We start from the raw sequence: 55,347 nt of genomic DNA on the forward strand, positions 1-55,347 counted from the left end.
GACTCCACCGTGGCCCGGGCCCACCACCACGCCGCCGGGATGGCCGTCGATGCGGAGTTGCTCGAAACCCTGGAGAAAGCGGTCGCGGAGGAAAAAGGGCTTCGCCAAAGGGACAGAACGCCCCGGTAGCCGAGCCGGACGAACAGGCGGATGCCGCCCGCGAGGAGCGACGACGCCTGCGCCGACGCCGCAAGGCCCGGCTCCGCGCAGCGGAACTGGGGCGCTCGCGCGGTGGGTTGACCAGCAAGGTGCACCTGTCGGCGGACCGCCGCTGCCGCCCGCTGTCCTTCGTGCTCACCCCCGGCCAGGCCGCCGACAGCCCTCGCTTCACCGCCGTCCTGGAGCGCGTCAAGGTCCGGGGCCCGGTCGGCCGGCCCCGTACCCGTCCTGCCGCAGTGGCCGCGGACAAAGCGTATTCCTCCCGCGCCAACCGCGCCTACCTGCGCAGACGCAGCATCCGGGCCGTGATCCCGGAGAAGACTGACCAGGCGGCCAACCGGAAGAAGAAGGGACGCCGGGGCGGGCGCCCCCTCGCCCATGACACCGATCTCTACCGCGAACGCAACACAGTGGAACGCTGCATCAACAAGATCAAGGAGTGGCGTGGGCTCGCCACTCGCTACGACAAGACCCCTGTCAGCTACCTCGCCGGACTCCACTTACGCGGGGCGGTCATCTGGCTCCGCAGCCTCACATGAAGATCTCAACTCGGCACACTCCCTAGTCGGCCCTCATGGAAATCCTTGTGATTCTCCATGAGAGGGGATTAGCGTGCCTCACGGAGAATCGAATCAGAAACCGTGAGAGGTGAATCGTCTTGGCCTTCGACGTGGACGCGCTGCGCAAGGACTTCCCGATCCTGGAGCGGACCCTGGACGGCGGTGTCCCGCTCGTCTACCTGGACTCCGGGGCCACCACCCAGAAGCCCCTCCACGTCCTCGACGCCGAGCGGGACTTCTCCCTGACCCGCAACGCGGCCGTGCACCGCGGCGCGCACCAGCTGGCGGGCGAGGCGACGGAGGCCTACGAGCAGGCCCGGGCGACGGTCGCGCGGTTCGTCGGGGCCGCCGCCGACGAGGTGGTCTTCACCCGGAACACCACCGAGGGCATCAACCTCGTCGCGTACGCGCTGGGCAACGCCGGCCGGCTCGGCCCGGGCGACCGGATCGTGGTGACCGAGATGGAGCACCACGCGAACCTGGTCCCCTGGCAGCAGCTCGCCGCGCGGACCGGGGCGCGGCTCGACTGGTTCGGGCTGACCGACGAGGGCCGGCTCGATCTGTCCCGGGCCGACGAGCTGCTCGACGAGCACACCAAGGTGCTCGCCCTCACCCACCAGTCCAACGTCCTCGGCACGCTCAACCCGGTGCGCGAACTGGCCGACCGCGCCCACGCGTTCGGCACCCTGGTGGTCGTCGACGGCGCCCAGTCGGTGCCGCACCGCCCGGTCGACGTCACGGAACTGGGCGCGGACTTCCTCGCCTTCTCCGGACACAAGATGCTCGGCCCGAGCGGGGTCGGCGTGCTGTGGGGCCGGGCGGAGCTGCTCGCGGACCTGCCGCCGTTCCTCACCGGGGGCTCGATGATCGAGGTCGTGGAGATGGACCGCAGCACCTTCCTGCCGCCGCCCCAGCGCTTCGAGGCGGGCGTGCCGATGACCGCCCAGGCGGTGGGCCTCGCGGCGGCGGTGGAGTACCTGGAGCGCCTCGGCATGGCGGAGGTGGCGGCGCACGAGGAGGCGCTCACCGCCCGCGCGCTGGCCCTGCTCACCGAGATCCCGGGCGTGCGGATCGTCGGCCCCGCCGAGGTCACCGACCGGGGCTCGGCCGTCTCCTTCACGGTCGACGGCATCCACCCGCACGACGTCGGCCAGGTGCTGGACGACCGGGGCGTGGCCGTCCGCGTCGGCCACCACTGCGCCCGCCCGATCGTGCGGCGCTACGGCATCCCGGCGACGACGCGGGCGAGTTTCTACGTCTACAACACCCCGGCCGAGGTGGACGCGCTGGCGGAGGGCGTCCGGGCAGCTCAGAAGTACTTCGGGTGATCGGGAGCGGGGCCCGCCCGCAGGGGAACGGCTGACGGTGAGCCGTAAGCTCGACGCATGGATGTGCAGCAGCGGTACTGGCCGGTCGCCGATGTGCTGGCCCATCTGGCCGGGCGCTGGCGCGTCGAGCGGACGGTGCGGGATCTGGCGAGCGGGGACGAGGGGAACTTCTCCGGGGTGACCGTCTTCAGCGCACTGGACGGCGGTGGCGGGCTGCTGCACGCGGAGTCCGGTGACTTCACCTGGCAGGGCACGACCCGGCCCGCGACCCGGACGCTGCGCTTCCTGCCGGGGGCCCGGCCGGGCACGGCGGACGTGCGCTTCGCCGACGGGCGGCCCTTCCACGAACTGGACCTCACGACCGGGCGGTTCATCGCCGGCCACCCGTGCGCGGCCGACCTCTACCGGGGCGAGTTCACCGTGCGGGACGCCGACCACTGGCGCACGGTGTGGCGGGTCGGCGGGCCCGCGAAGGATCTGGTGCTCACCACCGACTACGCGCGCGAGGGCTGAGCGGCGACGCCGTCGAAGCGGAGGTTCCAGCGGCCCGCGCGGCCGGTGACGGTGGTCGTGGACAGCGGGCGCACATCGATGTTCCAGTAGCTCGCGGGCGGCGCCTTCAGGGCGTAGACCAGGGCCGCGCGGACGACACCGGGTTCGGCGACGGCGACGATCCGGCCGCCCTCCGCGGCCGGCCGGGTGTCGAGCCAGCCCCCGACGCGGGAGACGAAGGCCAGCAGGGACTCCCCGCCGTGCGGGGTGGCACGCGGATCGGCGAGCCAGGCGTCCACCGCCGCCGGCTCGCGGGCCATCGCCTCGCCCAGGGTCAGCCCGCGCCAGCGGCCCATGTCGCAGTCCCGCAGCGCCGGCTGGACCAGCGGCGTGTACCCGAGCGCGTCGCCCGTGGCCCGGCTGCGCGGGGTCGGCGAGCAGTAGCGCAGCTCGGCGCCGGCCAGCGGCAGCAGTTCCCCGGCGGCGCGCTGCACCTCGTCCCAGCCGGACCGGTCCAGCGGCCGGTCGTCGTCGAACCGCTCCGCGAGCAGCGGGGCACTGCGCGCGGCGGCGACGAACGTCACCCTCAGTGGCATGCGGTGATGGTGGGCCGCGAAGGAGGGCAGGTCAAGGGGTGTTACCTGCGGGTTGCGGCGGATATATGGACGCTCACCCGAAAGTTCTTCACGTGAAGAGATGGACCATCCACTGCTCGGGCCGCTCCAGAGGCTGGAAGCCGACCTTCTCGTACACCCCGTGCGCGTCGTCCGTGGCGAGCAGGATGCGGCGCAGCCCGAACGGCTCCAGGTGGTCCCGGATGCGGCCGACGAAGGCCGTGCCGACGCCCTTGCCGCGCACCGACGGGTCGACGTACACATCGGCGAGCCAGGCGAACGACGCCTGGTCGGTGACCACGCGCGCGTACGCCACCTGCTCTCCCGAGGCCCGCGCGTACACCCCGAAGTTCAGCGAGGACGCCATCGCCCGCTCATGCTTCTCGCGCGGCCGGCCGATCGCCCAGTAGGCGTCGGTCGACAGCCAGCCGTGGACGCGGTCGACGTCGACGCGGGCGGTGTCGGCGGAGAACTCATAACCCTCGGGGAGTTCGGGAGTGTCGCTCATCGGCCGATCATCGCAGACGTGTCCGTGGCACCTGGCATGCTCTTTTCATGAACGCGGTGGACCACTTCCACCGGTTCATGGACGGCACCGGGCCGGAGTTCACCTACGGTCTGGTGACCCTGGCCTGGAGCACCTCGTCACACGCCGCTCGCAGCCGCCGTACGCCCTCTGTGATCTCTCCGGTGCCGGCGACCGCCGCGAAGCTCAAGCGGAGGTGGGCGGCCGGGGGTTCGGCACTGAAGTAGGGGCGGCCGGGGGTGAGGGCGACGCCCGCGCGCAGGGCGGCCGCGGTGAGGGCGGACTCGTCGGTGCCGTCGGGCAGGCGCAGCCAGAGGTGGTAGCCGCCGGACGGGATGTGCGGCAGGGCGAGTTCGGGCAGCCGCAGGGCCAGCGCGGCGGTCATCGCGTCGCGGCGCTCCTTCAACTCGGTGGAGATCGACCGCAGATGGCGGGGCCAGGCCGGGGAGCCGACCAGTTCCAGGGCCGCCTCCTGGAGCGGCCGCGGCACGAAGAAGCTGTCCACGACCTGGATGGCGCGCAGCCGCTCCAGCACGGGTCCGCGCGCTGCCAGGGCGCTGACCCGGAAGCTGGGCGAGGTCGCCTTGGTCAGCGAGCCGACGTGCACGACGACACCGTCCGGGTCGTCGGCGGCCAGCGGGCGGGGCAGGGGGCCCGCGTCGGCGTGCACGAGGCGCCGGACGAAGTCGTCCTCGACGACGAACGCGCCCGCCTCACGGGCTATGCGCAGCACCTCGGCGCGGCGCTCGGGGGCGAGCACGGCGCCGGTCGGGTTCTGGAACAGGGGCTGGCAGACGAACACCCGGGCGCCGCTGGCCCCGAAGGCGTCCGCGAGCAGTTCGGGCCGTACGCCGTCGGGGTCGACCGGCACCGGGACCGGGCGCAGTCCGGCCGCGCGGGCGAGGGCCAGCATGCCGGGGTAGGTCGGTGACTCCACGAGGACGGGGGCGCCGGGCGGGGCGAGCGCGCGCAGGGCGGTGGCCAGCGCGGACTGGCCGCCTGCCGCGATCAGCACCTCGGCCGCGGTGACCGCCCCGCCGATGCCGCGCGCGAACCACTCCCGCAGCTCGGGCAGCCCCTCCAGCGGCGGCCGCCCCCAGGCACCCGGCCGGCGCCCGGCCCGGGCCAGGGCAGCCGCCATGGCGCGCTCCGGCTGGAGGGAGGGGTGCAGATAGCCGCCGTTGAACTCCAGCACGCCGGGCGGCGGGGCGGCCAGCGAGACCGTGACCCCGGAGGCGTCCACCGTGCGCGGTACGAGGTCGGCGGTGCCGTCGGCACTGAGCGCGACCTCCTGCCAGGAGGTGTCCCCGGCCGGGGTCTCGGCCGCGCGCGGCCGGGCGCGAAAGGCGCCGGCGCCGGGCCGGGTGACCACCAGCCCCTCGGCGGCGAGCTGGGCGAGGGCCCGCGAGACGGTCACCGGGCTCACCCGGAAGCGCTCGATCAGGTCCCGGCTGGACGGGAGCTTTCCGCCCGGAGAGTAGCGGTCGAGGTCCCTTCGGAGCTCTTCTGCCAGCTCACTCACGCTGCTACGCTGGTTCATGAAGACACAGAGTAGCGCTACTGCCCCGACCTCGATAGCGGTGACCGCCCCGCAGGAGCGGGGTGGCGTCGGCACCGCCCTGGCCTTCCTCGGCGTCGCCTCCTTCTCCCTCACCTTCCCGGCCACCGCCTGGGGTCTGGAGGGGTTCGGCCCCTGGTCGCTGGTGGCCGCGCGCTGCGTCCTCGCGGCGATCGTCGCGGGCGGCTGTCTCCTGGCTCTGCGCGTGCCCCTGCCGGAGCGGCGGCATCTGCCCGGCCTCGCCGTCGTCGCGGCCGGTGTCGTACTGGGCTTCCCGATGCTGACCACGCTCGCCCTGCGGACCTCCACCACCGCGCACGCCGCCGTCGTGGTGGGGCTGCTGCCGCTGACCACGGCCGTGTTCTCGGCGCTGCGCACGGGCAGCCGCCCCTCGCACCGCTTCTGGCTCGCCGCGCTCGCGGGCGCCGCGGCCGTGGTCGCCTTCACCCTCGCCCAGAGCGGCGGCGCGCTCACGGTCGCCGACGGCTATCTCTTCGGGGCCCTGCTGGTGTGCGCGGCGGGATACACCGAGGGCGGGCGGCTGGCCCGGGTGATGCCGGGCTGGCAGGTCATCGGGTGGGCGCTGGTGCTGTGCGCGCCGCTGACCGTCCCGGCCGCCGCGGTGGCGCTGGCGTACGAGCCCGCGCACCTCACCTGGCACGGGATCGCCGGTCTGCTGTGGGTGGCGCTGGGCTCGCAGTTCCTCGGCCTGGTCGTCTGGTACCGGGGCATGGCGGTCATCGGCGTCCCGCGGGCCAGCCAGTTGCAGTTGGCCCAGCCGCTGCTCACACTGGTGTGGTCGGCGCTGCTGCTGGGCGAGCACTTCACGGCCGCCGCTCCCCTGACCGCTGTCGCCGTGCTCGTGTGCATCGCCGTCACCCAGCGGTCGTGAGCGTGAGGAGGGCCCGACATGCGTGCTTCCAAGGGCGACAAGCTGGTCCAGCACGGCAGAGTGGTCGGCCAGCACGACCAGGAGTCCGAAGTCGTCGAAGTGATGGGCGAGAAGGGCGAACCGCCCTATCGCGTCCGGTTCCCGGACGGACACGAGGCGATCATGTCGCCGGGACCGGACTGCCAGGTCAAGCACAAGAACGCGCGCCAGCAGTGACGCACCGCGGTGGTGTCGCCGATCGCCCGTAGTGATCGGCGACCACGCGCGCCATCGCGCCGATCGGGTCGTCCGCCACGTCCTTGGCGGCGAAGAACACATGCCCGCACACCTGCGGGTGGCGCGCGGCGAGCGTGAGATGCCGGGACAGCTCGGCGGGATCCTGCCAGGCCGGGGGCTGCCCGGCGGCGCCGGCCTTGTAGAGGGCCTCGCCGATGTGGAGCCGGGTCCCGGAGCCCTCGGCGACGGACGCCCACCAGTCGACCAGCTTCGCGTAGTCGGCGGCGGCGAAGCCGATGTTCCAGTAGATCTGCGGGACGACGTAGTCGATCCAGTGCTCGCGCACCCATCTGCGGGTGTCCGCGTACAGGTCGTCGTACGTCTGCGTCCCCGCCTGGGTGTCCGAGCCGCGGGGATCGGTCGAGGCGTTGCGCCACACCCCGAAGGGGCTGATGCCGAAGCGGGTGCCGGGCCGGAGCCGTCTGATGCCGACGGCCGTCTCCCGCACCAGCCGGTTGATGTTGTCCCGCCGCCACTCGGCCCGGCTGCCGAAGCCGCCGCCGTAGCGGTCGAAGGCCGCGTCGTCGTCGAAGGGCTGCCCGGCGACCGGATACGGGTAGAAGTAGTCGTCGAAGTGGACGGCGTCGACCGGGTATTTCGCGACCGCGTCGAGCATCGCCCGCCGGACGAAGGCGCGGACCTCGGGCAGACCGGGGTTGTAGTAGAGCTTGCCGCCGTAGGCCACCACCCAGTCGGGGTGTCTGCGGGCCGGGTGCGAGGGGGCGAGCCGGTCGAGGTCGGTGTCGAGCGCGATCCGGTACGGGTTGCACCAGGCGTGCAGCTCCAGACCCCGGGCGTGGGCCTCGCGCACCGCCGTGCCCAGCGGGTCCCAGCCGGGATCCCGCCCCTGGGTGCCGGTGAGATACGCGGACCAGGGCTCGTACGGCGACGGCCACAGGGCGTCGGCGGTGGGCCGTACCTGGAACATCACGGTGTTGAGCCGGTCCCGGGCCGCCTCGTCGAGATACGCGATCAGCTCCCCGCGCTGGTCGGCGGCCGGCAGACCGGGCCGCGAGGGCCAGTCCCGGTTGTCGACGGTGGCGAGCCACACACCGCGCATCTCGGCGGCGCCCCGCGGCCGGCGCCCGGCCCCCTCGGCGCGTGGCAGGGCCACCGCGCCGGGCGCCGTGGCCAGGATCGACAGCGCCGCCAGGGCGAAGGCCCGGCGTGACACGTGCCCCATCCGCACACCCCCATACGCTCCGGATCCGTACCGTCACGGACCGTCCCGCGCTCCAGGATGCTCCTACCCGCGCGATCGATCATCGATACTTGGCGGTAACGTGCACGATCGGAGCAGGCACCGAAACCCGGGGGTCCTGCGAGTGCCGTAGATCAGCGAAGGGGTCGATGTGACGGGCATCCCAGCGGGAGACATCGCACGCGTCGGAGTCGTGGGCTGCGGCCAGATGGGCGCGGGCATCGCCGAGGTGTGCGCCCGCGCCGGACTGGACGTGAAGGTCGCCGAGACGACGGGCGAGGCCCTGGAGATCGGCCGCACCCGGCTGTACAACTCCCTGGCCAAGGCGGCCGAGCGCGGCAAGATCAGCGAGCAGGAGCGGGACGACACCCAGGCGCGCCTGAGCTTCACCACGGACCTCGGCGAGTTCGCCGACCGCGACCTGGTGATCGAGGCCGTGGTGGAGAGCGAGCAGGTGAAGACGGAGATCTTCCAGGTGCTCGACCAGGTGGTGACCCGCCCGGACGCGATCCTGGCCTCCAACACCTCCTCGATTCCGCTGGTGAAGCTGGCGGTCGCCACCTCCCGCCCGGACCACGTGGTCGGCATCCACTTCTTCAACCCGGCCCCGGTGCAGAAGCTGGTCGAGCTGATCCCGGCGCTGACCACCTCGGAGGGCACGCTCAGCCGCGCCCAGCTCTTCGCCGAGAAGGTGCTCGGCAAGCACGCCATCCGGGCCCAGGACCGCTCCGGCTTCGTGGTCAACGCACTGCTCGTGCCCTATCTGCTGTCCGCGATCCGGATGTTCGAGTCGGGCATCGCGAGCCGCGAGGACATCGACAACGGCATGGAGATGGGCTGCGCCCACCCGATGGGTCCGCTGCGACTGTCCGACCTGATCGGCCTGGACACCATCGTCTCGATCGCGAACAGCATGTACGCCGAGTACAAGGAGCCCCTGTACGCCGCTCCCCCGCTGCTGCAGCGCATGGTCGAGGCGGGTCGGCTGGGCCGCAAGACCGGCTCGGGCTTCTACACCTACGGCTGATTACTGCCTGCGACGCGCGTGGGCCCGGCACCGGGATGGGTGCCGGGCCCACGCGTTTCACACTCCGTGTGCGCACCGGGCACGCATATGCCCCTCGCGCACTCTCCCCTCACGCTCACCAGGCGAGTTCACTCTTCATGCGCATGCAATGGGATGCGGAACGGCATCTTCGACTACGCAAAGGAGTGGACCCGTGGCCACCGATCAAGAGCATCCCGTGGTCCAAGGAGAACTCGCAGAGTTACGTCGCCGCCTTGACGTGGCCTACGCACAGGTCGAGGGAGGACTGAACCTGCTCAGCCATCGCACGAAGGAGACGGCCAAGGAACTGGACGACCTGAACACCCGGCTCGCCTCACTGGAACACGCCCGCTGGCCCCTGCCCTCGCTCGCCGCGCTCACCGCGCTGGGCGCCCTCGTCGTCACCGTCTGGCAGGCGCTGGCCCGCTAACCGTCGGCGAGCCTGAGGTGGTGCAGCAGCAGTAACGCGGCCGCCATGTTGGCGGCCGGGACCTCCCCACGGGCGATCAGATCGGGGACGAGTTTGAGCGGCACCCACTCGCGCCGGTCGGACTCGAAGTCGTCCACGGGATGTCCGACGTACTCGCCCCGGTCGGACCAGTAGATGTGGTGCCGGGCGTCGGAGAGGCCGTTGGACGGCTCCACCGTCATGAGGTGGTGCAGGGGTCCCGGCCGCCAGCCGGTCTCCTCCTCCAGTTCTCTTGCGGCCGCTATGGCGATGTCCTCGCCGTCCTCGACGACACCCGCGGGCAGTTCCCAGCCCCAGCTGTCGGTGATGAAGCGGTGGCGCCACAGCAGCAGCACCTCGCCCGCCTCGTTGACGACCGTGGCCACGGCCACGGGCCGCAGCCGGATCAGGAAGTGGTCGAGATGCCGGCCGTCCGGCAGCTCGACGTCAGCGAGATTGACGCTGAACCAGCGATTCGCATACACAGTTTGTTCGTTCTGTTTCGTCCACTGCACGGTTCTGCCACCTTTCGATGAGTAAGTGGCAATATCGCAGCAGGGACGAGGTACCCACAGAGGGCGCGTGGAGGGCCTACAGCGGTACGCGCAGTGCCCCGTCGATGAGTTCGGCGGCCTCGGCGGTGCCGGCCGAGCCGCATCTCACCAGGTGCTCGCGTACCGCGCGCAGTCTGTCGCGCAGGCGCTGGGACTCCATTCCGCGCGCCTGCTCGGCCATCTGCACGGCGGTGGCGACCGCCTTGTCGGCCTGGCCCTGGCGCAGTTCGATCGTGCAGAGCATGGCGAGCCGGTGCACCCTTCCCCGGTCATGGGCGGGATTGTCGACGGCCGCCACCGCGTGCTCGCGCGCGGCGGCGAGTTCACCGAGACTGAGGAGCGCCTCGGCCACCTGCACGTTGACCAGCCCCGGCTGTACATAGCCGGTCTCGTCGGGCTCGTACCCGCGCCGGATCCGGTCGGCGGCCGTCTCCGCGCGCCGGATGCACGCCAGGGCGCTGCCGGCGTCGCCGAGATGGGCGTACGCCTTGGCCTGCATCGCGTACAGGTCGGAGGCGAGCGCCGGGGTGATGTGCCGGCCGGCGGCCCGCAGCGCCGACTCCGCGAAGGCGACGGCCTGCCGGTACTCCCGCATGAACAGCGACTGGTTGACCAGCAGGGCTATCACATACGCCCCAAGTCCCCTGTCCCCGCTGGCCTTTGCGAGCCTGAGCGCCTGATGGAAGTACCGCTGGGCGAGACCGTGCGCGTCGGAGTCGTACGCGCAGATCCCGGTGACGGCCACCAGACCGCCCGTGGCCCGGTGCAGTTGGCGGCCCGTGGCGTCGGTGTAGCTGCCGCGCAGCAGCGGCGCCGCCTCGGCGTTGAGGAAGCCGACGATCCGGGTGCGGGTCGCGATGCCGCCCGCCTTGCGGTACATCTGCTCGTAGTGGCTCCGCGCGGCCCGCAGCATCTCGATGTCGGCCGTGGTCACCCGGTGCCGGCCACCCCGGGAGACGTCGACGTCCTCGGGCGGGTTCTCCCACTCCCACACCGGCATGACCGCCGGGGTCCCGGTGACGGCGGGGGCGCCCAGTACATGGGGCCGCTGCTGTTCGTCGGAGCGCCACAGGGCGGTCGCCCGCTCCACGAAGCCGGACAGCGACCCGGCGTGCGGGGTGCTCGGCTCGCCCGGCACCCCGAGGCCGATGTCGTCGAGGGTCACCGGCCGCTGGAGCCGCCCGGCCAGCACCTCGCAGATCAGGTCGGGCACCTGTCCGCGCGGCCGCTGCCCCTTCAACCAGCGCGCCACGGCGGTGTGTTCGTACCGGAGCACGAGGCCGCGTCTGCGGCCCGCCTGGTTGACGTGGGCGGCGAGCCCGGCGTGTGAGATCCCCGCCTCGTCCAGGATCGCGTCGAGCAGACTGTTGGGCTGCATGAATGCCCCCCGAGTGGCCTGGTGCCCTTCAGCGTAGTGTGTTCGGTTTCACACGGGGTGTGAACGGAACGCATGCATCCGCGCTGTACACGCGCTGTCGCTCAGCGTGGTCTGCCGGTTGACTGGGGTCCCGGCCAAGCCACCGGCTCCCCCTCGAAAAGCGGCGGCTTGGCCGGGTCGGCCGCCCCCGGGCGGGCAAGCGTGCCCCGCCTGCGGTCGTTCCGCAGGACCAGCAGGGCGATGTCGTCCGTCGGCCGCCCCGCCGTGTGGTGCAGGAGAGCCGTGAAGACCGAACGCAGCACCGACTGAGGGGACACCGGGTGATCGTGTACGGCCTCCCGCAGCACGGTCGGCAGCGGGAAGAACCGCCCACGGGCGTCCCGCGCCTCCTCCGCGCCGTCCGTGAAGAGGACGAGGGAGTCATCCGGGAACAGGCGACCGCAGGAGTGCGATTCCAGTTCCGCCGGCAGCGGGAACAGGCCCAGCGGAGGCAGCGGGTCGACGCGCGTCAACTGGTCGACGTTCGTGCCGCTGACCCGATACGGCCAGGGATGGCCGCAGTTCAGGGCGCGCACGTCGCCGTCCCGGCCGATCTCCAGCAGCAGGAGGGTGACGAACTCCTCCGCCGCTTCCTCCGCGACCGGGTGTCCGGCGCGGGCCCGCTCGCGCAGATGGCGGGCGAGGGCGCGGTCCAACCGGCGCAGTACACGGCCGAGTTCGGGCTCGTCGTGGGCCGCCTCGCGGAAGCTGCCGAGGACGGCGGCGACGGTGGCGAGGGCGGCCAGTCCGTGGCCTCGTACGTCGCCCATCACCACCCGCACCCCGTGCTCGGTGGCGACCGCCTCGTACAGATCCCCGCCGACACAGGCGCCCCGGTCGGCGGACAACTGGGCGGCGGCGACGTTCAGCCCGTCGAGGCGCGGGGGCGGCGGACGCAGTACGACACTCTGCGCCGCCCGCGCGACCCGGCGGGCCTGCCGCAGCTCCCGCAGCAGGGTGCGCCGGACATGGACGATGAGCCCGGTGCCGACGGCGAGGAAGACGGCGCTGGTGACGATGCGCGCACCGAGCCCGTCCTGCTGCGCGAGCGGGCAGCCGAACCGGTAGCCGACGGCCACACCGCCCCAGACCATGGGCAGTACGGCTCCCCGCGCGGTGGGTGCACGTGCCTTCATACGGATCATGCCTCTGGATCCCCCATTAGTCCCTGACAAAGCAGACGGACCGACCCCGAAAGGCCGGTCCGATTCTGTCGAGGGCATGGTCCGGAAGGACCAGATCGCCGGCGATTCCCACCCGAATGAGTGAGTCTTCGCAGGCCAACCCGCATTTATGCAGTGGCGGAAGGGGTGCTAGCCCCGCAACACCGCCCCGGTGCGCTCACCCGCCAGGGCAACCGCCGCATCCCGCGCGGCGGACGCCTCGTCCACGGTCAGCGTACGGTCCCCGGCCCGGAAGCGGAGCGCGTACGCCAGCGACTTCCTGCCGTCGCCGAGCTGCTCCGCGTTCTCGTACACGTCGAACAGCCGGATGGACTCCAGCAGTTCGCCCGCGCCCTCGCGCAGCGCCGCCTCGACCTCCGCGGCCGGGACCGGCAGGTCGACGACCAGGGCGACGTCCTGTGTGGCGACCGGGAACGTGGAGATGCCCGGCGCCTGCGGGACACCGTCGCCGGCCGCCTCCAGGGCGTCGAGGTTCAGCTCCATCGCGCAGGTGCGCTCCGGCAGCCCCAGGGCCTTCAGTACACGCGGGTGCAGTTCGCCCGCGTGGCCCACGACCTGCTCCGCACCGTCGACGACGATCACCAGCTGGGCGCAGCGGCCGGGGTGCCACGGGCCGTACCGGCCCTTGCGGACGGTCAGTTCGGCACCGGCCTCACGGGCGACGGCGCGCGCCGCCTCCACCGCGTCGGCCCAGTCGGCCGGACGGCCCTTGCCCCACCAGCCGGCCTGCTCGCGCGCACCGGCGAGAACGGCGGCCACGTGCCGCGGCTGCTCGGGCAGCGCGGCGTTCAGCGCGGCGATCTCCTCGTCGGTCGGCCGCCGGTCGACGGGCAGATGGAAGGCGGCCTTCTGCTCATCGCGCGGGTGGAAGACCAGACCGGTCTCGAACAGGGCGAGGTCGTGGCTGCCCCGGCCGGCGTTGCGGCGCAGCGCGCCGAGCAGGCCCGGCAGCAGCGTCGTACGGAGCGCGGGCTCCTCGTCGCTCAGCGGGTTGACCAGCTTGACGACGCGGCGGGCCGGGTCGTCGGAGTCCAGGCCGAGCTGGTCGAAGACCTGCTCGCCGACGAACGGGTAGTTCGGCGCCTCGACGTAGCCCGCGCCGGCCAGCGCACGGCCGGCCCGGCGGTGCAGTCGCTGCCGGTGGGTCAGGCCGCGCTGCGAGGGGAGCTTGGGGAGCGTGGAGGGCAGGTTCTCGTAGCCCTCCAGGCGGATGACCTCTTCGGCCAGGTCGTTCGGGTCGACCAGGTCGGGCCGCCAGGACGGGACGGTGACGATCAGCTCGTCCTGCCCGTACACGTCGCAGCCGACCTGCTGGAGGCGGCGCACGACGCTCTCGCGGCCGTAGTCGACGCCCGCGACCTTGTCGGGGTGGTTCGCCGGGATGGTGATGGTGTGCGGGGCCGAGGGCGCGATGATCTCGGTGACACCGGCCTCCGCCGTGCCGCCCGCGAGCAGGACCAGCAGGTCCACCGTGCGCTGTGCGGCGGCCGCGGCGGCCTGCGGGTCGACGCCGCGCTCGAAGCGACGGGACGCCTCGGACAGCAGCTTCTGGCGGCGGGACGTACGGGCGATCGCGACGGCGTCGAAGTGGGCCGCCTCGATGACCACGTCGGTGGTGCCGTTGACGCCGTCCTCGGTGACCTCGTGGTCGGCGATCTCCGTGTTGGCGCCGCCCATGACACCCGCCAGGCCGATCGGGCCGCGGTCGTCGGTGATGACCAGGTCCTCGGCGTGCAGCGTGCGCTCGACGCCGTCGAGGGTGACGAGCTTCTCGCCCTCCTGGGCCCGGCGCACACCGATGGTGCCCTGGACCAGGGACCGGTCGTAGGCGTGCAGCGGCTGGCCCAGCTCCATCATCACGTAGTTCGTGATGTCGACGGCGAGCGAGATCGGGCGCATGCCGACCTTCTGCAGCCGGCGCTGGAGCCAGATCGGGGAGCGGGCCTCGGGGCGCAGGCCGGTGACCGTGCGCGCGGTGAAGCGGTCGCAGCCGAACGGGTCGGTGACCTGGACCGGGTAGCCGTAGGCGTTCGGGGCCGGCACGTCGATCAGGGCCGCATCGCGCAGCGGCAGGCCGTAGGCGATGGCGGCCTCGCGGGCGACGCCGCGGATGGACAGGCAGTCGCCGCGGTTGGCGGTGACGGCGATGTCCAGGACCTCGTCTACCAGCTCCAGCAGCTCGATGGCGTCCTTGCCGACCTCGGTCTCCGGCGGCAGCACGATGATGCCGTGGGTGCCGTCGTCGCCCATGCCCAGCTCGTCGGTGGAGCAGATCATGCCGTGGGACGTCTTGCCGTACGTCTTGCGGGCGGCGATGGAGAAGCCGCCGGGCAGGGTGGCGCCGGGGAGGACCACGACGACCTTGTCGCCGACCGCGAAGTTGCGGGCGCCGCAGACGATCTCCTGGGGCTCACCCGTGCCGTTGGCCTGGCCGACGTCGACGGTGCAGAAGCGGATCGGCTTCTTGAAGCCCTCCAGCTCCTCGATGGTCAGCACCTGGCCCACGACCAGCGGGCCCTTGAGGTCGGCGCCGAGCTGCTCGACGGTCTCGACCTCCAGGCCGGCCGAGACGAGCTTCTCCTGGACGTCGCGGCCGGATTCCGTCGCCGGCAGGTCGACGTACTCCCGCAGCCAAGAAAGCGGGACCCGCATCAGATCTCCATCCCGAACGGCCGGGTGAACCGGACGTCACCCTCGACCATGTCTCGCATGTCTTCGACGTTGTGGCGGAACATCAGCATCCGCTCGATGCCGAACCCGAAGGCGAAGCCGCTGTACTTCTCCGGGTCGACGCCGCAGGCGGTGAGCACCCGCGGGTTGACCATGCCGCAGCCGCCGAGCTCGATCCAGCCCTCGCTGGAGCAGGTGCGGCAGGGCCGGTCGGGGTTGCCGACGGACTCGCCCTTGCAGACGTAGCAGAGCATGTCCATCTCGGCGCTCGGCTCGGTGAAGGGGAAGAAGTTCGGCCGCAGCCGGGTCTTCATGCCCTCGCCGAACAGGGACTGGACCATGTGGTCCAAGGTGCCCTTGAGGTCGGCCATGGTCAGGCCCTCGTCCACGGCGAGCAGCTCGACCTGGTGGAAGACGGGCGTGTGCGTGGCGTCCAGCTCGTCGGTGCGGTAGACGCGGCCGGGGCAGATCACGTAGACCGGAAGCTCGCGCTCCAGCAGGGAGCGGATCTGCACGGGCGAGGTGTGGGTGCGCAGGACGACGCCGGACTCGGTGCCGCCGTTCCGGCCCTGCACGAAGAACGTGTCCGCCTCACCGCGGGCCGGGTGGTCCGGGCCGATGTTGAGGGCGTCGAAGTTGAACCACTCGGCCTCGACCTGCGGGCCCTCGGCGACCTCGTAGCCCATGGCCACGAAGATGTCCTCGATGCGCTCGGACAGCGTGGTCAGCGGGTGCCGGGCGCCGGCCGGGACGCGGTCGTACGGCAGCGTGACGTCGACCGACTCCTCCACGAGGACGCGGGCGTCGCGCTCGGCCTCCAGCTCGCTCTGGCGGCCCGCGAGGGCCTTGTTGACGGCGCCGCGGGCCATGCCCACGCGCTTGCCGGCCTCGGCCTTGGCGTGCGGGGGCAGGGCGCCGATCTCGCGGTTGGCGAGGGCCAGCGGGGAGGCCGGGCCGGTGTGGGCGACCTTGGCCTCGTGGAGCGCGTCGAGGGAGTCCGCGGCGGCGAAGGCGGCGAGCGCCTCGTCCCGCATGCGCTCGATCTCTTCCGGTTTCAACGCCTCGACCTCTACAGGGTCGTACGACTTATTCGGTGCCGACATCTCTTCCCGTGCTTCCGATTGGCTGGCGGATGGTCCCCGAGACCGTTGGTGGGCCGTGTGAAGGACACAAAGGTGCCAAAGGCCGAGTCTAACGGGGTGGAGGTGGACGAAGAGCCCGTGGGCCGTCAGGCGAGATACGCCGGGGCCGCCACGGGCAACGTAAATCGGAACTCGGCGCCACCGACGGAGGCGCGGCCGACCGTGATGGTGCCGCCGTGGGCCTCGACGATGCCCTTGACGATGTACAGCCCAAGACCCGTGCCGCCGCGCTTGCTGCCCCGCCAGAAGCGGGTGAAGACGCGGTTCATGGATGCCTCCGGGATGCCGGGTCCTTCGTCGCTCACCGTGACCGACGTGCCGGTTTCCTCGCCGTCGCGCGGGGATGCGCAGGGCGTGACGTCAATGGTGACGGTTCCCTCGCCGTGTCGCACCGCATTTTCGATCAGGTTGCTCAGCACCTGGTCGACCTTGTCGGGGTCGGCCCACAGGGCGGGCAGCGGCCGTTCGATGCGGAGCAGGAAGCGGTCGGCGGGCTGGCCGGCGGCGACGTAGGCCTGGATGTGCCGGGAGACGGCGGCCCCGATGTCGACGGGCTGCCGGCGCACCTCCAGGCGCCCGCTGTCGATCCGCGAGATGTCCAGCAGCTCGGCGATGAGGCGGGTGACCCGGTCGGCGTCGGCGTCGACGGTCTCCAGCATCAGCCGCTTCTGGTCGTCGGTGAAGCGTTCCCACTTGGCGAGGAGGGTGGCCGTGAAGCCCTTCACGGAGGTCAGCGGGGAACGCAGCTCGTGGGCGACGGTCGCTATCAGCTCGGCGTGGCTGCGCTCGGTACGGCGGCGGGCCTCGGTGTCGCGCAGCGAGACGAGAACGCGCCGGACGGGCCCGAGGGGCTCGGCGCGGATGTAGCGGGCGGAGACGAGCACCTCCCGCCCGCCGGGCAGCAGCAGATTCCGCTCCGGCTGCCGCACCCGGATGGCCAGCCCGCCGTACGGGTCGGTGAGCTGCCACCACCGGCGCCCCTCCAGGTCCTCCAACGGCAGCGCCTTCTCCAGGGGCTGCCCGAGGGCGTCGGCGGCGCGTACGGCGGTGATCCGGCTGGCGGCGGTGTTGAAGCAGACCACGCGCCCGCGCTCATCGGCGATGACGAGTCCGTCGGGGAGCTGGTCGGGGTCGAGGCCCGCGGGATCGCCGCACCGGGACGCGGCTGCCCGCCGCTCGTCCTGTCCCTCCGGTCCCCCCGGCGCGGTGCTCGTGCCGGCCACACTCATCCCCGTACCCCACCTCTCAGACGGCGCAGGGCCCCGAGTTCGTCACCCTACTAGCTCTCGGTGACGGAGCGGCACCCTCCGGAGGCGCGCTGTGCACGGGCCGACGCGTAGAGACATACGGCGGCGGCGGTGGCGAGGTTCAGGCTCTCGGCCTTTCCGTGGATGGGGACGCGGACGACGGCGTCGGCGAGCGCGCGGGTCTCCTCGGGCAGCCCCCAGGCCTCGTTCCCGAACACCCAGGCGGTCGGCCCGCCCATGGTCCCCTTGTCCAGCTCCTCGTCGAGGTCGCGGTCCCCGGCGCCGTCGGCGGCGAGGATGCGCACACCGGCGTCCGTCAGCCCGCGCACGGCCTGCTCGACGGGCACGCCGACGGCGACGGGCAGATGGAAGTGGGAGCCCACGGAGGCGCGTACGGCCTTGGGGTTGTACAGGTCGACGGAGGCGTCGGTGAGGATCACGGCCTCGGCCCCGGCGGCGTCGGCACAGCGCAGCACGGTCCCCGCGTTCCCGGGATCCCGCACATGGGCGAGCACGGCGACCAGCTTCGGCCGGGCGGCGAGGATGTCCGCGAACGGCGTGTCCAGGAAGCGGCACACGCCGACCAGCCCCTGCGGGGTCACGGTGGTGGAGATGTCGGCGATGACGTCCTCGGAGGCGAGGTGCACCCGGGCGCCCACGGTCCGCGCGGCGCCGATGATGTCGGCGTACCGCTCCCCGGCCTCGACGGTGGCGAACAGCTCGACGAGGGTCGGCTCACCCCCGGCCCGATGCCCGGCCGCCTCCCTGACGGCCTGCGGCCCCTCCGCGAGAAACAGCCGGTCCTTCCCCCGAAAATTCCGCTTCGCCAACCGCCGGGCGGCGCTCACACGGGCGGACCGGGGAGAAATCAGCTCGGGGGTCGGCATTCCGTCCTTCACCTTCAGAAAGTCTCACTCTGGGGCGCCGCCGGGCCGCAGCATGCCCAGGGGCGCGGGGCCGTGTCGATATGCGACTCCGCCGCGTGGGCGCGACAAGCCCCACCGGCCCGCAGCCGAACGAACCACATGCGGACCCCAACAACAGGACCCGCAAGCTGAAGAGCTTGCGGGTCCCACAGTCACGTCGGCCTAAAGCCAGCGCAGCGTCACGCGGCCTTGGGCGCGTTGACGTCCGACGGCAGCGCCTTCTGCGCGACCTCGACGAGCGCCGCGAAGGCGTTCGCGTCGTTCACGGCCAGCTCGGCCAGGATCTTGCGGTCGACCTCGACGTTCGCGGCCTTCAGACCCTGGATGAAGCGGTTGTAGGTCATGCCGTTGGCGCGGACAGCGGCGTTGATGCGCTGGATCCACAGCTGACGGAAGTCGCCCTTGCGCTTCTTGCGGTCGTTGTAGTTGTAGACCAGCGAGTGGGTGACCTGCTCCTTGGCCTTGCGGTACAGGCGCGAACGCTGACCGCGGTAGCCGGAGGCCTGCTCGAGGATCGCCCGGCGCTTCTTGTGGGCGTTGACTGCCCGCTTGACGCGTGCCACTTGTTAACTCCTTGTAGCGGGGTCGTGGTGGTACCCACACGACCCGGAAACGACTGGGTCCCGGTCCTGACGTGCGGCGCTCAGTGGTGGCGAGCGCCGGTCACGTCACTTGCCGAGAAGCTTCTTGATCTTCGCGGTGTCGCCCGGGGCCATCTCCGCGTTGCCGGTGAGGCGACGCGTGACGCGGGAGGACTTGTGCTCAAGCAGGTGGCGCTTGCCGGCGCGCTCGCGCAGCACCTTGCCGGAGCCGGTGATCTTGAAGCGCTTGCTGGCACCGCTGTGCGACTTGTTCTTCGGCATAGCGCCGTTATCTCCTCGTCGGTGGCGCTCCGGTGCCCGGTCGCGAAACCGGGCACGGTGGAGCGTCGCTCTTCTCTGGGTTACATCCACTGGGGACTGCCGTCCCCCGGGATCACGCCTCGGCGGGCTCCTCGGAAGGTGCCTCAGCCTCGGCAGGGTTCTGCGACTTACCGGGGTTCGCCTTCGCCTCGGCCTTGCGGGCTTCCTGCGCCTGCCGGGCCTCGGCCATGGCCTCGGTCTTCTTCTTGTGCGGACCGAGGACCATGATCATGTTGCGGCCGTCCTGCTTCGGGTTCGACTCGACGAAACCGAGGTCCTGGACGTCCTCCGCGAGGCGCTGCAGCAGTCGGTAGCCCAGCTCGGGCCGGGACTGCTCGCGACCACGGAACATGATCGTGATCTTGACCTTGTCGCCCTGCTTGAGGAACCGGACGACGTGACCCTTCTTGGTGTCATAGTCGTGCGGGTCGATCTTCGGCCGGAGCTTCATCTCCTTGATGACCGTGTGCGCCTGGTTCTTGCGCGCCTCACGGGCCTTCATGGCCGACTCGTACTTGAACTTCCCGTAGTCCATGAGCTTGCACACGGGCGGACGGGCGTTCGCCGCGACCTCGACCAGGTCCAGGTCGTACTCCTGCGCAAGCTCCAGTGCCTTAGCGAGCGGGACAATGCCCACCTGCTCGCCACTGGGACCGACAAGTCGCACCTCGGGAACGCGAATCCGGTCGTTGATGCGGGGCTCGGCGCTGATGGATCCTCCTCGGTAGCACCACACGGTTGTCTGGCGGACAGCCGCGTACGTCTCTTTTCGTTAGACCTAACCGCGCCGAAGCAAAGAAAATGCCCCGGACGATCACAGGCGGGGCTCCACAACACAACCGGAGCACCGCCGCGATGCCGCGGGGCGCGATTCGGGCGACTCCATCGTCCGTACGGAACGATGGTGGCCGCCTGACCGGATGACCCGCCGTCCCGGAGGACGGTCAGGTGGGAGTTCGGAGCCTCCACTTGTGGGCCGGGAACTCTGCCATGAGGCAGGGCACGTCCGGCCGGTCGTCCACCAGATTAGCAGGATCGCTTGACAAGGCCTAATCGGGAGCCCGTCATCCCGATGATCCCCGCGGTCACGGACCGCCTATCGTGTGGGGCATGAGTGAGACCCCTCCTGAGAACCCCGACTTCGACGCGATGACCCGGGACATCGCCGAGGTCCCCGCCGTCGAGGTGATCGTGACGGTCGCCGTCAACCTGATGAGCGCCGCCGCCGTGAAGCTCGGGCTGAGCGAGGAGGGCGAGAAGTACAAGGACCTGGACGAGGCCCGCAAGCTGATCACCGGTCTCGCCGGCCTGCTGGACGCGAGCGCGACCGAGATCAGCTCCTTCCACGCGGCCCCGCTGCGCGACGGCCTGAAGTCGCTCCAACTGGCCTTCCGCGAGGCCTCGGTCGTCCCGGACGAGCCGGGCCAGGGCCCGGGCGAGAAGTACACCGGCCCGGTCTACGGCTGAGCTATCCCTTTACGTACAAGGGCTCGCCCGGAGGCGTCGTCCCGGCCGGCAGCAGTGCCAGGTCGAGGCCGCGCACCAGGCGGGCCCTCAGCGTGTCGTCCGCGGCGAGGCGGCCGGCTACCGCGCGGGCGGCCTCGGCCGGTGCCGCGGCCGGGTCGAGGACGAGGGCGAGGGTGCCGTCGGACTGTCCGGGGCCGAGGTGGGCGCGCAGCACGGCGGGCTCCGCCGCCACGGCCGTCCGCACGGCCTCCCGGACGGCCGGGTCGGCGAGCGGGTCGGTGCTGGTGCGGCCCTCGGCGAGGGCGAGCAGCGCGGGCCCGGTCAGCTCGAACGGCACCGGTCCGGCGAGGTCCAGCACGACGGTGTCGGCCTTCTCGTGCGCGGCGGCCTGGAGCGCCTGGTGCAGGGGTACGGCGACGGGGCGGGCCGCGGGGTCCCAGCGGGCGAGGGAATCGGTGGAGGTGAAGGCGGGCAGCGCGGTGCGCCCGCCGGCCTTCAGCGTGGGTACGGCCATGTCGCTGGTCTTCTCGCGGCGCAGGCCGTTCTCGTCCTCCTCGGCCTCGCCGAGCACGGCGACGACCGGGACGAGCAGGCGGGCGCCCTTCAGGGCCTCCAGGACGGGCCCGAGCGCGCTGCGGTCCTCGGCCCAGGTGGCGAGCGCGGCGCTCAGCCGGGGGTCGGCGGAGCCGTCGTCGTCGGAGAAGCCGGGGTCGGGAATGTTCTTGTTCGCCACGGTCACCGACCCTATCGGGAGGACGCCGCCCGGCCGGTGCGGGGCCGCTTTCACGGGAATCTCAGGACGCGCTGACCGTCGTCTCACCCCGGCCCGACGGGGCGCACAGTCCGCGCCCCGAGCATCGCCGCCGTGGAGTCCCCCAAAGCCCGCCATGGCCGTCGAGCACGCCCGTCCCGGCGCCGTCCGCTGCTGCACACCGTGCTCGCGGTGGTGGCCGTCGTCGGGGTCACGGCCGCGGGCACGGCGTACGTGAAGGCGCGGGCGCACCCGGGGGCGGCGGCCGTATCGTCGGCGGCGACGGCCCCGGCCTCCTCCTCGGCCGGGGCGAGCGAGGAGGCATCGGTGACGAAGGCGGCGGCGGACCGGGACGCGCGGCTGGGCGAGGCGATGGCGGCGGTGAGCGTGCCCTCGGGTGCCGAGGTCTCGGCGGCCGTGCTGGCGGTGGACTCCGGTGCGAGCGCCGGATACGGCGAGGCGGCCTTCGACACGGCGAGCATCGTCAAGGTCGACATCCTGGCCGCGCTGCTGCTCCAGGCGCAGGACGCGGGCCGAGGGCTGACGGCGGCGGAGCGGGCGTACGCGGCGAAGATGATCGAGAACAGCGACAACGCGTCCGCGACGGAGCTGTGGCACTCGATCGGCCGGGCGGACGGCCTGGACGCGGCCAACCGGCGCTTCGGGCTGACGGGCACCTCCGGCGGCGACGGCGAACTGTGGGGACTGACCCAGACCACGGCGGCGGACCAACTCACCCTGCTCCAGCAGGTGTTCGGCGGCGGCGGGCAGCTGAGCGCGGCCTCCCGGGCGTACGTCCAGGGCCTGATGGGGTCGGTCGAGGCCGACCAGCGGTGGGGGGTGTCGGCCGCCGACGACGACAACTCCTGTCCGCTGAAGAACGGTTGGCTGGCCCGCAGTACGACCGGCCTGTGGGACGTGAACAGCATCGGACGCGTGACGGTGGACGGCACCGGCTATCTGGTGGCGGTGCTGTCGAAGGGCACCGGGACCCGGGCGGAGGGCATCGCGCTGGTCGAGGCGGCGGCGCGGGCGGCGGTGTCGGCGTTCGCCGGCAAGTGATCTCGGCCTCAGAGTCAAGCGGCCTGGAATTCAGGGCACTTGACGTTTTCCCCCGGACGCCCTCAGGCCGTCCGCCTGCGCCCCAGCCACAGGACCACGACGCCCGCCACCAGCAGCACCCCGCCGGTGCTGCCGGCCAGCGGGCCCGCCCAGTCGGCGGCCGAGGAGGTGGCCTTGGGGGCGTCCGGGCCGGCCCCGAAGTACTTCTTGCCGTACGCCGTCACGCGCAGGCTCTCGGGCTGGATCCGGTCCGCCGCCTTCAGCGCGGCGGCCGGGTCGATCATGCCGAAGCCGCGGGAGTCGTCGCGGCCGCCGACCGGCGCGTCCTCCGCGGTGTCCTCCAGGAGCTTCTTGATCTGGGCCGGGGCCAGATCGGGGTGGGCGGCCTTGATCAGGGCCGCCGCGCCGGAGACGAACGCGGAGGCGGCCGAGGTGCCCCAGCCCTCGTAGTACTTGTGGTCGGGGTCGGCGATGACCACGCTCACGCCGGGCGCGCTGACCGCGGCGTACCAGCGGCGGGTGGAGAAGGCGGCGCGGGTGCCGTAGCGGTCGACGGCGGTCGCGACGATGACGCCTGGGTAGGCGGCCGGGTAGGAGATGTGGTCGCCCTTCTCCCCGCCGTTGCCCGCGGAGGCGACGACGACCACGCCCTTCTTCAGGGCGTACTGCACGGCCTCGTCCTCGCTCGGTTCGGGGTGCGCGGAGTTCGAGTCGTCGCCGAGGGAGAGGTTGATGACGTCGGCGCCGTGGTCGGCGGCCCAGCGGATGCCGTCGGCGAGGGCGTTGCCCCGGGTGGTGCGGGCCTTGGTGCGGGCGGGGTCGCCGTCCTCCAGGATCACCCGGACGGGCAGGATCTTCGCCTCGGGGGCGACGCCCATGACGCCGGCGGAATCGCCGGGTCCGTGTCCGTGCCCGGCGATGATGCCGGCCATGGCGGTGCCGTGCCGGGCCCAGGTGCGGTCGCCCTGCCTGGCGCCGAAGCCGATCATGTCCTGGCCGGGCAGGACGTTGCCGACGAGGTCGGGGTGGTCGGCCTCGACACCGGTGTCCAGGACGGCGACGGTGACCCCCTTGCCCTTGGTGGTCTGCCAGGCCTCGTCCAGGTGCAGGGCGTCGAGGCCCCACTGCTGGGCGCGGATGCCGTCGGCGTGGGCCGCGCCGGCCGGCAGCACGGCGAGGGCGCCGGCGAGCAGCAGGCTCACGGCGGCCGCGGCGGGGGGCGCGGCGCGGCGGGCCCGTATCGGGCGCCGCGCGGAGGTTCCCGATCGGCTCGTGCCGAGGGTCGAGCGCCTCATGAAGGGTTCTCCGTGGCCGTGCCGATGTGCTGGCGCAGGCGGCGTTCGATGCGCTCGGCCAGGCCCTGGGCCTCGTTGCCGAGACCGGCCTGGGCGGGTGCGGTGGTGGCGGTCGGGCTGACGGCGTCGGCGGCGGGCTGGGGCGCGTCGGCCGCACGGCCGTCGGCCCAGCCGGAGACGGCGTAGGCGACGACGGGGGCGTCGGTGAGGACGGAGACGGTCCAGGAGGCGCGCTGCTTGTCGCCGAAGCCGGCCGCGACGGTGCCCGCGGGGGCGTACGGCCGGGGCAGCAGGTCGGTGCGCCGGTCCAGGTGCTCGGTGCGGAAGCGGGCGGCGAGCGCGGACATGGCGGCGGGGTCGGCGTCGGTGAAGAGCAGGCCGACGGTGGTGACGTAGCTCTGTGTGGCGTCGGTGTAGGTGGCGCGCAGCAGCCGGCGGCAGCCGACCGGGGCGAGGACCTTCCGGAGCAGCGGGTCGAAGGCGTGGGCGCAGCCGCTGTCCGGGGCCACGGCGATCCTGGTCCAGGTGCGGTCGGCGCCGCCGGGTCCGGCTCCGGTGCCCTGGACGGTGGGCGGGAAGAGCTGGTCGACGGGCACGTTGTGCCAGAGCGCGGCGGTGGTGGTGAAGTGGTCGGCGGCGGTGTCGGTCCCGCCGCCGCCGGTGAGCCAACTCCCGGCCGCGGCACCGCCGATGAGGCCGAGCCCGAGCACGAGACAGGTGGCGGCGACGGCCGTGCGCCGGCCCGCCCGGAGCCGGGACGGCTCGCTGAAGGCCTCGGGCCGCCCGAACGACACGACGGGGCGCGCGGCCGCGCCGGCGCTCCAGGACAGCGCCGGGTCCGGTACGGCGACGCGCGGGAGCGGACCGGCGGGGTGGGCGGGCTCCAGGGGGCTCCAGCCGCCCGTCGTACCGGAACCGGCCCCGGTACGGCGCGCACCGGCCGCTGCGGCGGACGCGGACGCCTGCGCGGACGCGGACGCCTGCGCGGACGCGGGCGCGGCGGCGGCTCCGGCGCGCGGCGGCTTCGGGAAACCGGGGACCGGCGCGGGAATCGGCCGGAGCCGGGTCGTGGTCTCCGCCGCCGTGGGTTCCGGGACCTTGGGGTCCTTGGAGTCCGGAGCCGCCGGTCCCGGAGCCGTGGATCCCCGTCCCGGTGCCGTGGGTTCGGACGCGGGTACCGGGCGGAGCCGGGTCGTCGTCTCCGACGCGGTCTCGGCGGGGGCCACCGGCCGACGGGACCCCTGCCCGGTCTGCCCGGGCCGCTGGCGGCCCTGGCGCCCCGGGCGCGGCGGTGCGTCGGGGAACCGGGCCGAGGCGGGCGGTGGCGGCGGGCTCACGGGATCGGCGCCCTCGGGCACGACCGGCTTCGCCCCGGCGCCGGTGGTCTGCTCCTCGCGCGCGAAGTCCCCGCCGGACGGCCGGCCGGCGCGCGGTGTGAAGACGGAGGGCTCGTCGTCGGGGTCGTCGGCCGGGGCACTGTCGGCCGGCCGCACGGGTCCGGTGCCGACCGGGCGGCCGGGTGCGGCCGACGGTCGTGCCGGGGTCTGCGGCCGGGCCGGGCCGGCGGGGCGGGGCGCGCCGGCGGAACCCGCCGGACGGGTCGTGGCCGCCGGACGCGGCGGAGCCGGGGCCCCTCCCGGCGCTCCCGCACCCGGCGGGCGCGGCGGGTTCGAGGGGGCGGGCGGCGCGGCCGGACTCGCCGCGGAGGACGACCGCGGCGACGTGAACGCGTCCTGCGGACTCGGCGCGGCGGAAGGCCGCGGCGGTGCGGAAGGTGCCGGCGCGCCGGGCAGTGCCTGCGGGGAAGCGGGAGCGGACAGTCCCTGCGGAGAGGAGTGACCGGGCGGGGTCGACGGTCGTGGCGGCACCGGGGCGCGGCGCGCTTCCGTGCTCATGCACCCCCCGTTTCCTCGTGCCCGGGCCGTCGTCGCGTACGCGGGCCGTTCCACTCCTCGGCCGCACCCGGTGCGCACAGCTCCGTCCGGGCACGCATACCCGTACGGCTGGACCGGCATCCCGGTTCAGGTGAAGCGGCCGGGCGTGTTCCGCCGTACGTGCGCGTCACTCTACGGGTTGTCCCTGAGAGAAGGAGAACCAGTACACGCGCCGGGGGCATCTGCCCGGAACGTCCCCCTACCCTGCGGTAATCCTGTCTGGCAGGCTTCCGTCATGACTGCGCTCGCCGCTGACCGGGCCCGTTACGACCGGGCCACCGCCCATCTCGACGCCCCCCTCGCGATCGTGGACCTGGACGCCTTCGACGCCAACGCGGAGGATCTGGTCCGCCGGGCCGCCGGGAAGCCGGTCCGGGTCGCCAGCAAGTCGGTTCGCTGCCGGGCCCTGCTCGAACGGGTCCTGGCCAGGGACGGCTTCCGGGGCATCATGTCGTTCACCCTGGCCGAGTCGCTGTGGCTCGCGCGCTCCGGGTTCGACGACATCCTGCTGGCGTATCCCTCCGCCGACCGGACCGGCTTCGCCGAACTTGCCGCCGATCCCAAGCTCGCCGGTGCCGTCACCGTGATGGTGGACGACGTCGCCCAGCTCGACCTCATCGACGCCGCCCGGGACGGGGGGCGCGAAGTGGTCCGGGTCTGCCTGGAGTTGGACACCTCGCTGAAGCTGCTGGGCGGCCGGGTGCGGGTCGGCGCCCGGCGCTCTCCGCTGCACGCCCCCGGCCAACTCGCCGACATGGCCCGTTCGGTGGCCCGGCGGCCGGGGTTCCGGCTGGTGGGGATCATGGCGTACGAGGGTCACATCGCCGGGGTCGGCGACTCCCTGGCCGGACGGCCGCTGCGGTCCCGCGCCGTGCGGCTGATGCAGGCGGCGGCCCGCCGGGAACTGGCCGAGCGCCGGGCCGCGGTCGTACGCGCGGTACGGGCCGTCGTGCCCGGTCTGGAGTTCGTCAACGGCGGCGGCACGGGCAGTGTGCAGCACACCGCGGCCGAGGACGCCGTGACCGAGATTGCGGCCGGTTCGGGGCTGTACGTGCCGCGGCTCTTCGACAACTACACGTCGTTCACCGGCCGTCCGGCCGCCCTGTTCGCCCAGCCCGTCGTGCGGCGGCCGGGCGTCGGGGTCGTCACCGTGCTCGGCGGCGGCTATCCCGCCTCGGGCGCCGCGGGCCCCGACCGGCTGCCGGTGCCGTATCTGCCGGAGGGGCTGGTGTACGACCCGCAGGAGGGCCCCGGCGAGGTGCAGACCCCGCTGCTCGGCTCGCCCGCCGACGATCTGCTCATCGGCGACAAGGTGTGGTTCCGGCACGCCAAGGCGGGCGAGCTGTGCGAGCGGTTCGCGGCCCTGCGGCTGATCGAGGGGGACACGGTCACGGCGACCGTGCCCACCTACCGGGGCGAAGGGCACACCTTCCTCTGACGAGCGGTCACTACACCGGCGTGACGTACGCGCCCGCGATACCGCCGTCCACCAGGAAGTCGGTGGCGTTGACGAAGGAGGAGTCGTCGCTGGCCAGGAAGGCGACGGCGGCGGCGATCTCCTCGGCCTCGGCGAACCGGCCGAGCGGGATGTGGACGAGGCGGCGGGCCGCCCGCTCCGGGTCCTTCGCGAACAGCTCCTGCAGCAGCGGGGTGTTGACGGGGCCGGGGCAGAGGGCGTTCACCCGGATCCCCTCCCGCGCGAACTGCACGCCGAGCTCCCGGGACATGGCGAGGACGCCGCCCTTGGAGGCGGTGTACGAGATCTGCGACGTCGCCGCGCCCATCCTCGCCACGAAGGACGCGGTGTTGATGATGGAGCCCCTGCGCTGCTCGCGCATGTAGGGGATGGCGGCCTTGCAGCACAGGTAGACGGAGGTGAGGTTGACCTCCTGGACGCGCTTCCAGGCCTCCAGGCCGGTCTCCAGGATGGAGTCGTCGTCGGGCGGGGAGATGCCCGCGTTGTTGAAGGCGACGTCGACGCTGCCGTAGGTGTCGTACGCGGTCTTGAACAGCGCCTCGACCTGCTCGGGGTCGGTGACGTCGGTCTTCACGAAGAGTCCGCCCACCTCGTCGGCGACGGCCTTGCCGCGGACCTCGTCGACGTCCGCGCAGACGACGTGGGCGCCCTCGGAGGCGAGCCGGCGGGCGGTGGCGAGGCCGATGCCGCTGCCGGCTCCGGTGACGACGGCGGTACGGCCGACCAGGCGGCGGCAAACAGATTCTGCGGTCACTGTGCGGGGCCCTCCGTGCTGATGAAGACGTTCTTGGTCTCGGTGAAGGCGGTCAGGGCGTCGGGGCCGAGTTCACGGCCGAGGCCGGACTGCTTGTAGCCGCCGAACGGGGTCCAATAGCGGACGCTGGAGTGGGAGTTGACGGACAGGTTGCCCGCGCGGACGGCCTGGGACACGCGCAGGGCGCGGCCGAGGTCCCGGGTCCACAGGGAGCCGGACAGGCCGTAGGGGCTGTCGTTGGCGAGGCGGATCGCGTCGGCCTCGTCGGTGAAGGGCAGCAGGACGGCGACCGGGCCGAAGATCTCCTCGCGCGCGGCTTCGCTGTCGTGCCGTTCACCGGTGAGGACGGTGGGCGGGAACCAGAAGCCGGGGCCGTCGGGGGCGCTGCCGCGCAGGGCGGGCGCGTCGTCACGGACGTACGACCGTACGCGCTCCAGCTGCTGACGGGAGATCAGCGGGCCCATCTGGGTCTTCTCGTCGGCGGGGTCGCCCACGACCACGGCGGCCAGCGCGTCGGCGAGGAACTCCCGGGCCTCCTCCAGCACCGCCTCCTGGACGAGGATGCGGGTGCGGGCGCAGCAGTCCTGGCCGGAGTTGTCGAGGAAGGAGAACGGGTCGAGGGCGGTGGTGAGGTCGGCGTCGGCGAAGACGATGTTCGGGCTCTTGCCGCCGAGTTCGAGGGTGACCGGCTTGACGAGCCTCGCGCAGCGCTCCATGACCTCGCGGCCGGTGCGGCTGGAGCCGGTGAACACGATCTTGGCGACGTCCGGGTGGTCCACCAGGGCGCGTCCGGCGGTGTGGCCGTGGCCGGGCAGCACCTGGAAGACGTGCTCGGGCAGGCCCGCCTCCAGGGCCAGTTCGGCCAGTCGCAGGGCCGTCAGCGGAGTGGTCTCGGCGGGTTTGAGGACGACCGCGTTGCCGGCCGCGAGCGCGGGGAAGGAGCCCCAGGCGGCGATCGGCATCGGGAAGTTCCAGGGGGCGATGACGCCGATGACGCCGAGCGGCTCCTGGAAGGTGACGTTCCAGCCGCCGGGGACCGGGATCTGCTTGCCGAGGAGGCGTTCGGCGCCGCCGGCCGCGTACAGCAGCAGGTCACGGGCGTTGCCGGCCTCCCAGCGGGCGTTGCCGACCGTGTGACCGGCCTCGCGGACCTCCAGCCGGGCCAGTTCCTCGGTGTGGGCGTCGACCACGTCCGCGAAGCGGCGCAGCAGCCGGGCCCGGTCGGCGGGGGCGAGGGCGGCCCACCGGGTCTGGGCGCGTACGGCCCGTACGACGGCGGCGGCCACGTCCTGTTCGCTCGCGGCGGCGACGGTGGCGACGACCTCTTCCGTGGCGGGGTTGAGGACCTTCAACTCGTCCGCATCAGACACGAATTGCCCTTTCACAGTCTGGTTCACAGGCGTTCGAAGGAGCGGCGCAGCTCCCAGTCGGTGACCGCGGCGTCGAAGGCCGCCAGCTCGACGCGCGCCATGTTGCGGTAGTGGGCCACGACCTCGTCGCCGAAGGCGGCCTTGGCGATCGGGCTGTTCTCCCACAGCTCGGCCGCCTCGCGCAGGGTGGTCGGGACGTGCTCGAAGTCCGCGGTGTAGGCGTTGCCGGGGCAGGGCTCGGGCAGTTCCAGCTTCTGCTCGATGCCGTACAGGCCGGCCGCGACGAGTCCGGCGACGGCGAGGTAGGGGTTGACGTCCCCGCCGGGCAGACGGTTCTCGAAGCGCAGCGAGCGGCCGTGCCCGACCACACGCAGCGCGCAGGTGCGGTTGTCGTGGCCCCAGGCGACGGCGGTGGGGGCGAAGGAGCCCGGCTGGAACCGCTTGTAGGAGTTGATGTTCGGGGCGTACAGGAGCGAGAACTCGCGCAGGGCGGCGAGCTGTCCGGCGAGGAAGTGCCGCATGACGTCGGACATGCCGTCGCCGTCGGCCATGGCGCTGTTCCCGTCCGCGTCGGCGAGCGAGAGGTGGATGTGGCAGGAGTTGCCCTCGCGCTCGTTGTACTTGGCCATGAAGGTGAGCGAGACGCCCTCCTGGGCGGCGATCTCCTTGGCGCCCGTCTTGTAGAGGGCGTGCTGGTCGCAGGTGACGAGGGCCTCGTCGTAGCGGAAGGCGATCTCGTGCTGGCCGGGGTTGCACTCGCCCTTGGCGGACTCGACGGTGAGGCCCGCGCCCGCCATGTCGTTGCGCAGCCGGCGCAGCAGGGGTTCGACGCGGCCGGTGCCGAGGATGGAGTAGTCGACGTTGTACTGGTTGACCGGGGTGAGCCCCTGGTAGCCCGCGTCCCAGGCCGCCTCGTAGCTGTCCTTGAAGACGATGAACTCCAGCTCGGTGCCGACCTGTGCGGTGTAGCCGAGGTCGGCGAGCCGGTCCAGCTGGCGGCGCAGGATCTGGCGGGGCGCGGCGACGACCGGGGAGGCGTCGTTCCAGGCGAGGTCGGCGACGAGCAGGGCGGTGCCGGGGTGCCAGGGGATGCGGCGCAGGGTGGTGAGGTCGGGGCGCATGGCGAAGTCGCCGTAGCCGCGCTCCCAGGAGGACATCGCGTAGCCGTCGACGGTGTTCATCTCGGTGTCGACGGCGAGGAGGTAGTTGCAGCCCTCGGTGCCGTGGTGCAGGACCTCGTCGAGGAAGAAGCGGGCGGCGAACCGCTTGCCCTGGAGCCGCCCTTGCATGTCGGGGAAGGCCAGGACGACAGTGTCGATCTCACCGCTCGCGACGAGGGCGTGCAGTTCCTCGACACTGAGCGGGGGTGTGCGGTCTGCCACGGGAGAGCCTCCTTCGGCGCCTTCGCGTTCGAGAGCGGCGCCTTCGCGCTTTTTCGGCCGGGCCAAGAGCCATAAGGTATTGCTCGAAACCATTGCTTGGGAAGGGGGTACGGCCGGATGTCCTGGGAGAGTGACGCGCAGGGGGTGGGCGACCGGCTCGCTCCGGTACTGCGGCCGGTGCGGGCGGGCAACGGCTTCGAGGAGGCGCTGGAGCAGATCCTCCAGGTCGTGCGGCTCGGCCTGGTGCCGGGCGGGGAGCGGCTGCCGGCCGAGCGGGAGCTGGCGGAGCGGCTCGGGATCAGCCGGGTGACGCTGCGCGAGGTGCTGAAGGTGCTCCAGGACCAGGGACTGGTGGAGGCGCGGCGCGGCCGGTACGGCGGAACGTTCGTGCTGCCCCGTGCGGACGCCGGCGGCGAGGACGAACTGCGGCGGCGGATCACCGAGGTCGACATCGAGGACGTGCTGCGCTTCCGCGAGGTGCTGGAGGTGGGCGCGGCCGGCCTGTGCGCGGCGCACGGGCTGGCACGGGAGCAGGCGGACCGGCTGCGCGAGGCGCTGGCGCGCACGCACGACGCCCCGCTCGCCGACTACCGGCGCCTGGACACGCTGCTGCACCTCACGCTGGCCGAACTGTGCGGCTCCCCCTCCCTGACGGCGCAGTACGCGGCGGTGCGGGCCACGGTCAACGACCTGCTCGACTGCATCCCGCTGCTGGTGCGCAACCTGGAGCACTCCCAGCGGCAGCACACCGCGCTGGTGGAGGCGGTGCTGGACGGGGACGCGGACGGGGCTCGGGAGATGATGCGCGAGCACTGCGCCGGGACGGCCGCGCTGCTGCGGGGCTTCCTGGCGTAGCGACAGCTGGTGTAAAGGTGTGTCAGTGAACCTTTAGCGTCCAGGGAGGGCGGTATGGCGACCGTACGACCGCTGATCGGGATCAGCACGTATCTGGAGTCCGGGGCGCGCTGGGGCGTGTGGGAGCTGGACGCGGTGCTGCTGGCGGCCGGTTATCCGCGGCTGGTGCAGCGGGCCGGCGGACTGGCCTGCATGCTGCCGCCGGACGCGCCCGCGCGCGCGGCGGAGGCGGTGGCCCGGGTGGACGGGCTGGTCGTCGCCGGCGGCCCGGACGTGGACCCCGCCCGCTACGGCGCCGAGCGCTCGCCGCGCACGGGGCCGCCCGCTCCGGAGCGGGACGCCTGGGAGCTGGCGCTGATCGACGCGGCGCTGGCGGCGGGCGTGCCGCTGCTCGGGATCTGCCGGGGCATGCAGCTGCTGAACGTCGCCCTCGGCGGCACGCTCGTCCAGCATCTCGACGGGCACACGGAGGCGGTCGGCGTCTTCGGCCGCCATCCGGTCAAGCCGGTACCCGGCACGCGCTACGCCGGCATCGTCGCGGAGGAGACCGCCGTACCTACCTACCACCACCAGGCCGTCGACCGGCTCGGCCGGGGCCTGGTCGCCTCGGCGTACGCGACGGACGGCACGGTCGAGGCACTGGAACTGCCGTCGGCCGACGGGTGGGTGCTCGGGGTGCAGTGGCACCCGGAGATGGACGAGGACCCGCGGGTGATGCGGGCCCTCGTCACAGCGGCAGCCGCCGCCTGAGCCAGGCCGCCGCCGCGTCCCCCTGGGCGCGCTGGAAGGGGCGCAGCGTGGGCAGGCCGGGCGGGGACGGGTTCAGGGAGCTGCGCAGGAAGAAGCCCGTGAGAGCGGCGAGTGCGGCGGTCACGGCGTCCGGGTCGGCGGCCCGGCCCAGCGGATGCGCGGTGAACAGCTCCTCGGGATCGGGGCCGCCCTGCGCCCGCACGCACGGCAGCATGACGAGCAGGTCGAACCAGGGCGCGGCGCGCATCGCGTGCGGCCAGTCCACGAAGGCCACTTCCCCGTCGGCCGTGAGCAGCACGTTGTCCGCGCGCAGGTCGGCATGGACCAGGGTGTCCCCCGAGGCGCCCTCGGGCCAGCGGGCCTCCAGCGCGGCGAGCTCGGGCAGGCGGTCGGCGGTCCACGCGCCGAGCCGGTCGCGCACGTCGTCGACGCCGCCGGCCTCGCCGTCCAGGAGCCGGCGCCAGCCGCTGAAGGCCTCCGCCAGGTCCTCGGCGACGGGCGGGACGTCGAGCGGGCACGGGGTGCCGGTGCGGGCGAGCACGGTCACGGCGTCGAGCACCCGGCGCAGCTCGTCCGGCCGCCAGGGCACGTGCGGCTGGCGGCCCTCCACCTCCTCGAAGACCAGCGCCACCCAGGTGCCGTCGTCGTACGTCCCGAGCAGCCGGGGTGCGGGCACGGCGGCCGGAAGCGCGGCGGCGACACGGGCCTCCCTGCGGTGCAGGCCGGGGCTGTGCGGGTTGGCCTCCGCACTCACCGCCTTGACGAAGCCCGTGCCGCCCGCGGCGGTGCGCACGCGCGCGGCGACGCCGGGCGAGAAGCCGCCGTACTGCGTCTCGGCGCGCACGACCGGTGCGCCGAGCGTCTCGCCGACGGCGCGCCGGACCGAGGCCGGGAGCTCTTCCCAGGGGGTGCGGACGCCGGTGGCGGGCGGGGCGGTGAGGGTCATGCGGGTCATGCTGCCGGGCGGGTGGGGCGGCAGGCCAAGGGTTTTGCCCGCCGCGCGGTTCCCCGCACCCCTTCGGGGCGCCGCCCCCTCACCCCCGCGTCAGCGACAGCAACTCCCGTGCGGGGCCCGTCGGTCGGTGGCCCGTCGGCCAGACCGCCCGCAGATCCCGCTGCAACGAGACTCCCTCCACCGGAATGCTGACCAGTCGCCGCATCGCCAGCTCCTCCCCCACCACCAGCTCGCTGAGGACCGAGGGGCCCGCTCCGCTGACCGCCGACGCCTTGACCGCCGTGGTGGAGGACAGCTCGATCAGGGGGCGGGCGAGGCCGCCGAGTGCCGCGTCGAGGACCTGCCGGGTGCCGGAGCCCCGCTCGCGCAGGATCAGCGGGGTCTCGGCCAGCTCCCGTGCCGTGAGCGGGCGCCGGCGGCGGGCCCAGGGGTGGCCGGGGGCCGTGACGACGATCAGCCGGTCGCGGGCGATGACCGTCGCGTCCAGGCCGCTCTGCACCGTCAGCCCCTCCACGAAGCCGAGGTCCGCCTCGCCGGACAGCAGCAGTTCCGCCACCTTCGTGGAGTTGCCCGCGAGCAACGAGACGGCCGTGTCGGGGCGTTCGGCGTGCAGGGCGAGGAGCCAGCCGGGCAGCAGGTACTCGGCGATGGTCATGCTCGCCGCGACCCTGAGGCGTGAGTCCCGTCGGTCCCGCAGCGCCCGCGCGCCCGCGTCGAAGGCGGCCGCCGCCTCCACCACCCGGCGGGCCCAGTCCGTCACGAGGGCCCCGGCGTCGGTGAGCCGGGAGCCGCGCGGCGAGCGGTCGACCAGGGCCACCCCCAGCTGCCGTTCCATGGAGCGGATCCGGCTGCTGGCGGCGGGCTGGGTGATGCCGACCTCGCGTGCCGCCGCGCCGAGACTGCCCAGCCGGGCCACCGCCAGCAGCAGTTCCAGCGCGGCCAGGTCCGGCACCCGGTGCGCCAGGGACGCCGTGCGCTCGTGCCGCCCCTCCGCCTCAGCCATAAGACACCTCGCTCATAAGACCAGCTTATGCCCTCATAGCAAGGAACTCCCTGGTCAGGGGCGGATCCCAGCGGGACGGTGGGGTCATGGTCACCGCAGCCCATCCCTCGTCCGCCCCCTCCCCCCTGCCCGCCGCCCGTCTGAGGCACCTCGGCCCGAACTGGTACGCCGCCGTCATGGGCACCGCCATCGTCGGCTCGGCCGGCGTCGCGCTGCCCGGCCACGGGGCGGTGCGCAGCGGTGTGCTCGCGGGAGTCTGGGCGCTGTCCCTGCTCGCGCTGACGGCCCTGCTGGCGGCCCGCGCCCTGCACTGGACCCGCCACCGCGACCAGGCCCGGGCGCATCTGCTCGACCCCGGCATGGCGCCCTTCTACGGCTGTCTGGCCATGGGGCTGCTGGCGGTCGGCGGCGGTGCCATGACCGCCGGACAGCCGCTGATCGGCACGCGGACGGCCGTGGCGCTGGACACCGCGCTGTTCACGGCCGGTACGGCGGTCGGGCTCGTGGCGGCCGTGGCCGTGCCGTACCTGATGGCCGTACGCCATCGCGTCGAGCCCGCGCAGGCGACCCCGGTGTGGCTGCTGCCGCTGGTCGCGCCGATGGTGTCGGCCGCGCTCGGTCCGCTGCTCGTGCCCCACCTGCCGCCGGGGCAGCCCCGGGAGACCCTGCTCCTGGCCTGCTTCGCGATGTTCGGGCTGAGCCTGTTCGCGACGCTGGTGATGCTGCCGCTCGTCTTCGCCCGGGTGATCGGCCCGGACCCGCTGCCGCTCGCGCTGACCCCGACCCTGTTCCTGGTCCTGGGCCCGCTCGGGCAGTCCACGACCGCGGTCGGCAAGATCGCGGACGCGGCTCCCGGCGTCGTACCGGCCCCCTACGACCGCGGTCTCGACGTCCTCTCCGTGCTCTACGGGGTGCCTGTGATGGGCTTCGCGCTGCTGTGGCTGGCGCTCTCGGTCGCGCATGTGGCGCGGGCCCGGCGCCGGGGCATGGGGTTCGCGATGACCTGGTGGGCGTTCACCTTCCCGGTGGGCACGTGTGTCACCGGCGCCGCGGTGCTCGACCGGCACACGGGCCTCGCGTTCTACGACGCCCTCGCCGTGTGCCTGTACGCCGTGCTGGTCACCGCCTGGCTGGCCGCCGTCGCCGGGACCGTACGCGGCCTGCTCAGCGGTGAGTTGCTCGCAGCGCCTCGCCCAGCACCCGTGGCGCTTCGGCCAGCGACGGGCCGTACCACGTCAGGTGCCGTCCGCTGACCAGGGCGCAGGGCAGGCCGGGGAAGGCCTCCGGGCCGTCGTCGGCGGTGAAGCGGTAGGGCTCGTCGGGCAGCACCACCAGGTCCGGGGCCGCCGCGCGCACCTCCGCCAGGGGGACGCGGGGATAGCGGTCCGGGTGACCGGCGTGGACGTGGTCCACGCCGAGCCGGGTCAGGACGTCGCCCGCGAAGGTGTCCCGGCCGAGGACCATCCAGGGCCGGCGCCAGACCGGTACGACGGCGGTCCTGCGCCGGGCCGGCTCCGGCAGCGCGCTCCAGGCCGTCTCCGCCTCCGCCAGCCAGCGCGGGCGCGTGGGCGCACCGCACGCGGCGAGCACCCGGGCCAGCTCCGCGAAGGCCTGCGGCACCGCGCGCACCTCGGTGACCAGCACGTCCAGGCCGGCCGCGCGCAGGGCGTCGAGGTCGGGGGCGCGGTTCTCCTCCTCGTTGGCGATCACCAGGTCGGGGGCGAGGGCGATGATCCGGTCGAGGCGGGGGTTCTTCGTACCGCCGATCCGGGTGACGTCCAGGCCGGCCGGCCGGACGCACCAGTCGGTGGCGCCGACGAGGACGCCGGGCAGGGTCGCGGCGACCGCTTCGGTGAGGGACGGGACGAGGGAGACGACCCTCGTCAACGGGGCCGGTCCTGCATGGCCTCGATGTGTTCCGCCACCGCCACCACGATCACCCGGGTGTCCGGCACCGTGGCCCGCCAGCGGTGCCGTACCCCACCGGTCAGGTAGAGGGTGTCGCCGCGGCCGAGGCGGTACGCGCGGCCCTCGGCCTCGATCTCCACCGCGCCGTCGGCGACGTACATCAGCTCGTCGTTGCGGTGCTGGAACTCGCGGCCCGCCTCGTGGTCGCCGGTGATCTCGGAGGCGTGCAGCTGGTGGTGGCCGCGGACCAGGGCGCGGGTGCGGGGCTCGAAGTCGCCCTCGGTGGCCGGCTCGGCGCGCACGACGTCCACGCTGGCGGCGGGGTCGGCGGCGGCGAGGAGTTCGACGGCGGTGGTGCGCAGGGCGTCGGCCAGCTTCTCCAGGGAGGTGCGGCTCGGGCGGGCCCGGTCGTTCTCGACCTGGCTGAGGAAGGGCACGGACAGGCCGCTGCGCTCGGCCACGGCGGCGAGGGTCAGTTCCAGCGAGCGGCGGCGTCGCCGGACGGCCGCGCCCACCCGCACGGGCTGTTGCTCTTTGTGGTCGCCCATCGCTCCGGCTCCCTCCCTCGCTCGTCGTGCCGCGGACTCTTCTGATGACTTCTCTGCACCCTACGCATGTTCGGCAAACCGTTTCACGCGCCTGCCACATCCCTGTCCGGTCCGCACACCCCCGCCCTTACGGTTCACGCCAGTTTGTCGGGTTCTCCCGGCCGGTCGCGGAGGTGCCCCGGCCCATGGTGAATATGCCGACGAGCTGGGTCGGGGGCGCCGGCCCGGGCCCAGGGACGTCACCTTCCGTGATTGGCCGGATCCTTCTCGTACGCGCGTGCCCCCGCGCATGCGCGAGGGGCGGGCCCCGCCGGACGCTCGACGGCGTACGGCGGGCCCCGCCCCTCACGTGGGCGGTCCGGACCGGTCAGGTCACCCGGCCGCCCGGCTCCCGGCCCCCTGCTCGGCGACCGGGGCCCACCTGTCGACCAGGCCGGGGTGGGCGCGCAGCCAGGAGCGCACGGCGTCCTGCTCCTTGCCCTTGCCCGCCTGCTGGACCTGCGACTCCAGGCTCGTGAGCTGCTTCTCGGTCATCGAGAAGTTCTTCAGCCACTTCCCGACCTCGGGGTTGTCCCGGGTGAAGCCCTTGCGGGTCAGGGTGTGCACGCCGTCGCCCTTGCCCCAGGCGCCCTGCGGGTCCTTCAGCTTCTTCAGGTCGTAGTCGCTGTAGGCCCAGTGCGGGGACCACAGGGTGACGACGACCGGCTGCTTCCGGGCGTAGGCGCGCTTCAGCTCGGCGAGCATGGCCGGGGTGGAGCCGTCGATCACCTGGTAGGTGCCGTCGAGGCCGTACGCCTTCAGGACCTTGCTCTTGAGCAGGCTCATCTCGCCCGCGCTGGGCTCGATGCCGACGATCTTCCCGCCGAACTCGGCGGCGTGGGCCTTGAGGTCCGCCAGCGAGTTCACGTCCTTCACGTACGAGGGGACGGTCAGCTCCAGGGAGGTGGGGCCGAACCAGGAGCCGAGGTCGTCGAGCTGCTTGCCGTACTTCTTCCAGTACTCGGCGTGCGTCGTGGGCAGCCAGGAGTCGGTCTCGAAGTCGAGCTGGCCGGTGGCGAGGCCGGTGTAGAGGGGGCCGGCGGCGTACTGGGTGGTGGTGACCTTGAAGCCGCGTTCCTCCAGGATCTCCTTCCAGAGGAAGGTGGAGGCGACGCCCTCGTCCCAGGGGATGTAGCCGATCGTGATCTGCCTGCCCTTGCCGACGTTCGTGGCGGAGGCCTCCGCGGAGGAGCCGGAGGAGGGGCCGAAGATGCCGAGGCCGCCCGCGACGAGGGCGAGGACGACCACACCGGCGACGGCGACGACCGGGCGCGGGCGGTACGACCACGCGCGCGTGGGGGCCTTGGCGAGGGCCCTGCGGCCCTGCGGGGAGAGCTGGGTGCCGAGGGCGCCGGTGATCCGGTCGAGATAGATGGCGAGGACGACGATGCCGACGCCCGCCTCGAAGCCGTAGCCGATGTCGAGCTGGCCGATGGCCTCGTTGACGGCGCCGCCGAGGCCGCCGGTGCCGACCATGCCGGCGATGACGACCATGGACAGGCCCAGCATGATCACCTGGTTGACGCCGGCCATGACGGTCGGCAGGGCGAGCGGCAGCTGGACGCGGAACAGGATGTCGCGCGGTGTGGTGCCGAACGCCTCGGCGGCCTCGACCAGGTCGGCGTCGACCTGGCGGATGCCCAGCTCGGTCATGCGGACGCCGGGCGCGAGCGCGAAGATCAGGGTGGCGACGACACCGGCGGCGGTGCCGAGGCCGAAGAAGAGCATGGCCGGGATCAGCAGGACCATCGACGGCATCGTCTGGAGCAGGTCCAGGACGGGCCGCAGGGCCGCACTGACCGCCTTGGAGCGGGCGGCCCAGATGCCCAGCGGGACGGAGATCACGAGCGCGAGCACGGTCGCCACGAGCACGAGGGCGAGCGTCGACATGGCCTGGTCCCACAGCTGGAGCGAGTCGACCAGCGCGAATCCGGCGAAGGCGAGGACGCCGGCGACGAGGCCGCGCAGCCACCAGGCGAGGACGGCGAGGATGCCGGCCATGAGCAGCGGCTGGGGCGCGCCGAGGACGGCGTCGATGCCGCTGTACATGCCCTCCATGACGGCCTTGACGGCGTCGAAGAGCCAGGAGAGGTGGTCGACCAGCCAGTTGACGCCGGAGTCGACCCAGTCGCCGAGGTGGATCCTAGGCACGGCTGATCACCTTCTTCCCGTCCTTGTCGCCTTCGTCGCCGCCTTCGTTCTCGCAGGGTGTCGGCTCGGCGTCCTCGTCGCCGAGGAAGCCGACGAGGCGCCGGCGGGGCACGACGCCGACGAGGGTGCGGCGGTCCGTGCCGAGGACGGCGACCGCGTGGGGCACGCGCGCGCTGAGGGCGCACAGCTCGGTGAAGGGCGTGTCGGTCGTCGCGGTCTCGCAGGCGCAGTCGGCCTCGTCGCCGCGCAGGTCGGTGTCCATGACTGCGGCGGCGGTCAGCACGCGGGAGCGGTCGACGTCCTGGATGAAGGAGGCGACGTAGTCGTTCGCGGGGCGCAGCAGGATGTCCTCGGCGGTGCCGGTCTGCACGATCCGGCCGTCGCGCATCACGGCGATGCGGTCGCCGAGGCGCATCGCCTCGTTGAGGTCGTGCGTGATGAAGACGATGGTCTTCTTCAGGGTCTTCTGCAGTTCGAGGAGCTGGTCCTGCATGTCGCGGCGGATCAGCGGGTCCAGGGCGCTGAAGGACTCGTCCATGAGCAGCAGGTCGGCGTCGGTGGCGAGGGCGCGGGCGAGGCCCACGCGCTGTTGCATGCCGCCCGACAGCTCGTCGGGCCAGGACTTCTCCCAGCCGGCCAGGCCGCACAGGGCGAGCGCCTCGTCGGCGCGGCGCTCGCGCTCGGCGCGGGGCACGCCCTGCACTTCCAGGCCGTAGGCGGCGTTGTCGCGGACGCTGCGGTGCGGGAAGAGCGCGAAGTGCTGGAAGACCATGCTGATCTTCCTGGAGCGGACCTCGCGCAGGGCGCGGTCGGTGAGCGCGGTCAGGTCCTGGCCGTCGTAGCGCACGGTGCCCGCGGTCGGCTCCAGCAGCCCGTTGAGCATGCGCAGCAGGGTGGACTTGCCGGAGCCCGACAGACCCATGACGACGAAGATCTCGCCCTCGCCGACGCTGAACGACGCGTCGATCACGGCGGCCGTGGTGCCGTCGCCGCGCAGTTCCTCACGGTCGGCGCCCTGCCGCAGGCGCCCCACCGCCTCGTCCGGTCGTCTGCCGAACACCTTGAACAGATGCTCCGCCTCAAGCCTGGCTGACACGCGTACCTCTCGGATCGGGGACAGAACAGAAGCCGCGCCTCCCCGGTAAGGAGATGGTCAAACTTTTAAGTGGGCCACCTCACATGATCGCGATCTCCGGTGGTGTGCGGCTCGGGGTGACTGTCAGTGGTGTGCGGCATGATGCGAAGCGTGACCGGACGACTCATGCTCCTCGACACCGCATCGCTCTACTTCCGCGCCTACTTCGGCGTCCCGGACTCCGTGAAGGCCCCCGACGGCACGCCGGTGAACGCCGTGCGCGGACTGCTCGACTTCATCGACCGGCTGGTCAAGGACCACCGGCCGGATCAGCTCGTGGCCTGCATGGACGCCGACTGGCGCCCGCAGTGGCGGGTGGACCTGATCCCGACGTACAAGGCGCACCGGGTCGCCGAGGAGCACGAGGCGGGCCCGGACACCGAGGAGGTGCCGGACACCCTGGCCCCGCAGGTGCCGGTCATCGAGCACGTCCTGGACGCGATCGGGATCGCCCGGGTCGGCGTCGCGGAGTACGAGGCGGACGACGTCATCGGCACGTTCACGGCGCGCGCAGCGGGCCCGGTGGACATCGTCACCGGCGACCGCGATCTGTACCAGCTGGTGGACGACGCCCGCGGGATCCGGGTGCTGTACCCGCTGAAGGGGGTCGGCACGCTCCAGCTGACCGACGAGGCCGTGCTGCGCGAGAAGTACGGCGTCGACGGGCGGGGGTACGCGGATCTGGCCCTGCTGCGCGGCGACCCGAGCGACGGTCTGCCCGGCGTGGCCGGTATCGGCGAGAAGACGGCGGCCAAGCTGCTCGCCGAGTTCGGCGACCTGGACGCGATCATGGCGGCGCTGGACGACCCGCGGGCGAAGCTCACGCCGTCGCAGCGCAAGCGGCTCGACGAGGCCCGGCCGTACGTCGCGGTCGCGCCGAAGGTGGTGCGGGTGGCCGCCGATGTGCCGCTGCCCGACGTCGACCCGGCGCTGCCGCACGCCCCGCGCGACCCGCAGGCGCTGGAGCGGCTGGCCGAGCGGTGGGGGCTCGGCGGCTCCCTCCAGCGACTGCTGACGACGCTGGCCCGGTGACCTTGACCGAAATTTTCTGGCAAAGGGCGCTCATCGCGCTCCCGAACGAGCGGTGTGACCACAGGGCGAGGTGCTAACTTAGGTAAACCTAACCAATTCGCAGGAGGTCCGTGATGGCAGAGCGCCCGGGACGTAAGCCGCGCAAGCCCCGCACCGCCCAGGTGGTGCGCACCGAACGGCTGACCCCGCACATGCAGCGTGTGGTGCTCGGCGGCGAGGGCCTCGCCGACTTCGCGGCGGACACCTGCACCGACCACTACGTGAAGCTGCTGTTCGGCCCCGCGGGCGTGACCTACCCTGAGCCGTTCGACCTGGAGCGGATCCGCGAGGAGTTCCCCCGGGAGCAGTGGCCGGTGACCCGGACCTACACCGTGCGGGCCTTCGACCCCGAACTGCGGGAGCTGACGCTGGACTTCGTCGTCCACGGCGACGAGGGACTGGCCGGCCCCTGGGCGGCCCGCGTGCGGCCCGGCGAGACGGTGCGCTTCACGGGCCCCGGCGGCGCCTACGCCCCCGACCCGGAGGCCGACTGGCATCTGCTCGCCGGTGACGAGAGCGCGCTGCCCGCGATCGCCCGGGCCCTGGAGTCGCTGCCCGCCGGTTCCCGCGCGCATGTCTTCGTGGAGGTCTCCGGCCCCGAGGAGGAGCAGAAGATCGACTCCGACGCGGCGGTCGTCTGGGTGCACCGCGGGGGCCGCCCGGTCGGTGAGGCCCTGGTCGCGGCCGTACGGGGCCTGGACTTCCCGGAGGGCCGGCTGCACGCGTTCGTGCACGGCGAGGCGGGCTTCGTGAAGGAGTTGCGCCGGCTGCTGCGGGTCGAGAAGCAGATCCCGCGCGAGGACCTGTCGATCTCCGGCTACTGGCGCCTCGGCCACAACGAGGACGGCTGGCAGGCCTCCAAGCGCGACTGGAACGCCCGCATCGAGGCCGAGCAGGAGGGCGGCGCGGCGGCGGCCGCGTAGTGCCCCGCGCGCTCAGGGTGCCGTCCCGTTGAGCCTGCCGAACGGGATGTGCACGCTGGGCGTGGTCCGTGACGTGCTCTCCAGGTGGGTCACCTGGTCGTCGAAGAAGATGTGCGGCCGGAGCACCTTCAGGACCGCGCCCTTCTCGATCCCGCCGAGGAAGAAGGCGTCGTTGACCCGCACGCCCCACTGCTTCAGGCTCCGTACGGCCCGCTCGTGCGCCGGTGCGGCGCGCGCGGTCACGAGCGAGACGTGCACCCGGCTCGGGGAGTCCGGGTCGGTCCGGCGCCGTTCCTCCTCCCGCCGCTGTATCCGGTTCACGCCGGCCAGGAAGTCGCGCAGCGGGCCCGGGTCGTGCGGGGTCGCCGCGTTGCGGGTCTCGTGCTCGCGGAACTCCTCCAGTCCGCCGGACTGGTAGATCTGTTCGGCGGCGTCGCCGGCGAGCACCCCGTCGAAGTCGAACGCGATCCGCAGCTCCCCGTCCGCGGGGTCGTCCGCGTACGACGATCCGAGCACATGCCCGGCCGGCAGTCCGGCGGCGACCGCCTCGCGCACGTCGGCGCCGTTCGCCGACAGGAACAGGGACATGTTCAGCGCGGTGACGAACGCGTACGGGGCTCTTCCCTGCATGAACACGGCCCGGGTGATGGGCAGTTCACGGGCCTGGATCGAGCGCATGACGCGCAGCCCGGTGTCGGGGTCGTTGCGGGAGAGGATGATGACCTCGACGAGCGGATCGCCCGGCTCGCCGAGGTCGTTGAGCGACAGCAGCCTGCGGATGAACGCGAACGCGACGCCGGGCCGGAGCGTGTCGTCCACGTGCGCTTCCTGGTAGGCCCGGTAGGCCTCCTCGCCCTGCTCGCGGAAGACGGCGTCCGACTCCCGTAGATCGAACAGGGCGCTGGAGGCGACACCGACGACGAGTCGGTCCGCGAGATCGTAGGGCGCCATGCCCTTCATCTTCACACCGGCCGGCTCCCGGAAACCGTCACACCGACCGCTGGTAGGTGCGGACGGTACGGATCGACAGCCACACCGCCGCGACCGCGAGGGCGAGCAGCGCGCCGCCCCGGCCGAGCACGGCGCCCCAGTGAGGGTGCTCGGACATCGCCGAACGGCCCGCCACCATGGCCCAGTTGACGGGGTTGAAGTCGGCGATGTGCCGCATCCAGCCGGGCATCTGGGCCGGTGCCATGAAGGCGCTGGAGAGGAAGGTCAGCGGCAGCAGCAGGAAGGTGTTGATGCCGATGATGGACTCCCGTTCGCGCACGATCATGCCGAGCGCGTTGGACAGCGCCCCGAAGACCGTGCCGAGCAGGACGGAGGCGAGCACGAGGATCGCGATGCCGCCGACGCCGCCGGGGTAGTCCGCGCCGCCGAGCAGGCCGAGCAGCACGATGACCACCGACTGGAACGCGGTGACCAGGCCGTTGTTGACGACGTTGCCGTTCATCAGCGCGGCCCGGCTGACCGGGGTGGTCAGAAAGCGGTCGAGGGTGCCGCGCTGGATCTCCTCCAGCGTGCCCATCCCGGCCCACATGTTGGCGCCGAGGGCGCTCATCACGACCACGCCCGGCACCAGGTAGTCCAGGTAGGAGCCGGTGCCGAAGCCGCCCAGCCGGACGACCTTCTTGAAGAGGTTGCCGAACAGGAACAGCCAGATCACCGGCTGGATCAGCGTGATGACCGCGTAGGCGGGCTGCCGGGCGAACACCCGCAGCTGACGCTGGGTCATGTACCAGGTCTGGGTGACGGCGGTGCTCATCGCACACCTCCCGCGAGGCCCACGAGCGGCGCGTCGGCCCCGGTCCCGGCCCCGGCGTACTGGCGGCCGGCGTGCCGGAGGTAGACGTCGTCCAGCGACGGCCGGGCGACGGTGGCCGAGGCGACGCCCACCCCGGCGCGGTCCAGCGCGGCGAGCAGGGCGGGCACCGAGGCCGCCCCGTCGTCGGCGCGCACGCTGATCCGGTGCCCCTCGCACAGCACCTCGTGCACGCCGGGTACGGCCGTCAGGGCGGCCGTGAGCAGGGTGCGGCCACCCTCGCCGAGCGGCTCGCGCAGCTCCACGTGGACGGCGTCCCCGCGCAGTTCGCCCTTCAGGGCGTCCGGGGTGCCCTCGACCACGACCCTCCCCCGGTCCACGATCGCGACACGCTCGGCGAGCCGGTCGGCCTCCTCCAGATAGTGGGTGGTGAGCAGGATCGTCAGTCCCTCCTCGCCGGCCAGCCGGCCGACCTCCTCCCACATCGCGGCGCGCGCCTCGGGGTCCAGCCCCGTGGTCGGCTCGTCGAGGAAGAGCACCTCGGGCCGGTGCACCAGCCCGAGGGCCACGTCCAGGCGGCGGCGCATGCCACCGGAGTAGCCCTTGACCGGGCGGCGCGCCGCGTCGGCGAGGGTGAACCGCTCCAGCAGCTCGTCCACCCGGCGCTCCAGCGCGCTGCCGCGCAATCCGTAGAGCCTGCCCTGGAGTCGGAGGTTCTCCCGGCCCGTCGCGACCGGGTCGGCGCCGGAGTGCTGGGCGACCACGCCGATCGCGCGGCGCACCCGGTCGGGGTGGCGCAGCACGTCGTGCCCGGCGACCGTGGCGGTGCCGGAGTCGGGGCGGGCCAGGGTGGTGAGGATCTTGACGGTGGTGGACTTGCCGGCGCCGTTGGGGCCGAGCAGTCCGAAGACGGTGCCGGGTGCCACGGTGATGTCCATGCCGCCGAGCGCGGTGACATCAGCGGGATAGGTCTTGATCAGCTGACGCGCCTCGACCGCGGGCGCACGGGTGTTCATGACGACTGCTCTCCTGACTGAGCGGATGTGGAAGATCCGCGTGCGAGAGCGCCGGGCTATCCTGGGTGTGCCGCACCTCGATCGCCCGGAGCCGCCGCACGGCGGGTCCGTCTCGGGGTTCGAGACCCCGGCGGAGCTGCTGCAACAGCCCGTCGGGGTCGTTCTTCTCAGCTGAGTTCTCAGGTGAGTTCCGCGGGCGGCTCCCCGGTTTCATGGAAGTGCCGCCATGCTTCGACGCCGGGCAGTGAGCCGTTCCTGATCTCCTCCAGGAAGCCGCGGACCCACTCCGCCTGCGCGAGGGTCATGTGCAACTGGTACTCGCTCTCCACGAGGAAGAGCCTCGGCAGCGTCTCGTACAGCTTCTCCAGCCCTCCCCGCGCCGCCGCGGCCTGGTACTCCAGGGCCGCCAGCCGCTCCTCCAGCAGCCGCACCACCTCGTCGGGGTGCAGCGCGCCCACGAGGGACAGGGCGCTCGCGAAGATCGGGTACTCCTTCGCCGGGACGGCCATGAGGTCCGACAACCACTCGGTCATCTCCGCACGGCCGGCCTCGGTGAGCCCGTACACCGTGCGCTCGGGGCGGTTGCCCTGCCGCTCCACGTCGGTCACCTCGACGAAACCGTGCTTTTCGAGGTTCTGCACGACCGTGTAGAGCGAGCCGTAGTTGATCTTCGTGCTGGTGTCCTTTCCCTGGCGGCGCAGGGTCTGGGCGATCTCGTACGGATGCATCGGCTTCTGCCAGAGGGTCACCAGGACGGCGAGCGCCAGCGGATTGCCGAGCTTGCGACGCTTCCCGGCCATGACACCCCCTCGGAGCCCTCGATATCGAATATCCGCAGACGAACATATCGCGTATGCATCGCGATGGTCAATGCATGCGATGTATCGCGTTCGACTTCAGGGATGCGGAAGGGTGCCCGCGCCTGTGCCCGCCAGGGGCCGCTCACCTCGTACCCTTGACCCCGATGAGACGCCGTACCCCGCCCCCGCCCGCCCCGCTCCCCCAGCGCGACGGGGTGGATCCCGTACGGGTCCGGCTGCCGCACGACGGAGCGTGGGCCACCGTGCGGGAGCATCTGGTGGCGCGGCTGACGGGGGCCGGGCCCGGGACGGTCGAGGGCATGTTCGCCGCGGGGCTGATCGTCGGCGCCGACGGGCGCGCGGTGGCGCCGGACGCGCCCTACCGGCCCGGTATGTTCGTGTGGTTCCACCGCGAACTGCCCGCGGAGGTGCCGGTGCCGTTCCCGGTGGAGGTGGTGTACCGGGACGCGCACATCGTCGTCGCCGACAAGCCGCACTTCCTCGCCACGACACCGCGCGGCTCGCACATCGCCGAGACCGCGCTGGCCCGACTGCGCCGCCAGCTGGACCTCCCGACGCTGGGCGCCGCACACCGCCTGGACCGGCTGACGGCGGGGCTGGTGCTGTTCACCGTACGGCCCGAGGAGCGCGGCGCGTACCAGAACCTGTTCCGGGACCGGCGGGTGCGCAAGGAGTACGAGGCCGTCGCGCCGTACGACCCCGGACTGGCCCTCCCCCGCACCGTGCGCAGCCGGATCGTGAAGGAGCCCGGGGTGCAGGCCGCCCGCGAGGTCGAGGGCGAGCCGAACGCCGAGACGTATGTGGAACTGGTCGCGCACCGAGGCGGATTGGCCCGCTACCGGCTGCTGCCGGCCACCGGCCAGACCCACCAGCTGCGCGTCCACCTGAACGCCCTCGGCATACCCATCCTCGGCGACCCGCTCTACCCCGAGGTGACCGCCCCGGTCCCGCCCGACGACTTCGGCCGCCCCCTGCAACTGCTCGCACGGCGGCTGGAGTTCAGGGACCCGGTGACGGGCGTGGAGCACGCGTTCGCGAGCGGACGCGTGCTCGACACGCTGGTGCAGAGCGCCCCGTAGAACCGCTACTCCCCCCGCCACCACCTCAGCAGCCGCCGCAGGATCCCCCGCTGCCGCACCGGCTCGGGCGCCGCAGGCGCAGCCACGGGCTCGGGGGCGACGGGGCGCGGGGCGGGCGGCGGGCGGCGGGCGGCGGGCGGCGGGCGGCGGGCGGCGGTGGCACGGTCGCCGGCGCCGTGCGCAACGCAACGAACCGGCAGACCCGGGAGGACCGACCCCGACGTCCCCCTACGCGCCCCTACTCCCCCCGCCACCACCTCAGCAGCCGCCGCCAGACCCCCCGCTTCCGCACCGGCTCGGGCGCCGCAGGCGCAGGCACGGGCTCGGGGGCGACGGGGCGCGGGGCGGGCGGCGGTGGCGCGGTCGCCGGCGCCGGGTCCGTGTGCAGCGTACCGACCTGCCAGCCGGAGCGCGGTGCCGAGACCGCCATCGGCCGCGGCGGCAGCCCGACGTCCTGCTGCGGCTTCGGCTCGAAGCGGACGGGCAGGGCGACCAGATGCCGGGAGGCGATGGAGGACCGCCAGCTCAGCTCGTCCTCCGGGCAGTCCAGCTGCACGTCGGGCAGCCGCATCAGCAGCGCGTCCACGCCGACGTCGGCGATGGCACGGCCGATGTCCTGGCCGGGGCACTCGTGCGGGCCGCCGCCGAAGGCGAGATGCGAGCGGTTGCCCTGCATGCTCGCGGACAGGTCGGGGCGGATCCGCGGGTCGAGGTTGCCCGGCGCGGGCGCGAAGAGCAGCCCGTCGCCCTTGCGGATGCGCTGTCCGCCCAGCTCGGTGTCCTGCTTGGCGTAGTACGCGAGGACGGTGCTGAACGGCGGCTCGTCCCACAGGGACTGCTCGATCGCCTCCGGCACGGTCATCTGGCCGCCGCTGAGCTGGGCGCGGAAGCCCGGCTCGGTCAGGACCATGCGCAGCGCGTTGGCGAGGAGGTTCGCGGTGGCCTCGTAGGCCGCGAAGAGGACGAGCCGCAGGTGTTCGCGGACCTCGTCGTCGGTGAGTCCGGCGGGGTGGGTGACGAGGTGGCTGGTGAAGTCGTCCTCGGGCCGGGCCCGGCGCCGGGCGGTGAGCCGGCTCAGCGCCTCCATGACGTAGGTGTGGCTCTGGATGGCGGTCTCGGTGCCCTTCAGGGCGTCCCGGGCGGCCTGCACCATCCGGTCGTTGTACTCCTCGGACATGCCGAGGATCTCGCACATGACGGCCATCGGCAGATGCTCGGCGAACTGGGAGACCAGGTCGGCCCGGCCGCGTTCGCAGAACCTGTTGACCAGTTCCTGGGTGTAGCGGCCGATGTGCCGGCGCAGGCTGCGGTGCTCGATGGTCTCCATGGCCGCGGTGACCGCCGCCCGCAGCCGCTGGTGCTCGTCGCCCTCGGCGTGGGAGCAGATCGGCTGCCAGGCGATGTGCGGCATGAGCGGATGGTCGGGCTTGACGGTGCCCTCGGCCAGCGGGGTCCAGATCCGGCTGTCGCGGGTGAACACGGAGGAACTGCGGACCAGGTGGAGGTTCTCGGCGTGGCCGAGGACCACCCACATCGGCACGTCGTCGTGCAGCAGCGCGGGTGCCACGGAGCCGTGCTCCTCGCGCAGGCGTTCGTAGAGGTCGCCCAGTTCCTCCGCGTCGGGGCCGTAGAGGCGGTGCAGCGCACCGGGGCCGCGGCCGTGCGCGGGGCAGCCGGGAGGGGGGCTGGAGAAGGGATCGGTGCCGGTCAGGGACGTGGGTTCAGACGTCACGGTGTCGCTCCGGAACGGAAAAAGGGGTGTGAGGGCCGACAAAGGTGTGGTGGGGGCGGTGGCCCGCGGGTCAGGCGGGGGCGCGGGACAGGGCGATGGAGTGCAGGAAGCGCATCAGGGTCAGCAGCACGTCCTTGCTGGAGGCCCGGCGCCGTACGTCGCACTCGATGATCGGGATCTCCGGCGCCAGGTCGAGTGCGGTGCGCAGTTCCTCGACCGCGTAACGCGGCGCGTCCGGGAAGGAGTTGATGGCGATGACGAAGGGCACGCCGCGCTCTTCCAGCCGGTCCATGACGTCGAAGCTGACCTCCAGGCGCCGGGTGTCGACCAGGACGACGGCGCCGAGCGCACCCTCGAACAGGCCGTTCCACAGGAACCAGAAGCGCTCCTGGCCGGGGGTGCCGAACAGGTAGAGCACCAGTTGGTCGGTGATGCCGATGCGGCCGAAGTCCATGGCCACGGTGGTGGCCGTCTTCGAGTCGGAGCCGTAGTTGTCGTCCACGCCGATGCCGGCCTGGGTCATGGTCTCCTCGGTGGTCAGCGGTCTGATCTCGCTGACGGAACCGACCATGGTGGTCTTGCCGACGCCGAAGCCGCCCACGATCACGATCTTCACCGCCGCCTGGGTGGTGTGCGGCAGATGATCCTCGGTGCGTGGGCCGGGGATGGTGTCAGAGCCGTTGAAGTCCATGCATCACCGCTTCGAGGAGTGAACGGTCGGGGAGCGCCTGGCGGACGATCGGGGCGCGCGCCTGCACCAGTTCGGCCGTGATCAGCTCGGTGATCAGTACGGTCATCGCGCTGAACGGCAGGTTCAGATAGGCCGACAGCTCGGCCACGGACAGGGGGGCGACGCACAGCCGCAACACCGCCGTGTGCTCCGGCGAGGCGCCCGGCTGCGGTGCGGAGCGCGCCACGATCAACGTCACGAGGTCGAGTTCGGCGCGTGCGCCGTCCTCGGCTTCGGCGAAGGCGTACAGCCGTTCGGGGTTCCTGGGCTCGGCCTGGCCGTCCGGCGCACCGGGGGCGGGCGGCGTCGGTTGCGGGGGTGGCGGCGGTTGCGGCCGGCGCCGTTTGCGTCGTGGAGGAGTCATACGGTCTGCCCGTTCCGCCGGGGCGGACTGGTGAGGTGGGCGCCGATCCGGACGACGAGGTCACGCATCATGCCGCTCATCCGGCCGGGTTCGCAGGTCACGTCGGCGAGTACGGCGAGGTAGGCGTTGTCGCCGGCGTTCATGAGGTAGAAGTAGCCGCCCTCGATCTCGAAGACGACGACCTTCATGTCACCGGCGCCGGGCAGCTCCTGGATGATGGCGCCCGCCAGGCTCTGCACGCCCGCGCAGGCGGCGGCCACCCGGTCGGCGGCGTCGGGGTCGCCGCCGTAGCGGGCGATGCGCAGTCCGTCTGCGGAGAGGACCACGATCATCTCGATGCCCGGCACGCCGTCGTTGAGCTGCTTGAGCATCCAGTCGATGTTGCCTCGCTGCTGGATCACTTGAGGTCCCCCTCGTCATAGGCCTCGGTGGCGCCCTCGGCGGGCTCGTCCGCGTAGTCGTTGAGCAGGTGCACGTACTTTTCCGGGTGCCTCGTGAAGTCGGTGAGTTCGGGGCCGGTGGCGTCCTCGGGCATGCCCTGGCGCAGGCCGTTCCAGAAGTCCTCGATCCCCTGGCCGATCGGCCGCTCCCGGAGCTTCTTGATCTCGGGGTCCAGCTCGGGCTCGGGCTCCGGTTCACGCTTGGCCTGCGACCAGATGGTCGGCCTGCCCTCACGCTCGGCGCGCTCGATCTCGGCCTGTTCGGCGTACCGCTGGCTCAGCGGGGTCTTCACCTTGCTGCGGCGCTGCGGCAGACCGCCGGCCGTCCACTCGGTGACGATGGGGACGTCGTCCTCCATGGAGATCCCGGCGGGGATCTTGGGGCTGGTCGGGCGGCGCTTCTTGGGCCGGCGCTTCGGGCCCTCCACCGCGCCGAGTTCGGGCTTGGGGATACCGGTGGCGCCGATGCCGTGGGCGGCGCCCACGCCGGGCTCGGTGGTCGTCATGACACGCGGGACGATGAGGATCGCCCGGACGCCGCCGTAGGCGGAGGCGCGCAGCGAGACCTCCATGTCGAACATCTTGCACAGCCGGCCCACGACGGCGAGGCCGAGGCGCGGGTTCTCGCCGAGGTTGTGCGCGTCGTCGCCGTTCTTGGCGTCCTCGATCATCCGCTCGATACGGACGCGGCCTTCCTCGCTGAGGCTGACGCCGGCGTCCTCGATCTCGATGACGATGCCGGTCTGCACCTCGGTGGCGGTGACGTGCACCTTCGTCGAGGGCGGCGAATAGCGGGTGGCGTTGTCGAGGAGCTCCGCGGCGGCGTGGATGACCGGCTCGACGGCGGTGCCCTTGATGTTGATGTTGACGATGGAGTTCAGCTGGATGCGGCGGTACTCCAGGATGCGCGACATGGCGCCGCGCAGCGTGCTGTAGAGGGAGACCGGCAGCGGCCACTGACGGCCCGGCCGGCCGCCGCCGAGGACGGAGATGGTGTCGGCGAGCCGGCCGATCAGCGAGGTGCCGTGGTCGATGCGCAGCAGGTCGTCGAAGACCTCGGCGCTGCGGCCGTGGTCCTCCTCCATCTCCCGGAGTTCCTTGGACTGCTGGTGGACGATGGCCTGGACGCGGCGGGCGATGGTCACGAAGGAGCGCTCGGTCGCGTCACGCATCGAGATCTCGTGGTCGGCGCCGCGCAGCCCGACCCGGAACATCTCGCGGTACATCGGAGGCAGCGCCCGCAGGTCGGGGTCGGCGTCGTAGACGTTGGCCAGCACGGTGCGCAGCGGGGCGCCCGCGCGCAGGTGCAGCAGACCGGTGGGGATGACGTCCGTGGCGAACTTCTCGATCAACTGGTCCTGCGCGGCGATCCGATGTTCCAGATACGCGGTGTGACGGGCGTGCTCGGCCTGTTCCGCGCGGAGCCTGCGGCCGCGCCGGGCGGCCTCCGCGCCCAGGGCGAGGACCAGGAGCAGGGCCAGGGCCCCGACCGCGCCGGCGACGAGCCGGGCGGACTGTGGCGCCAGGGCTACCGCCGCCCCGGTCGCGGCGGCCATCAATATGGCCGGCGGCAACAGCACGCGCGCATAGGGACGTTCACGGCGACCGGGCGGCTTCTGAACACTCACCATGGATGCCTTCTGAGACGAATCGGCTGGGTGTCGGAGGTGCTTGTGGGGGGAAGGTTCATGGAACTGTGGGGATCTATCACCTGTTTGGGAACAAGCGCGCGAATTACCTCAACTCGGTGCGCCGCGGGCGAGCTTAGTCCGACCGGATCATCGCCGTGTCATATTCAGCAAGCACCTGAAATCGCCCTCGCAACAGGAGTACGCTCAGCCCATTTATACGCACGGCTTCGATTCGAACACATGCGGTAACGGCTTCAGGGCATGCGAAAGCGACTCACCGTAACGAGTGAAGGGGCCGCGGAATGCGGCCCCTTCAGACTCCGGCGACTCCGAGCGGGTCGGGTCACCCCACGGACGAGTAGGCGACCACACCCCGCAGCAACTGATCCACGGCCTTCCGCGCGGCCTTCGCCACGGTCGAACCCCCGGAGGGAGACGCCGCCGAGATCTGCCCCAGCACGTCGATCACCTGCTTGCACCACCGCACGAAGTCACCGGCCGGCATCTCCGCCTCGCGCAGCACCTCGTCGAGCCCCTTCCCGGAGGCCCACATGTACGCGGCCCAGGCGAAGCCGAGGTCCGGCTCGCGCTGGCCGACGCCCTCGGTCTGGTTGATCCGGAAGTCCTCCTCCAGGGCATCCAGCCGGCCCCAGATCCGGACCATCTCCCCCAGCGCGGCCTTCGCCTTGCCGGACGGCAGCTTCGGCGCCATCGCGTCGTCGCTGAGCCGTGCCTCGTACACCAACGCCGATACGCACGCGGCGAGTTCCGCGGGGGCGAGGCCCTCCCAGACGCCGGCGCGCAGGCATTCGCTGGCCAGCAGGTCCAGTTCGCCGTAGAGCCGGGCGAGCCGCCTGCCGTGTTCGGTGACCTCGTCGCCGCGCAGGTAGTCCAGCTCGGTCAGCAGGGCAACGATCCGGTCGAAGGTGCGCGCGATGGTGTTCGTCCGCCCCTCGATGCGGCGTTCCAGCTGCGAGGTGTCGCGCAGCAGCCGGTGGTACCGCTCGGCCCAACGGGCGTGGTCCTCACGGTCGTTGCAGCCGTGGCAGGGATGGGCGCGGATGGCCGTGCGCAGTCGGGCGATCTCGCGGTCGTCGGCGGCCTGCGAGCGCTTCTTGCGGGCCCGCTCCGGCGGGATGTGCCCGGCCTTGGAGCGCAGCGCGGAGGCGAGGTCCCGACGGGACTGCGGCGAGCGCGGGTTGAAGCTCTTCGGGATCCGCATCCGGTCCAGCGGCTCGACCGGCACCGGGAAGTCCATCGACGCCAGCCGCTTGACCTGCCGTTCGGCGGTGAGGACCAGCGGGCGCGGGCCGTCGTGGTGGTCGAAGCCGCGGTGCCCGGTGGCCCGGCCTGCGGGCAACCCCGGGTCGAGCACGAGGGCGAGGCCGGCGTACTTGCCCGTGGGCACGTGGATGACGTCGCCCGGCTTCAGCTTCTCCAGGGCGCTCGCGGCCTCGGCGCGCCGCTGGTTGACGCCCTGCCGGGCCAGCTCGGTCTCACGGTCCTTCAGCTCGCGGCGCAGCCGCGCGTACTCCTCGAAGTCGCCGAGGTGGCAGGTCATCGACTCCTGGTAGCCCGCGAGTCCCTCTTCGTTGCGCTGCACCTGGCGGGAGATCCCGACGACCGACCGGTCGGCCTGGAACTGCGCGAAGGAGGTCTCCAGCAGCTCGCGCGAGCGGGACCGGCCGAACTGCTCGACCAGGTTGACCGCCATGTTGTACGACGGCTTGAAGCTGGAGCGCAGCGGGTACGTGCGGGTGCCCGCGAGACCGGCCAGGTGCTCGGGGCTGATGCCGCGCTGCCACAGCACGACGGCGTGGCCCTCGACGTCGATGCCCCGGCGCCCCGCGCGGCCGGTCAGCTGGGTGTACTCGCCCGGCGTGATGTCCGCGTGCTGCTCGCCGTTCCACTTGACGAGCTTCTCCAGCACCACCGAGCGGGCGGGCATGTTGATGCCGAGGGCGAGCGTCTCGGTCGCGAAGACGGCCTTGACCAGACCGCGCACGAACAGCTCCTCCACGACCTCCTTGAAGGTCGGCAGCATGCCCGCGTGGTGCGCGGCGATGCCCCGCTCCAGGCCCTCCAGCCACTCGTAGTACCCGAGGACGTGCAGGTCCTCGGACGGGATGGCGGCGGTGCGCTCCTCGACCAGGGCCCGCACCTGTGCGCGCGCCTCGTCGTCGTTGAGCCGCAGGCCCGCGTACAGGCACTGCTGTACGGCGGCCTCGCAGGCGGCGCGGCTGAAGATGAAGGTGATGGCCGGGAGCAGGCCCTCGGAGTCGAGGCGCTCGATGACCTCGGGGCGGCCCGGCGTCCACACGCGCGAACGCTGTCTGCGCTCGCGCTCCCGGTCCGCCTCGCGCATCGCCCGGCCGCGCCTGCGGTCCTGGTACGACGGTCTGGTGGCCTCCATGCGGGCCAGCCGGACGAGGTCGGGGTTGACGGCCTTCTTGTGGCCCTCGCCCTCCTCGAAGAGGTCGTACATCCGGCGTCCGGCGAGCACGTGCTGGAACAGCGGGACGGGCCGGTGCTCGGAGACGATCACCTCGGTGTCGCCGCGGACGGTGTCCAGCCAGTCGCCGAACTCCTCGGCGTTGGAGACGGTCGCCGACAGCGACACCAGGGTCACCGACTCGGGCAGGTGGATGATCACCTCTTCCCAGACGGCGCCGCGGAAGCGGTCGGAGAGGTAGTGCACCTCGTCCATGACCACGTGGCCGAGACCGAGGAGGGTCTGGGAGCCGGCGTACAGCATGTTCCGCAGGACCTCGGTGGTCATCACGACCACCGGGGCCTCGGAGTTCACGCTGTTGTCGCCGGTCAGGAGGCCGACCTTGTCGGTGCCGTAGCGGCGGCACAGGTCGGCGTACTTCTGGTTCGACAGCGCCTTGATGGGTGTCGTGTAGAAGCACTTCTTGCCCTGCTGGAGAGCGAGGTGGACGGCGAACTCGCCCACGATCGTCTTGCCCGAGCCGGTGGGGGCGGCCACCAGCACGCCCTTCCCCGCCTCAAGTGCCTCGCAGGCCTCGATCTGGAAGGGGTCGAGGCCGAAGTCGTACATCTCGCGGAAGGACGCGAGCGCGGTGGCCTGCTCGGCTGCCCGCCTGCGGGCTGCCGCGTACCGCTCGGCCGGTGAGAGGTCCTCTGTCATCGTGCTTTCGAGCGTACCGGGCCCCACTGACAACCGGACGATCATTATCCCGATCGTGTGCCCCTCGACACGACGCCGCCCCCGTCCACCTGGGCGGGGGCAGCGTGCGCGGCTCGGTGAGGGTGGGGATCAGGTCACGTCGTCGTAGCCGTTGACCCGGTCCGCGCCCGGATTCTCGGGCAGCGCCCGGCTGGCCGGGACCGGCTCGACCTCGCCGATGGCCTCGGGGGTGAGGTCCAGCTCGGAGGCCTCGTCGTCGGCGGGGCCCGCCTCCTCACGACGGCGCTTGCGCTTGTCGTTCATCAGCGAGAAGCCGGTCGCGGCGAAGTACAGCAGCCAGATCGGGCCGGCCAGGGCCAGCATGGACAGCGGGTCGGTGCTCGGCGTGGCCACGGCCGCGAAGATCGTGATGCCGAGGATCATCCCGCGCCACCAGCCGAGCATGCGCTGGCCGCTCAGGATGCCGGTGAGGTTGAGGAAGATCAACAGCAGCGGCAGCTCGAAGGAGAGACCGAAGACGATCACCATGCGCGTGACCAGCTGGAGCAGGTCGTCCAGCGGCAGCAGGTTCTTGATGCTGCCGCTCGGCGTGAAGTCGATCAGCACCTTCGCCGTGGTGGGCAGCACCTCGTACGCGAAGAAGGCGC

At 72.5% G+C, this 55,347-nt stretch carries 52 protein-coding genes and 1 pseudogene (1 of these 53 only partly in view); 16 read left to right on the top strand and 37 right to left on the bottom strand.

Annotated features, from left to right (window positions below):
- Nucleotides 1–161: 161 nt before the first annotated feature.
- The 3 genes and pseudogenes from ACZ4MF_RS26345 to ACZ4MF_RS26355 all read left to right on the top strand — a co-directional run.
- Nucleotides 162–698, top strand: a pseudogene (locus ACZ4MF_RS26345) (IS5 family transposase); the annotation flags it as partial.
- A gap of 119 nt (nucleotides 699–817) precedes the next feature.
- Nucleotides 818–2,047: a cysteine desulfurase gene (locus ACZ4MF_RS26350; protein WP_467494395.1), complete on the top strand. Its 1,230-nt coding sequence runs from the start codon at nucleotides 818–820 to the stop codon at nucleotides 2,045–2,047.
- Between the two features lie 57 nt (nucleotides 2,048–2,104).
- Nucleotides 2,105–2,560 (top strand): DUF6314 family protein, encoded by a 456-nt coding sequence (locus tag ACZ4MF_RS26355; RefSeq protein WP_362819228.1) that lies wholly within the window; start codon nucleotides 2,105–2,107, stop codon nucleotides 2,558–2,560.
- Here the strand turns inward: ACZ4MF_RS26355 and ACZ4MF_RS26360 are convergent.
- From ACZ4MF_RS26360 to ACZ4MF_RS26370, 3 genes are all read right to left on the bottom strand, one after another.
- Nucleotides 2,542–3,135, bottom strand: coding sequence for a histidine phosphatase family protein (locus ACZ4MF_RS26360; RefSeq protein ID WP_467494396.1), 594 nt, complete (start codon nucleotides 3,133–3,135; stop codon nucleotides 2,542–2,544). The genes ACZ4MF_RS26355 and ACZ4MF_RS26360 overlap by 19 nt on opposite strands.
- Before the next feature lie 88 nt (nucleotides 3,136–3,223).
- Complete coding sequence (locus ACZ4MF_RS26365; protein WP_467494397.1) at nucleotides 3,224–3,661, bottom strand: GNAT family N-acetyltransferase; 438 nt, start codon at nucleotides 3,659–3,661, stop codon at nucleotides 3,224–3,226.
- 103 nt (nucleotides 3,662–3,764) lie between these two features.
- A complete protein-coding gene (locus ACZ4MF_RS26370) occupies nucleotides 3,765–5,219 on the bottom strand; it encodes an aminotransferase-like domain-containing protein (RefSeq protein WP_467494398.1) in 1,455 nt (484 codons plus the stop codon).
- Here ACZ4MF_RS26370 and ACZ4MF_RS26375 point away from each other — a divergent pair.
- Entirely contained in the window at nucleotides 5,218–6,129 is a 912-nt protein-coding gene (locus tag ACZ4MF_RS26375; protein WP_467494399.1) for a DMT family transporter, read from the top strand. The genes ACZ4MF_RS26370 and ACZ4MF_RS26375 overlap by 2 nt on opposite strands.
- 18 nt (nucleotides 6,130–6,147) lie before the next feature.
- Nucleotides 6,148–6,345 carry a DUF1918 domain-containing protein gene (locus ACZ4MF_RS26380; RefSeq protein WP_467494400.1) on the top strand — a complete coding sequence of 66 codons (198 nt, stop codon included), beginning with the start codon at nucleotides 6,148–6,150 and terminating at the stop codon, nucleotides 6,343–6,345.
- Here the strand turns inward: ACZ4MF_RS26380 and ACZ4MF_RS26385 are convergent.
- Nucleotides 6,317–7,588 carry a glycoside hydrolase family 10-like protein gene (locus ACZ4MF_RS26385; RefSeq protein WP_467494401.1) on the bottom strand — a complete coding sequence of 424 codons (1,272 nt, stop codon included), beginning with the start codon at nucleotides 7,586–7,588 and terminating at the stop codon, nucleotides 6,317–6,319. The two genes, ACZ4MF_RS26380 and ACZ4MF_RS26385, sit on opposite strands and share 29 nt — an antisense overlap.
- A 169-nt stretch (nucleotides 7,589–7,757) precedes the next feature.
- On the opposite strand from ACZ4MF_RS26385, the gene ACZ4MF_RS26390 reads away from it, so the two are divergent.
- Complete coding sequence (locus ACZ4MF_RS26390; protein ID WP_356022163.1) at nucleotides 7,758–8,633, top strand: 3-hydroxybutyryl-CoA dehydrogenase; 876 nt, start codon at nucleotides 7,758–7,760, stop codon at nucleotides 8,631–8,633.
- 193 nt (nucleotides 8,634–8,826) lie between these two features.
- Nucleotides 8,827–9,084: a hypothetical protein gene (locus ACZ4MF_RS26395; RefSeq protein ID WP_356022165.1), complete on the top strand. Its 258-nt coding sequence runs from the start codon at nucleotides 8,827–8,829 to the stop codon at nucleotides 9,082–9,084.
- Here the strand turns inward: ACZ4MF_RS26395 and ACZ4MF_RS26400 are convergent.
- From ACZ4MF_RS26400 to infC, 10 genes are all read right to left on the bottom strand, one after another.
- The gene (locus tag ACZ4MF_RS26400) at nucleotides 9,081–9,617 is read right to left on the bottom strand and encodes an NUDIX hydrolase (protein ID WP_079173747.1); all 537 of its coding nucleotides are present in this window, start codon (nucleotides 9,615–9,617) and stop codon (nucleotides 9,081–9,083) included. The genes ACZ4MF_RS26395 and ACZ4MF_RS26400 overlap by 4 nt on opposite strands.
- A gap of 76 nt (nucleotides 9,618–9,693) precedes the next feature.
- A complete protein-coding gene (locus ACZ4MF_RS26405) occupies nucleotides 9,694–11,034 on the bottom strand; it encodes a transcriptional regulator (protein ID WP_467494402.1) in 1,341 nt (446 codons plus the stop codon).
- A 101-nt stretch (nucleotides 11,035–11,135) separates the two neighbouring features.
- A complete protein-coding gene (locus ACZ4MF_RS26410; protein WP_467494403.1) occupies nucleotides 11,136–12,218 on the bottom strand; it encodes a PP2C family protein-serine/threonine phosphatase in 1,083 nt (360 codons plus the stop codon).
- A gap of 168 nt (nucleotides 12,219–12,386) precedes the next feature.
- Nucleotides 12,387–14,909, bottom strand: a complete 2,523-nt coding sequence (gene pheT / locus ACZ4MF_RS26415) for a phenylalanine--tRNA ligase subunit beta (RefSeq protein WP_467494404.1) — start codon at nucleotides 14,907–14,909, stop codon at nucleotides 12,387–12,389.
- Complete coding sequence (pheS, locus tag ACZ4MF_RS26420) at nucleotides 14,909–16,030, bottom strand: phenylalanine--tRNA ligase subunit alpha (protein ID WP_467494405.1); 1,122 nt, start codon at nucleotides 16,028–16,030, stop codon at nucleotides 14,909–14,911. Before pheS ends, pheT begins: the two co-directional genes overlap by 1 nt.
- Before the next feature lie 125 nt (nucleotides 16,031–16,155).
- Nucleotides 16,156–17,298: a sensor histidine kinase gene (locus ACZ4MF_RS26425; RefSeq protein ID WP_467494406.1), complete on the bottom strand. Its 1,143-nt coding sequence runs from the start codon at nucleotides 17,296–17,298 to the stop codon at nucleotides 16,156–16,158.
- Nucleotides 17,299–17,348: 50 nt separating this feature from the next.
- On the bottom strand, nucleotides 17,349–18,203 hold the full coding sequence (locus tag ACZ4MF_RS26430; protein WP_467494407.1) for a TrmH family RNA methyltransferase: 855 nt from the start codon (nucleotides 18,201–18,203) through the stop codon (nucleotides 17,349–17,351).
- A 218-nt stretch (nucleotides 18,204–18,421) separates the two neighbouring features.
- Entirely contained in the window at nucleotides 18,422–18,805 is a 384-nt protein-coding gene (gene rplT, locus ACZ4MF_RS26435) for a 50S ribosomal protein L20 (RefSeq protein ID WP_071377579.1), read from the bottom strand.
- A 105-nt stretch (nucleotides 18,806–18,910) separates the two neighbouring features.
- Nucleotides 18,911–19,105, bottom strand: coding sequence for a 50S ribosomal protein L35 (gene rpmI / locus ACZ4MF_RS26440; RefSeq protein WP_071377580.1), 195 nt, complete (start codon nucleotides 19,103–19,105; stop codon nucleotides 18,911–18,913).
- 112 nt (nucleotides 19,106–19,217) lie between these two features.
- Nucleotides 19,218–19,880, bottom strand: coding sequence for a translation initiation factor IF-3 (gene infC, locus ACZ4MF_RS26445; protein ID WP_030654735.1), 663 nt, complete (start codon nucleotides 19,878–19,880; stop codon nucleotides 19,218–19,220).
- Between the two features lie 374 nt (nucleotides 19,881–20,254).
- Between infC and ACZ4MF_RS26450 the strand changes: the two genes are divergently transcribed.
- A complete protein-coding gene (locus tag ACZ4MF_RS26450) occupies nucleotides 20,255–20,611 on the top strand; it encodes a DUF1844 domain-containing protein (RefSeq protein ID WP_071377581.1) in 357 nt (118 codons plus the stop codon).
- Nucleotide 20,612: 1 nt separating this feature from the next.
- Here ACZ4MF_RS26450 and ACZ4MF_RS26455 read toward each other — a convergent pair whose 3' ends face one another.
- Nucleotides 20,613–21,344: an SseB family protein gene (locus ACZ4MF_RS26455; RefSeq protein WP_467494408.1), complete on the bottom strand. Its 732-nt coding sequence runs from the start codon at nucleotides 21,342–21,344 to the stop codon at nucleotides 20,613–20,615.
- 132 nt (nucleotides 21,345–21,476) lie between these two features.
- Between ACZ4MF_RS26455 and ACZ4MF_RS26460 the strand changes: the two genes are divergently transcribed.
- Nucleotides 21,477–22,424, top strand: coding sequence for a serine hydrolase (locus ACZ4MF_RS26460; RefSeq protein ID WP_467494409.1), 948 nt, complete (start codon nucleotides 21,477–21,479; stop codon nucleotides 22,422–22,424).
- A gap of 62 nt (nucleotides 22,425–22,486) precedes the next feature.
- On the opposite strand, the gene mycP is transcribed toward ACZ4MF_RS26460, so the two are convergent.
- Together mycP and ACZ4MF_RS26470 are read right to left on the bottom strand one after the other, a co-directional pair.
- Nucleotides 22,487–23,719, bottom strand: coding sequence for a type VII secretion-associated serine protease mycosin (gene mycP / locus ACZ4MF_RS26465; protein ID WP_467494410.1), 1,233 nt, complete (start codon nucleotides 23,717–23,719; stop codon nucleotides 22,487–22,489).
- Complete coding sequence (locus ACZ4MF_RS26470; protein WP_467494411.1) at nucleotides 23,716–25,212, bottom strand: hypothetical protein; 1,497 nt, start codon at nucleotides 25,210–25,212, stop codon at nucleotides 23,716–23,718. The genes mycP and ACZ4MF_RS26470 overlap by 4 nt, the downstream gene beginning before the upstream one ends.
- Nucleotides 25,213–25,888: 676 nt before the next feature.
- Between ACZ4MF_RS26470 and ACZ4MF_RS26475 the strand changes: the two genes are divergently transcribed.
- Entirely contained in the window at nucleotides 25,889–27,091 is a 1,203-nt protein-coding gene (locus tag ACZ4MF_RS26475; RefSeq protein WP_467494412.1) for an amino acid deaminase/aldolase, read from the top strand.
- Nucleotides 27,092–27,101: 10 nt separating this feature from the next.
- Here ACZ4MF_RS26475 and ACZ4MF_RS26480 read toward each other — a convergent pair whose 3' ends face one another.
- Genes ACZ4MF_RS26480 through ACZ4MF_RS26490 form a run of 3 tightly spaced genes read right to left on the bottom strand, consistent with a single transcriptional unit; the run spans nucleotide 27,102 to nucleotide 30,636 of the window.
- Entirely contained in the window at nucleotides 27,102–27,884 is a 783-nt protein-coding gene (locus tag ACZ4MF_RS26480) for a 3-oxoacyl-ACP reductase (RefSeq protein WP_356022194.1), read from the bottom strand.
- Nucleotides 27,881–29,254 (bottom strand): aldehyde dehydrogenase family protein, encoded by a 1,374-nt coding sequence (locus tag ACZ4MF_RS26485; protein WP_362819240.1) that lies wholly within the window; start codon nucleotides 29,252–29,254, stop codon nucleotides 27,881–27,883. The genes ACZ4MF_RS26480 and ACZ4MF_RS26485 overlap by 4 nt, the downstream gene beginning before the upstream one ends.
- A 23-nt stretch (nucleotides 29,255–29,277) precedes the next feature.
- Entirely contained in the window at nucleotides 29,278–30,636 is a 1,359-nt protein-coding gene (locus tag ACZ4MF_RS26490; RefSeq protein ID WP_467494413.1) for a glutamine synthetase family protein, read from the bottom strand.
- Nucleotides 30,637–30,753: 117 nt separating this feature from the next.
- Here ACZ4MF_RS26490 and ACZ4MF_RS26495 point away from each other — a divergent pair, with 117 nt between their 5' ends.
- Entirely contained in the window at nucleotides 30,754–31,491 is a 738-nt protein-coding gene (locus tag ACZ4MF_RS26495) for a FadR/GntR family transcriptional regulator (protein ID WP_467494414.1), read from the top strand.
- A 54-nt stretch (nucleotides 31,492–31,545) separates the two neighbouring features.
- A complete protein-coding gene (locus ACZ4MF_RS26500; protein ID WP_467494415.1) occupies nucleotides 31,546–32,241 on the top strand; it encodes a gamma-glutamyl-gamma-aminobutyrate hydrolase family protein in 696 nt (231 codons plus the stop codon).
- On the opposite strand, the gene ACZ4MF_RS26505 is transcribed toward ACZ4MF_RS26500, so the two are convergent.
- Nucleotides 32,219–33,187 carry an aminoglycoside phosphotransferase family protein gene (locus ACZ4MF_RS26505; RefSeq protein WP_467494416.1) on the bottom strand — a complete coding sequence of 323 codons (969 nt, stop codon included), beginning with the start codon at nucleotides 33,185–33,187 and terminating at the stop codon, nucleotides 32,219–32,221. The two genes, ACZ4MF_RS26500 and ACZ4MF_RS26505, sit on opposite strands and share 23 nt — an antisense overlap.
- An 88-nt stretch (nucleotides 33,188–33,275) precedes the next feature.
- On the bottom strand, nucleotides 33,276–34,199 hold the full coding sequence (locus ACZ4MF_RS26510; RefSeq protein ID WP_467494417.1) for a LysR family transcriptional regulator: 924 nt from the start codon (nucleotides 34,197–34,199) through the stop codon (nucleotides 33,276–33,278).
- A gap of 86 nt (nucleotides 34,200–34,285) precedes the next feature.
- Between ACZ4MF_RS26510 and ACZ4MF_RS26515 the strand changes: the two genes are divergently transcribed.
- Nucleotides 34,286–35,452, top strand: coding sequence for a TDT family transporter (locus ACZ4MF_RS26515; RefSeq protein ID WP_467494418.1), 1,167 nt, complete (start codon nucleotides 34,286–34,288; stop codon nucleotides 35,450–35,452).
- Here ACZ4MF_RS26515 and ACZ4MF_RS26520 read toward each other — a convergent pair.
- From ACZ4MF_RS26520 to ACZ4MF_RS26535, 4 genes are all read right to left on the bottom strand, one after another.
- Nucleotides 35,364–36,086: a helical backbone metal receptor gene (locus ACZ4MF_RS26520; protein ID WP_467494419.1), complete on the bottom strand. Its 723-nt coding sequence runs from the start codon at nucleotides 36,084–36,086 to the stop codon at nucleotides 35,364–35,366. The two genes, ACZ4MF_RS26515 and ACZ4MF_RS26520, sit on opposite strands and share 89 nt — an antisense overlap.
- Nucleotides 36,083–36,655: a helix-turn-helix domain-containing protein gene (locus ACZ4MF_RS26525; RefSeq protein ID WP_467494420.1), complete on the bottom strand. Its 573-nt coding sequence runs from the start codon at nucleotides 36,653–36,655 to the stop codon at nucleotides 36,083–36,085. The genes ACZ4MF_RS26520 and ACZ4MF_RS26525 overlap by 4 nt, the downstream gene beginning before the upstream one ends.
- A gap of 372 nt (nucleotides 36,656–37,027) precedes the next feature.
- Entirely contained in the window at nucleotides 37,028–38,845 is a 1,818-nt protein-coding gene (locus ACZ4MF_RS26530; RefSeq protein ID WP_467494421.1) for an ABC transporter permease/substrate binding protein, read from the bottom strand.
- The gene (locus ACZ4MF_RS26535; protein ID WP_467494422.1) at nucleotides 38,838–39,941 is read right to left on the bottom strand and encodes a quaternary amine ABC transporter ATP-binding protein; all 1,104 of its coding nucleotides are present in this window, start codon (nucleotides 39,939–39,941) and stop codon (nucleotides 38,838–38,840) included. Before ACZ4MF_RS26535 ends, ACZ4MF_RS26530 begins: the two co-directional genes overlap by 8 nt.
- Before the next feature lie 141 nt (nucleotides 39,942–40,082).
- Here ACZ4MF_RS26535 and ACZ4MF_RS26540 point away from each other — a divergent pair, with 141 nt between their 5' ends.
- The gene (locus ACZ4MF_RS26540; RefSeq protein WP_467494560.1) at nucleotides 40,083–41,012 is read left to right on the top strand and encodes a 5'-3' exonuclease; all 930 of its coding nucleotides are present in this window, start codon (nucleotides 40,083–40,085) and stop codon (nucleotides 41,010–41,012) included.
- Nucleotides 41,013–41,125: 113 nt separating this feature from the next.
- A complete protein-coding gene (locus ACZ4MF_RS26545) occupies nucleotides 41,126–41,974 on the top strand; it encodes a siderophore-interacting protein (protein ID WP_467494423.1) in 849 nt (282 codons plus the stop codon).
- Nucleotides 41,975–41,986: 12 nt separating this feature from the next.
- On the opposite strand, the gene ACZ4MF_RS26550 is transcribed toward ACZ4MF_RS26545, so the two are convergent.
- From ACZ4MF_RS26550 to ACZ4MF_RS26565, 4 genes are all read right to left on the bottom strand, one after another.
- A complete protein-coding gene (locus tag ACZ4MF_RS26550) occupies nucleotides 41,987–42,925 on the bottom strand; it encodes a 5'-nucleotidase (protein ID WP_467494424.1) in 939 nt (312 codons plus the stop codon).
- Between the two features lie 37 nt (nucleotides 42,926–42,962).
- Nucleotides 42,963–43,739, bottom strand: a complete 777-nt coding sequence (locus ACZ4MF_RS26555) for an ABC transporter permease (protein ID WP_467494425.1) — start codon at nucleotides 43,737–43,739, stop codon at nucleotides 42,963–42,965.
- Nucleotides 43,736–44,752, bottom strand: a complete 1,017-nt coding sequence (locus ACZ4MF_RS26560; protein ID WP_467494426.1) for an ATP-binding cassette domain-containing protein — start codon at nucleotides 44,750–44,752, stop codon at nucleotides 43,736–43,738. The genes ACZ4MF_RS26555 and ACZ4MF_RS26560 overlap by 4 nt, the downstream gene beginning before the upstream one ends.
- A 179-nt stretch (nucleotides 44,753–44,931) precedes the next feature.
- Complete coding sequence (locus ACZ4MF_RS26565) at nucleotides 44,932–45,552, bottom strand: PadR family transcriptional regulator (protein WP_467494427.1); 621 nt, start codon at nucleotides 45,550–45,552, stop codon at nucleotides 44,932–44,934.
- A 164-nt stretch (nucleotides 45,553–45,716) separates the two neighbouring features.
- Between ACZ4MF_RS26565 and ACZ4MF_RS26570 the strand changes: the two genes are divergently transcribed.
- The gene (locus ACZ4MF_RS26570) at nucleotides 45,717–46,652 is read left to right on the top strand and encodes a pseudouridine synthase (protein WP_467494428.1); all 936 of its coding nucleotides are present in this window, start codon (nucleotides 45,717–45,719) and stop codon (nucleotides 46,650–46,652) included.
- A 238-nt stretch (nucleotides 46,653–46,890) separates the two neighbouring features.
- Here the strand turns inward: ACZ4MF_RS26570 and ACZ4MF_RS26575 are convergent, their stop codons facing one another.
- The 7 genes from ACZ4MF_RS26575 to tatC all read right to left on the bottom strand — a co-directional run.
- Nucleotides 46,891–48,384, bottom strand: coding sequence for a cytochrome P450 (locus tag ACZ4MF_RS26575; RefSeq protein ID WP_467494429.1), 1,494 nt, complete (start codon nucleotides 48,382–48,384; stop codon nucleotides 46,891–46,893).
- A 70-nt stretch (nucleotides 48,385–48,454) separates the two neighbouring features.
- Nucleotides 48,455–49,075: a GTP-binding protein gene (locus ACZ4MF_RS26580; RefSeq protein ID WP_467494430.1), complete on the bottom strand. Its 621-nt coding sequence runs from the start codon at nucleotides 49,073–49,075 to the stop codon at nucleotides 48,455–48,457.
- Nucleotides 49,056–49,478, bottom strand: coding sequence for a DUF742 domain-containing protein (locus ACZ4MF_RS26585; RefSeq protein WP_467494431.1), 423 nt, complete (start codon nucleotides 49,476–49,478; stop codon nucleotides 49,056–49,058). Before ACZ4MF_RS26585 ends, ACZ4MF_RS26580 begins: the two co-directional genes overlap by 20 nt.
- Nucleotides 49,475–49,879, bottom strand: coding sequence for a roadblock/LC7 domain-containing protein (locus ACZ4MF_RS26590; RefSeq protein WP_067046090.1), 405 nt, complete (start codon nucleotides 49,877–49,879; stop codon nucleotides 49,475–49,477). The genes ACZ4MF_RS26585 and ACZ4MF_RS26590 overlap by 4 nt, the downstream gene beginning before the upstream one ends.
- Nucleotides 49,876–51,549 carry a sensor histidine kinase gene (locus tag ACZ4MF_RS26595; RefSeq protein ID WP_467494432.1) on the bottom strand — a complete coding sequence of 558 codons (1,674 nt, stop codon included), beginning with the start codon at nucleotides 51,547–51,549 and terminating at the stop codon, nucleotides 49,876–49,878. The genes ACZ4MF_RS26590 and ACZ4MF_RS26595 overlap by 4 nt, the downstream gene beginning before the upstream one ends.
- A gap of 343 nt (nucleotides 51,550–51,892) precedes the next feature.
- On the bottom strand, nucleotides 51,893–54,745 hold the full coding sequence (locus ACZ4MF_RS26600; RefSeq protein WP_467494433.1) for a DEAD/DEAH box helicase: 2,853 nt from the start codon (nucleotides 54,743–54,745) through the stop codon (nucleotides 51,893–51,895).
- 84 nt (nucleotides 54,746–54,829) lie between these two features.
- A protein-coding gene (tatC, locus tag ACZ4MF_RS26605) for a twin-arginine translocase subunit TatC (RefSeq protein ID WP_467494434.1) crosses the window boundary here: on the bottom strand, nucleotides 54,830–55,347 show its 3' portion. It continues 433 nt past the right edge of the window; only the last 518 of its 951 coding nucleotides appear in the window; the start codon falls outside the window, past its right edge — the gene reads right to left on this strand; its stop codon occupies nucleotides 54,830–54,832.

Source organism: Streptomyces sp. NPDC025793, assembly GCF_055558375.1.

What these genes read in the sequence shown, in the direction of transcription:
- pheS (WP_467494405.1), bottom strand. Translation starts at nt 16,030, where the DNA reads ATGTCGGCACCGAATAAGTCGTACGACCCTGTAGAGGTCGAGGCGTTG.
- ACZ4MF_RS26385 (WP_467494401.1), bottom strand. Translation starts at nt 7,588, where the DNA reads ATGGGGCACGTGTCACGCCGGGCCTTCGCCCTGGCGGCGCTGTCGATC.
- ACZ4MF_RS26430 (WP_467494407.1), bottom strand. Translation starts at nt 18,203, where the DNA reads ATGCCGACCCCCGAGCTGATTTCTCCCCGGTCCGCCCGTGTGAGCGCC.
- ACZ4MF_RS26380 (WP_467494400.1), top strand. Translation starts at nt 6,148, where the DNA reads ATGCGTGCTTCCAAGGGCGACAAGCTGGTCCAGCACGGCAGAGTGGTC.
- ACZ4MF_RS26560 (WP_467494426.1), bottom strand. Translation starts at nt 44,752, where the DNA reads ATGAACACCCGTGCGCCCGCGGTCGAGGCGCGTCAGCTGATCAAGACC.
- ACZ4MF_RS26515 (WP_467494418.1), top strand. Translation starts at nt 34,286, where the DNA reads ATGGTCACCGCAGCCCATCCCTCGTCCGCCCCCTCCCCCCTGCCCGCC.
- ACZ4MF_RS26500 (WP_467494415.1), top strand. Translation starts at nt 31,546, where the DNA reads ATGGCGACCGTACGACCGCTGATCGGGATCAGCACGTATCTGGAGTCC.
- mycP (WP_467494410.1), bottom strand. Translation starts at nt 23,719, where the DNA reads ATGAGGCGCTCGACCCTCGGCACGAGCCGATCGGGAACCTCCGCGCGG.
- ACZ4MF_RS26475 (WP_467494412.1), top strand. Translation starts at nt 25,889, where the DNA reads ATGACTGCGCTCGCCGCTGACCGGGCCCGTTACGACCGGGCCACCGCC.
- ACZ4MF_RS26600 (WP_467494433.1), bottom strand. Translation starts at nt 54,745, where the DNA reads ATGATCGTCCGGTTGTCAGTGGGGCCCGGTACGCTCGAAAGCACGATG.
- ACZ4MF_RS26355 (WP_362819228.1), top strand. Translation starts at nt 2,105, where the DNA reads ATGGATGTGCAGCAGCGGTACTGGCCGGTCGCCGATGTGCTGGCCCAT.
- ACZ4MF_RS26540 (WP_467494560.1), top strand. Translation starts at nt 40,083, where the DNA reads ATGCGAAGCGTGACCGGACGACTCATGCTCCTCGACACCGCATCGCTC.
- ACZ4MF_RS26545 (WP_467494423.1), top strand. Translation starts at nt 41,126, where the DNA reads ATGGCAGAGCGCCCGGGACGTAAGCCGCGCAAGCCCCGCACCGCCCAG.
- ACZ4MF_RS26360 (WP_467494396.1), bottom strand. Translation starts at nt 3,135, where the DNA reads ATGCCACTGAGGGTGACGTTCGTCGCCGCCGCGCGCAGTGCCCCGCTG.
- ACZ4MF_RS26495 (WP_467494414.1), top strand. Translation starts at nt 30,754, where the DNA reads ATGTCCTGGGAGAGTGACGCGCAGGGGGTGGGCGACCGGCTCGCTCCG.
- ACZ4MF_RS26450 (WP_071377581.1), top strand. Translation starts at nt 20,255, where the DNA reads ATGAGTGAGACCCCTCCTGAGAACCCCGACTTCGACGCGATGACCCGG.
- ACZ4MF_RS26570 (WP_467494428.1), top strand. Translation starts at nt 45,717, where the DNA reads ATGAGACGCCGTACCCCGCCCCCGCCCGCCCCGCTCCCCCAGCGCGAC.
- ACZ4MF_RS26565 (WP_467494427.1), bottom strand. Translation starts at nt 45,552, where the DNA reads ATGGCCGGGAAGCGTCGCAAGCTCGGCAATCCGCTGGCGCTCGCCGTC.
- ACZ4MF_RS26505 (WP_467494416.1), bottom strand. Translation starts at nt 33,187, where the DNA reads ATGACCCTCACCGCCCCGCCCGCCACCGGCGTCCGCACCCCCTGGGAA.
- ACZ4MF_RS26375 (WP_467494399.1), top strand. Translation starts at nt 5,218, where the DNA reads ATGAAGACACAGAGTAGCGCTACTGCCCCGACCTCGATAGCGGTGACC.
- ACZ4MF_RS26405 (WP_467494402.1), bottom strand. Translation starts at nt 11,034, where the DNA reads ATGCAGCCCAACAGTCTGCTCGACGCGATCCTGGACGAGGCGGGGATC.
- ACZ4MF_RS26365 (WP_467494397.1), bottom strand. Translation starts at nt 3,661, where the DNA reads ATGAGCGACACTCCCGAACTCCCCGAGGGTTATGAGTTCTCCGCCGAC.
- ACZ4MF_RS26550 (WP_467494424.1), bottom strand. Translation starts at nt 42,925, where the DNA reads ATGGCGCCCTACGATCTCGCGGACCGACTCGTCGTCGGTGTCGCCTCC.
- ACZ4MF_RS26510 (WP_467494417.1), bottom strand. Translation starts at nt 34,199, where the DNA reads ATGGCTGAGGCGGAGGGGCGGCACGAGCGCACGGCGTCCCTGGCGCAC.
- ACZ4MF_RS26370 (WP_467494398.1), bottom strand. Translation starts at nt 5,219, where the DNA reads ATGAACCAGCGTAGCAGCGTGAGTGAGCTGGCAGAAGAGCTCCGAAGG.
- ACZ4MF_RS26555 (WP_467494425.1), bottom strand. Translation starts at nt 43,739, where the DNA reads ATGAGCACCGCCGTCACCCAGACCTGGTACATGACCCAGCGTCAGCTG.
- ACZ4MF_RS26580 (WP_467494430.1), bottom strand. Translation starts at nt 49,075, where the DNA reads ATGGACTTCAACGGCTCTGACACCATCCCCGGCCCACGCACCGAGGAT.
- ACZ4MF_RS26595 (WP_467494432.1), bottom strand. Translation starts at nt 51,549, where the DNA reads ATGGTGAGTGTTCAGAAGCCGCCCGGTCGCCGTGAACGTCCCTATGCG.
- pheT (WP_467494404.1), bottom strand. Translation starts at nt 14,909, where the DNA reads ATGCGGGTCCCGCTTTCTTGGCTGCGGGAGTACGTCGACCTGCCGGCG.
- ACZ4MF_RS26410 (WP_467494403.1), bottom strand. Translation starts at nt 12,218, where the DNA reads ATGATCCGTATGAAGGCACGTGCACCCACCGCGCGGGGAGCCGTACTG.
- rpmI (WP_071377580.1), bottom strand. Translation starts at nt 19,105, where the DNA reads ATGCCGAAGAACAAGTCGCACAGCGGTGCCAGCAAGCGCTTCAAGATC.
- ACZ4MF_RS26425 (WP_467494406.1), bottom strand. Translation starts at nt 17,298, where the DNA reads ATGAGTGTGGCCGGCACGAGCACCGCGCCGGGGGGACCGGAGGGACAG.
- ACZ4MF_RS26525 (WP_467494420.1), bottom strand. Translation starts at nt 36,655, where the DNA reads ATGGGCGACCACAAAGAGCAACAGCCCGTGCGGGTGGGCGCGGCCGTC.
- ACZ4MF_RS26585 (WP_467494431.1), bottom strand. Translation starts at nt 49,478, where the DNA reads ATGACTCCTCCACGACGCAAACGGCGCCGGCCGCAACCGCCGCCACCC.